Raw genomic sequence first — 57,671 nt, 5'->3', positions numbered from 1 at the left:
GTTACCGTGCCGGTACTGCCCGGTGGGTTTGTGAATATGTCGGTGGGCGGACGCCCGTATTTTTATGGCGGTGGCTATTTTTATCGCCCGGGCCCGCGCGGCTATGTGACGGTTTCCGCCCCTCTGGGGGCAGCGGTCGTGACGCTTCCCGCCAGTGCGGTGCGAGTCCAGATTGGCGGTTTCACCTACTACCAGTATGGCGACGCTTACTATCAGTGGCAGCCGCACGCCAGCCGCTATGTGGTGGTACCCGCGCCCACCGGTGTCACCACCACGACGACCACTACCACAACGACTACCAGTACCGCACCAGTGGGTGCCGGGTTTAACCCCGGTCAGGTGGTCGAAACCCTGCCCACGGGATACACCGCGGAAGTGATCAACGGGGTCCAGTACTACCGCTACGGCGACCGCTATTTTATGCCCACCCAACGAGACGGGCGGGAAGTGTACGTGGTGGTTCAGATCTAAGCTCAGATGGCCTCGGTGGCCAGCCCGTGATAACGGGCAAAGTCACCGAGGGCCTTGTTGAACCCCTTCAGTAAGCCGCTTTTCGGCGACTGCGACCAATGCAGCGCTTTTACCCTAAGCAACCCTGCCTCGCGGTCCGCCTTCAGATCCACCACCCCCGCAAAAGTATCCCGATACAGTATCGGCAGACAGAAATAACCGAAACGGCGCTTTGTCGCCGGTACATAGCATTCCAGCTGGTAATCAAAACCGAACAGACGCTTTAACCGCTTGCGTTGTAGTACCAGTGGATCAAACGGCGATAACAGGCGCACCCTGCGCGGAGGCGGGGGTGGATCGACGCCGAGATCTTCGGTCAGCATCAGCTCGCCATCGACCGGCGTCAGCTCTCCAGACGCCAGCATCCGATTTACCGCCGCTTTGACCAACCCCTTTTCCTGCCGGCGCAGATAGCCCGCTTCTTCAGCCCGACCGACGCCCTGAGCGCGCAAAAACGTGCGTACCAGATGCTCACCGTATTCGGCCTCACTGGCGGCAGTAGTGACCACATCCGATGGCAGTAGTCGCTCGGGGAGATCAAATACCTTCTGGAATCCCTGCCGATGGCTCGCCATCAGCTCGCCCTCGTGGAACAGCTGCTCCAGGGCCTTCTTCTCCTCCGACCAGGTCCACCAACCGCCCTTGGCGCGCACAAAATCACTGGCTTTCAGCGGCCCCTCGGCGCGGATGCGGTCGAGCACATAGCGGCTCAGCTTTGCGTTCTTCTCAAACCAGTGCTTCTGCCCCGCGCGGATCCGGTCCATGCGGAGACGGGCAAACCGGTAGTGCTGTATCGGCAAGTAGGCAGCAGCATGGGACCAGTATTCAAAGATGTGTCGCTGGCGCTCAGCGTCGTCGAGCTGGCGGATCAAGCGCGCTTCCCGAGTGGGGGCGAGGCGGGTGCTGAGCTGGTGATAATGGCCGCGGGTAATGACCTGGATGGCATCAAGCTGCAGTGCCCCCAACTGCTCGATCAGGCCCGGCAGATCACCGGGCCAGGGGGTGTGGATAAACTGTCGCGCCAGCACCAGTGCCCGGTGCTTGCCCGATATTCCGCTGCTGTTCTGCGCGGAGGGAGTCCGAGTAATCAAACGTTACGGGCCTCTTGTTGTCGCCCTGAAGGCGCTGCAATGTCAGATAAACCACTTCGTAGGTGGCCGGCAGACCAGCCGGCGTGCGGCGTGCTTCATAGGCCTCGGTCAGCCTGCGCAAGCGCTCGCGGCTCAACAGGCCTTTACCGGCCTCGCGGTTCACATTGTGCGCGCCGATGCTTTTCAGTTCACGCATCAGGGTTTTGACGTTGTCGAAGTGCAACACGCGCTGTTCACTGGTCAGCGCGCAATCCAGGTGATTGTCTGCGCAGGCCTGTTGCCAGGAAGCTGCCGGCAGAAACTGATTCACATGGCGATCACTATCCACCGCCGTCCAGCTCGCTTCAAGTTCCGCCAGGGTGCCGGGGGCGAGGGTGGAAATCAGGGCACGACCATCCACGCTCAGGATACGGCGTATTTCCGCAAACAGGTGAGGAAGCCGGTAACACCACTGCAGGGCAAAACTCGAATACACCAGATCGAAGCTGCCATCGGCCAGCGGCAGATTTTCCGCGTCCGCGGCAACGTAGCCATCCGCCCGGGGGCGATGGTTACGGGCATAAGCCAGCATCTGCGGGGCGATATCCAGGGCGATGATTTCCGCCTCGGGGAAGCGCTGGCGCAGCAGTTCGCTACCGTAGCCTGTACCGCTGCCGAGATCGAGAATCCGTCGGGGCTGCCAGCCCGCCTCCGCGCTACTCAGCAGCTGTCGACAGACAGCGCGCTGTAAATGGGCGGCGGCATCGTAACTGGCGGCGGCGCGACCGAACGCGCGCGCCACGGCAGACTTGTCCAGCGGTGCGCTTTCGCCGTCTGCGGCAGACAGGGTTTGTAAATGCTGCTTTAACAGCCGGGCAATGGTATCCGCCCGGCTCAGGTGCGGACAGTGCCCACTGTCGGCGATGACTTCAACCATACAGCCCTGCGCGCGCAGCTGATCCGCGGCAGCGCTCGGCACCAGCGCATCCCGCGCTCCCAAAATGTGCAGCGAAGGCTGCTTCAAATGTGCGAGCAGCGCGCGGTTATCCAGCTCTCCCAGGCATTCGAGCGCGTCGTTCCAACTGTCGGGCCAGCATTCGGAAACAGTCTCCGGCTGCCAGCCTTTGAGTGTTTTCAGTACGCTGCGCATATTGCGGTCTCCACGGGCCTCCAGCCCGCAGAAGCGCTGCCAGTTCTTTTCCGGTGTCAGGCGCTGGGCACGGCAGAATTGTGCGAAATCTTCCGCAGCCATTCCCGGCCACTCACTTCCCGCCTCGTCATTCCCGGGGCTCCCGTCACGGGCGACAAAACTGCCGTTGGCGGCGATGGTGACCAGGCCGCGGACCTTGTTTGAGCGCGCCGCGAGCTGCACTGCAAGCATCCCGCCCAGGGACCAGCCCACCAGCAGGCAGTTGTCCGGCAGTGTGGCTTCCAGTTGTTCTAGCAATGCCCCGGTTGCAGGCCAGGCTTCACCGGTACGACTGCCGAAACCCGGCAGTTCCACACAGTGTACTTTTTGCGGCATATCGCCCAGTGCCGGCAGCAGTGCATCCCAGCAGCGGCTGTCACCACCCCAACCGTGAATCAATACGATATTTTTTACTGCGCGATTCACGGTGATACCCCGGCAACCTGAGTTTTTTCCAGCGCTGTTGCCAGCGCCGTCAGCAGTCCGTCGATCTGCACTTCGCTATGAACCGCCGACAGGGTGATCCGCAAACGCGCGGTGCCGGCGGGCACGGTGGGCGGTCGGATGGCGCCGACCAGATAGCCCGCTTTCTGCAGAGCCTGCGCGACAGCCAGCACGGTGTTTTCACATCCCAGCACCAGCGGCTGAATCGCACTGGTGGATTCTTCCAGCGGCAGGCCGAGCAGGGCGGCACGGGAACGGAAATATTCGATACGCTGCTGCAGGATCCACGCTAGCGATCCGCCTTGCATCAACGACAGCGCCTGCACACAGCCTGCGGCCACCGCCGGCGGCATGCCGGTTGTATAGATATAGGTGCGGGCGAACTGGGTGAGGTAATCGATCAGCGCGCGGGAACCGGCCACAAAGGCACCGGCATTGCCGGCGGCTTTGCCCAGGGTGCCCATGACGATGGGCGCGGACGCCTGATCGAGACCGGCGGCAGCGGCGCTGCCGGCACAGGGAAATGCTTCACTGCCCATGGCGCCGAAGCCGTGAGCTTCGTCCACCATCAGCCAGGCATCATAGGTTTCACACAGCGCGGCCATGGCCGCCAGCGGCGCGGTGTCGCCATCCATGCTGTAGACGCCGTCCACCGCCAGCAGGATTTTTCCGCTGTCTCCGGCCTGCGCCCGAGCGCGTTGCAGTTGTCGCTCCAGCGCTACGGGATCATTGTGGGCAAAGCGCAGGTACTGGGCGCCACTCAGGCGACCGCCATCGATCAGGGAAGCGTGATTCAGTTTGTCCTGCACCACAAAATCACCGCGACCCACCAGCGCATTGATCACGCCCACGTTGGCCATATAGCCGCTGCCAAATAACAGCGCCGCTTCACGTCCGGTGAGTTCGGCGATTTTCTGCTGTAACTGCTGGTGTATTTCAAAGTGGCCGTTGACCAGGTGCGAGGCGGTGGCGCCGGCGCCCAGTTCGGCACCGCGCTGCTGGGCGGCGATCACCTGTGGATGGGTGGCGAGGCCGAGATAATCGTTGCTGCTGAAGGTCACCAGTTCGCGACCATCCACCCGCGCGTTCGGCCCCGGCGCGGCCGCAAGGGTTTTGTGGCTGCGGAACAACTGCTGCGCCCGGCGTTCCGTCAGGCGCTGCGCCACAAAGCTGTCGAGACTGTTGGTCAAAACCTTGTCTGCGCTTACGCCTTGGCGGCGTCGTAGAAATACGGATCGTTCTGCTGTTCGCTGATCTGCGCTTCCAGTCCCGCGGCCACCTCGGCCTCATCTTCGTGCTGGTGGTACTCCTCCGGTTTGATACCGAGGCGCGCAAACAGCTGCATGTCCTTGTTGGCTTCCGGATTACCGGTGGTGAGCAGCTTCTCACCGTAGAAAATCGAGTTGGCACCGGCCAAAAACGCCAGTGACTGCATCTCGTCGTTCATGGCCTCGCGACCGGCGGACAGACGCACGTGGGATTTCGGCATCATGATGCGGGCCACGGCGATACAGCGGATAAACTCGAACGGGTCCAGATCTTCGTTGTTTGCCAGCGGCGTGCCGGCCACTTTCACCAGCATGTTGATGGGCACCGATTCCGGCTGCTCCGGCAGGTTGGCCAGCTGCGCCAACAGCCCGGCGCGGTCCTTCTCCCCTTCGCCGAGGCCGATAATGCCGCCGGCACAGACTTTCATCCCCGCGGCGCGCACATTGGACAGGGTGTTCAGGCGATCCTCGTATGTGCGGGTGGTGATGATCTCGCCGTAGTATTCCGGCGAGGTGTCCAGATTGTGGTTGTAGTAATCGAGACCGGCATCGGCCAGATCTTTGGCCTGGTCGTCACTCAGCATCCCCAGGGTCATACAGGTCTCAAGGCCCAGCGCCTTCACCTCTTTCACCATCTGGGTGACATAGGCCATGTCTTTTTTCTTCGGCGAGCGCCAGGCGGCGCCCATGCAGAAACGGGTGGCACCGCTGGCCTTGGCCGCGCGCGCCTCTTCCACCACCGCTTCCACCTTCATCAGCTTTTCCCGCTCGAGACCCGTATCGTAACGGGCACTCTGTGGACAGTAGGTGCAATCCTCGGGACAGGCGCCGGTCTTGATCGAGCACAGGGTACTGACCTGTACCCGGTTGGGATCAAAGTGCTGGCGATGTACCTGCTGGGCGGTAAACAGCAGGTCGTTAAATGGCATTGCGAACAGGTCGAGCACCTGTTGACGGGTCCAGTCGTGGCGGACTTCACCGTATTGCGCGGAGGCCTGGGGCATTTGCTGGGTGGTGGTCACTGGGATTATTCTCCTCGAGGAGGGCCGCGAGACCCGTTGGTCGCTTATCGGCCGGAATCGGGCTTTTACAGCCCGCTCTTGTCAATCAATCAAAGCCAGCCAGTTTAGCCCCGGCCCATTCGCTGTCAACCAACCGAACCAAAACTGGTTTACAAGTCAGAAGCCGACCCGGGTAAGGAAACCTGTGATCACTTCCATCGCACGATTCTTGGCGGACTCCGCCTCCGCCGTCAGCCGCCACAGCGGGCGCACGCTCAACACTTTCAGCCGCTGCCTGCTGTGCCACACGGGCACCGATGTGGACTGCGGAATCTGCAGCGCGTGCCGCGACGATCTGCCGCACTTGGGCCACGCCTGCCGCCTGTGCGCGGAACCCCTCGCTACCACCACCGATCGCCACTGCCCCCGCTGCCTGCAACAGCCGCCACCGTTTGCCCACAGTAGTGCCTGCTGGTTTTACGCCTACCCGGTGGCGCAACTGATCCAACACTTTAAATACCATCGCGACCTGGTAGCCGGACGCACCCTGGCAGAGGTGGCCGCCGGACCGCTCTCACCCACGGGCGAACGGCCGGATCTGCTGGTGCCGGTCCCGCTGCACTGGCGACGCCAGCTGAGCCGAGGCTATAACCAGGCACAGTTGATTGCCGGGATTTTCGGGGGGCACTGGCAGATTCCGGTGGATAGCCGCGCGCTGCGCAAAACCAGCGCCACCGGCAGCCAGCAACAGCTGAAGCGCCGCGAGCGGCTGCGCAATCTGAGCCGCAGCTTCAGTGTTCCCGCCAGGGCACAACCCCGGCTGCAGGGACTGCATATCGGGCTGGTCGATGACGTGATTACTACCGGTGCCACTCTGGAAGCCGCCAGCCGTACCCTGCTGGAGGCGGGAGTGCGAATCGTGAGCACTTACGCACTGGCCAGAACCCCCTGATCTTCAGCCAGACTGCCCGAGGGACCACCCGGTACTCGCGTACCCATTTCTAGACCGAAATCACCGTTGGCGTCACAATAGCCGCCCTTTGCCGGCCGCGTGGCTGCTAACGTTAGAAGAGAAAGTCGCCAAACTGGGCGACACGCAGGGTGATTAGCGATGAGTGAATATGGTCTGCCCAAGGGCATTGTCATCAGTGGTACCGGTCTGTGGATACCACCAGAATCGATCAGCAACGAAGAACTGGTCGCCGCCTTGAATGCGCACGCGGAGAAATTCAATCGCGAGCATGCCGATGCCATCGAGTCCGGAGAGGTTCAGGCCAAACCCTACTCCTCCGCGGAATTCATCGAGAAGGCCTCCGGCATCAAGAGCCGCTATGTGATCAGCAAAGAAGGTATCCTCGACCCCGAGCGCATGCGTCCCTACCTGCCGGAGCGCGCCGACGACGAGCTGTGCCTGCAGGCGGAAATGGGGCTGAACGCCGCCAGACTGGCACTGGAGAAGGCCAACAAGAAACCGGAAGACATCGACGCGGTGATCGTGGGCGCCTCTTACCTGCAGCGCTCTTACCCGGCCATCGCGATCGAAATCCAGGGCGCCCTGGGTATCGACGGCTTTGCGTTCGATATGGAAGTGGCCTGCTCATCCGCCACCTTCGCCCTGCAGCGCGCGGTAGATGCCATCAGTTCCGGCTCGGCCAAGTCCGTACTGGTGATCAGCCCGGAGCTGGCGTCACCGCAGGTGGACTACACCGATCGCGACAGCCACTTTATTTTTGGCGATGTGGCCGTGGCCAGCGTGGTGGAGCGCCGGGAAACCGCCAATACCGACACCGCCTGGGAAATCCTCGGTACCAAGGCCAAGACCCTGTTTTCCAACAATATCCGCTCCAACTTCAGCTACACCGCCCGCGCTGCGGATGTAGACCCGTTCGGCCCCGGCAAACTGTTCCGCCAGAATGGCCGTAAGGTGTTCAAGGAAGTCTGCCCGATGGCGGCGGCACACCTGGAAAGCCAGGTGCAGGAACTGGGCATGGCGCCGAGCGAGATCAATCGCTGGTGGCTGCACCAGGCGAATATCAACATGAACCAGTTGATCGCGAAAAAACTGATGGGCAACGACGTCACCCCAGAGCGCGCCCCCGTCGTGCTGGACGAGTTCGCCAACACCGCCTGCGCCGGCTCGATCATTGCGTTCAACCGGCACAACGACGATCTGCCGGTAGGCAGCCGCGGTGTGATCTGTTCTTTTGGAGCGGGTTATTCCATTGGCAGCCTGGCGCTGGAGAAGGTCACGATTTAATTTTCAGATTCGCGCACTGCCTGAATTCCGTGGCGGTGCCGCTACCAGGTAGGGCTTTGCGAGACACGCCGTAAACCCAGTCCGGCCGCTCCATGCATTCACGGCGCCTTCGGCCCATGGGGGCTCTGCAAAAACATCCATGTTTTTGAAGGCCTCGCAAAGCCCTACCTGGCATCGACACCTTCACCTTCTACATCAAGCCGGACTCAACCTGATTTGGTTTTGGGCGGCATCACCACCCACTCCGGCTCTTCATACCCACCCAGGCTGCGGATCTCCACAAACGGCGCCGCGCTTTTGATGATCTCGGCGATCTGCGGGTCGTGCTTTGCTTCCATAGCGTCGCGGTGGGCTTTGCTCTCCCAGTGGGCGATGGCGATGAGCTTGTCCGGTTCGCCGATTTTGCGGTGCAGCTCGGTGCCGAGTGCCCCGGGGGCCCGCTGGATCAACTCCGAGGCCCGCATCCAGGCATCGGCGTATTCTTCGGCGGCGTGGCCGGGCTTCATGGTGACTTCAAAGATGTATTTCATTTCGGTTTCCGGTTTTTTGTTGGTCCGCTTGGCGACTGCTGTTTGCCTCTAAACAGGCTCGTACGGTCAACGGCTGGTGGAACAAAAACTAGGACGAAACTAGAAGGTGTCGGGCAACCGCGTTCCGCGTTAGCATAGCGCCCCAAGTCACCGGAGCGCCCCTATGACCGATTCCGTGAACCCTGATTCACATCCTGAAACTTCCCCTCATCCCGCTTCAACGCATCCCTACGATGACCTGACCCCGGATCGCGTGATCGACTGTGTGGAAAGCGTGGGACTGCTGTCCGATGCGCGTATTTTCCCCCTCAACAGCTACGAGAACCGTGTCTACCAGGTGGGCATCGACGAGGCGCAGCCACTGATCGCCAAGTTCTACCGCCCCGGGCGCTGGAGCGACGAGCAGATCATCGAGGAGCACCAGTTTTCGCTGGAGCTGGCGGAGGCGGAGATCCCGGTGGTGGCGCCGCTGGAATTTGACGGTCGCACCCTGATGGAGGCCCACGGCTTCCGTTTTGCGCTGTTTCCCCGCCGCGGCGGCCGCCAGCTGGAGCTGGATAACTTCGACCACCTGGAGCAGGTGGGCACCATGCTCGGGCGTATCCACGCCATCGGCGCCACCAAGCCGTTCCAGCATCGCCGGGCGCTGACCCTGCAGCACTTTGCCCGCGACAGCCGCGACTTCATTCTCGCCGGGGACTTCCTGCCGCGGGAAAATATCGAGGCCTACGAGACCGTCACGGCGCATATCATCGAGCAGATCGCGCCGCTGTTTGATCGCGACTGGACCACCCTGCGGTTGCACGGTGACTGTCACACCGGCAACTTTTTGTGGCGGGACGAAACCCCCTGGTTTGTGGATCTGGACGACTGTATTCAGGGTCCGGCGATCCAGGATATCTGGATGCTGATCTCCGGCAACCGCGCCGAGCAGACCGCTTATCTCGACGCGGTGGTGGAAGGCTACGAGACCTTCTACCCTTTCGACCCACAACAGTTGCAGTTGGTGGAACCCCTGCGCTGCCTGCGACAGATGCACCACGCCGCCTGGCTGGCGCGGCGCTGGGAAGACCCGGCATTCCCGAAGGCCTTCCCGTGGTTTAATAGTTCCCGTTTCTGGGCAGAGCATATCCTCGCCCTGCGCGAGCAGATGTTTGCGCTGCAGGAGCCACCGCTGACCCTCGGCGCGATTTAGTAAGGAAGGAGTACAACATGGAAAGCGTGAAAAGCAGCGTCAACAGCACCGCCGATGACACCCTGTGGCGCGGTATCCGCACCGATGTGGCGGTGCAGGTAGAGCGCGAGCCCATTCTGGCAAGCTTCCTGCACGCCACCATCCTCAATCACGCCACTCTGGAATCTGCCCTCAGCTTCCATCTCGCCAACAAACTGGACAGCCCGGTAGCACCGGCGCTGCTGATCCGGGAAGTCATTGACGAGGCGCTGGAAATGGACCCCGGCATCGGCCACGCAGCGCGTGCGGACCTGGCCGCAGTGGATCAGCGCGACAGTGCCTGCCAATCCCTGTACGAGCCGTTCCTGTACTTTAAAGGCTTCCACGCCCTGCAGGCGTGGCGTGTGGCCCACTGGCTGTGGCAACAGAACCGCCGCTCCCTCGCGCTGTTTCTGCAGCACCGTATTTCGGTGGTGTTCAGTGTGGATATCCATCCGGCGGCGAGATTGGGAGAGGGCATCCTGCTGGATCACGCCACCGGTATCGTGATCGGCGAAACGGCGGTGGTGGAAGACAACGTTTCCATCATGCAATCGGTGACCCTGGGCGGCACCGGCAAGGAATCCGGCGACCGCCATCCCAAGGTACGCTGCGGGGTATTGATCGGCGCCGGCACCAAGATCCTCGGCAATATCGAAATCGGCCGCTGCTCGCAGATTGCCTCCGGTAGCGTGGTGCTGAAATCGATCCCGGAGAAATCTCTGGTGGCGGGCGTTCCCGCCAAAGTCATCGGCCAGGCCAGCTGCGACCAGCCGGCACTCTCCATGAACCAGTGCGCACTGTCGCAGGTAGATCAGTTGAGCTGAATCTGCCGTCAGTCGCACCGACTGCGGGGCGCAGCGCGTTGCCGCCGGCTATCCTGAAAACATGAAATACAGTCTCAGTGCCAAAAACCTGGTCTGCCGCAATCTTGAGAACCGCGCCGCCTATTGCGCGGATCTCCTGAACCCGAAGCAGAGCAAGGAAATCACCGGTCTGCTGCGTACCGACAGCGGTCTGCTCTCTGTTCACTTCAATCAGGTAGTAAGCAATACCGTTGCCCAGCCACGGATTCTGCAACGCTTTGTGGTGGACTACTTCGCCGAACGCCACAGTCCCTTCTCCCTGTGGCACTGCGCCAGCAAACCCCTGGATGACGATGCCCTGATCGCACTGGGTATGGAGAAACTGCCACCGCGCATCGCCATGGCGGCAGAAGTCAAACAGCTCGCCTCTCAACCCAAAGCCGTCGACGGCCTGGATATCATCAGCGTCGACAACGCCGACGATCTGATGCGCTACGGCGAGCTGGTAGCGGCGCTCTCCGATGACACCCGCGAAAGCGCACAGATCACAAAATTTTTCCGCCAGCTATCCGAGCTGCCCGAACACAAATACAGCCGTTTGAAATTTTTCCTGGGGATACTGAAAGACAAGCCCGTCGCCACCGGCAGCCTGTTTTCCTCCGCCGACGCGCTGGGTTTTTATGACTTGGGAACACTGCCTGAATACCGCGGCCGCGGCATTGGCACCGCCATGTTCCACCACCTCCTCAATGAAGTTATCCACAGCCACCACAAACACGCCGTCGCCCTGGTGGATGAAAACCGGCAGAACCTGCTGTTAAACGCCGGCTTCTACGCCGTGGGCGAAGTCGCCCGCTTTCAGTTCGTACCCCAGCGCAGCGGCGCACATCAATCACAGACACCGGATTCCAACTCGCAGCAAAGCGACGACCAGAAGCGGGCCTGACCCCTGAAAATGCGCATACTCGGGCGCGTATCACGCGCGCCCGATCGGGAACGCCACCACCTCATCAATCCGTGACGCCCCGCAGGCCAACATCAATAGCCGATCCACCCCCAGCGCCACCCCCGCGCACTCCGGCATTCCAGAAGGTATCCCCGATTCCAGCGCCTGTACCAGCCGCTCCTCAAATGGATTCACCGGCTTGCCATTCTCCCCCCGATAGCGTTGATCCGCCTCAAACCGCCGCAACTGCTCCCGCGCATCCGTCAACTCCCAGTAACCATTGGCCAACTCCATACCGCCCACATACGCCTCAAACCGCCGCGCCACCGGCACCCCGTGCTCATCCTCCTCCACCCGCGCCAGCGCCGCCTGCGACGCGGGGAAATCGTACACCAGCGTAATCCCCGGCTTACCGCCCATATCCATATTCGGCTCGATATGGTGGCTCATCAGCAGATCCAGACACTCGTCTTTATCCACAGGCTCAAACGACAGCTCCAGGTTATACGCCACACAATCGCTCAACTCCCGCAGCGTCGCCCGGTGCGGATCCAACCCCAGATGCTCCAGAAACAGCGTGCGATAACTGCAGGAATGCACCCGCGAAATCCGCAACAACCACGACAGCAGCTCCCCCACCTCAATCATCAACCGGTGGTCATCCCAGCCCACCCGATACCACTCCAGCATGGTGAACTCCGGATTGTGCCGCCCCCCGGCCTCACCGTTGCGAAACGCCTTGCCCAGGTAATAACAATCCCCGATCCCCGCCGCCAGCAGACGCTTCAGGCCAAACTCCGGACTCGTCGCCAGAAAAGCCGGCTCGCCACTGCACTCGGCAGTGATCGAATCGATATGGGGATCGCTGGTGGCGCGACGGGAGAGGATCGGCACCTCCATTTCCAGCACCTGACGCTCGCTGAAAAAACGGCGGATATCCGCGAGCAGCGTGGCGCGGCGGCGGAGGTTTTCGAGCGGGGCAGAAGGCTGCCATGAAGATTGTTCAGGCATGCAAATGATCTTATGAGTAATGAAAGAACTTGAGTTTAGCTGCAGACTGGCAGTGCAGCATAAAGCGAAGGCGAGGCGCCGGGGGTGGGTTTTCAGGAGCGTCGCAAACAGGATGTTTGCGCCGCAGCGCCCAGGGATGGGTTTACAGCGGTCCTGAAAACCCACCCCCGGTGACTTGCCGCCACGGTACCATCAGAATGGTTCTAAATCTGGCAGTGGCGACTGATGGGGCGAATCAGTCTTCCTTCGCGCGCCCCAGGTAATCCCCATTACGGGTATCGACCTTGATGGTCTCGCCAATTTCCAGGAACAGCGGCACCTTCACCACCGCACCGGTAGACAGGGTCGCCGGCTTGGTACCACCCTGGGCCGTATCACCGCGCAAACCCGGATCCGTATCCGTAATCTCCAGAATCACATGATTCGGCGGCGTCACCGCCAGCGGCGAACCGTTGTACAACGTCACCACACAGATATCCTGCTCCTTCAGCCACTTCGCCGCATCGCCCACCGCCTTCACATCCGCCGGATGCTGCTCAAACGTCTCCGGCTCCATGAAATGGTAAAACTCCCCATCAAAGTAGAGATACTCCATATCACGGTCCATCACATCCGCCGCTTCCAGACTCTCACCGGAGCGGAAAGTGCGCTCCCAGACCCGGCCAGTCTTCAGGTTACGCAACTTCACGCGGCTGAAAGCCTGACCCTTACCGGGCTTCACGAACTCATTCTCCACAATGGAGCAGGGGTCGCCATCCAGCATTACCTTCAGACCGCCTTTGAATTCGTTTGTGGAATAACTAGCCATGAGCTCCTCGAAAAATCAGCAATATGCCTGTAAATTGATTAAACTTCGCGCGGCCCGCTCCAGAGCAAAGCCAGGCAAACAGCAGTACCGCCACCGACCGCGCCAAAAATAGCCGCCTATGATACAGCACCCCCAGCCCCCCCGTGAAATCAACACTGTCGAAATCCAGCCCGACAACGCCACCGGTGCGCGCAATCGCCGCTGGCAGGACGAAATGGCAGACCTGGTCACCGACCCGCAGGAACTGCTCCAGCTGCTGCAACTGACCCCGGAGCAACTGCCCCAGGTTACTGCCGCATCGGCGCTGTTCCAGCTGCGGATACCGCGGCCCTTCCTGCGACGGATCCGCCCCGGCGACCCCAACGACCCGCTGCTGCTACAAGTATTGCCCGGCGCCCCGGAACTGGAGACCACCCCCGGTTACAGCGACGACCCGCTGGAGGAAGCCAGCGCCAACCCGGTACCCGGCGTGGTGCACAAATATCGCGGCCGCCTGTTGCTGATCGCCGCCGGCCAGTGTGCGGTCAACTGTCGCTACTGTTTCCGCCGCGCCTTCCCCTACGGCGACAACCACCTCAACCGGCGCCAGTGGCAACAGGCCCTGGACTATATCCGCGCGCAACAGGACCTGCGGGAGGTGATCCTGAGCGGCGGCGACCCGCTAGTACTGAGCGACCGCCAGCTGGGCTGGCTCGCCGGCGAGCTGGCCAACATTCCCCAGCTCGACAAACTGCGTATCCACACCCGCCTGCCCATTGTCGCGCCATCGCGAGTAAACGATGAACTGCTGCAATGGTTCACGGAAAGCCGCCTGAAACCGGTACTGGTGCTGCACTGCAATCACGCCCATGAAATCGATGGGGAAGTGCGCGCGGCACTTTCCCGGCTGCGCGCGGCCGGCGTCACTCTGCTGAACCAGTCGGTACTGCTGCGCGGGGTCAACGACAGTGAAGACGCCCTCGCCGCTCTTTCGGAGACCCTGTTCGATGCCGGCGTTCTGCCCTACTACGTACATCAGCTGGACCGCGTGCAGGGCGCCGCCCACTTCGAGATCGGGGATCACCGTGCGCGCGCCCTGATCAATGGTATCCGCAATCGCCTGCCAGGGTATCTGGTGCCCCGTCTGGTGCGGGAAATCCCCGCGGAGAAATCCAAGACACCGCTGTAAACAACCGCGCCGGAGTCCCGGTATCGATCGACCAGAAACACCGGCCGCCTCACTGTCTTCGATTTTTCCCGATCCGACACCCAACGGGGTCTAACGCGTCTAAATAGCGGCGGACGGGGTGGATTGCGCACTATGCACTTGTTCCTCCCCGTGCCGCCGCCATACACTAACGGATTCGCGGCCAAACGGACTGGCAGCCTTCAGCATAATCTCAATCGGGCAGCCTGCAGTGCAGCACGGAAGCGGCAAACGAGAATCGAGAATACCGCCGCGACGCAGTACAACAGGAATATAATGACCAGCGACAACACCATCCGCCTACTTCTGATCCACGACGTACCCGCCGAAGCCCAGCGCCTGGTGAGCATGCTCCACAACGCTGGCCGCCCCAATCGTGCCCAGCACGTAGCCAGCGAAGCCGCATTGGTCAAACTCCTGCAGGAACACCCCTGGGACCTCCTTATCGCCGCCGAGCAGAGCAAAAAACTGGAAGCGGTGAATGCAATCCGCACCATTAACAAACTGCAGAAAGACGTCCCCACCCTGTTACTCACCGAGCGCGACGGCGCGCAGCCGGTCGTGGAAGGACTCAAAATCGGCGCCCGCGATGTGGTCACCGTCGACGAAGACCAGCATCTGCTGCTGGTCATACAGCGGGAGCTCACCGCGCTGGAAGAGCGGCGCCAGGCCCGCCTGCACGATCGCCGTTATCACGCCACACTGAAGCGCACCAAAGAACTCCTCGACAGCTCCAAAGATGCCATCGCCTACATTTCTGATGGCCTGATCGTGTACGCCAATGAATCCTTTGCCGAACGCTTCGGCTATCAGGAACGCGACGACATCGAATACCAGCCGCTGATCGACATGCTCACCGAAGGCGAGCAGCCGGACGCCCGCGACTTCCTGCGCCAGTGCGCCATCAGCAACAACGAAGTGGAAGCCCAGGAGTGGCAGTTTACCGCCAAGTCCGCCGGCGGCAGTCCACTGCCAATCAAAGCGGAAGTCCTCTCCACCATCTACGACGAAGAGCGTTGCCTGCAGGTGCGTATTGCCGCCAGCAGCGGCAATACCGAAGAACTGGAAGCCCAGCTCAGCGAAGTCAAAAACCGCGATACGGCTACCGGCCTCTACAACCGTCAACGCTTCGTACAGCTGCTCGACAATGCCATCCAGTCCACCACAGGCTCCCAGCGCACCGGCGGCCTGATGTATATCGAGATCGATCGCTTCGAAGAATCCGTTCAACAGGTGGTAGGCGTCGCCGGCACCGACGAGCTGCATATGAAATTCGCCCAGTTGTTGCAAAGCAGCGCGCGCCGGGGCGATATCCTCGCCCGCTATGGCGAAGAGAGCTACTGCCTGCTGATACCGGAAACCACACCGGACAGCGCCGAAGCCCGCTCCCGGGAATTGTTGCAGAAAATCGCCGACACCATCTTTGAAGCCGGCGGCAAAACCCTGCACATCACCGCCTGCATCGGTATTTCACTGATGAGCGAAACCTCCGGCAACGCCGACAAAGTACTGGAACAGGCCTCCAAGGCTCATGACAGCGCCGTCGCCAACAGCGACGGTAAAGGCAACGGCTTCGCCCTGTACGAACCCGACAGCCAACAGCAGGGCGATGCCGACACCTACCACCGCGCGCGTGTTGTTCAGGCCCTTGAGGCCGGTAATCTCAAGCTGCTGTACCAGCCGATCTTAAGCCTGCAGGGCAGCGGCGAAAAAATCTACGAAGTACTGGTACGCCTGGTGGACGGCAAAGAACAACTTGCCCCCATCGCCTTCCTCGAAGCCCTCGGCGACGCCGGCCTCTCCACCAAAATGGATCGCTGGATCATCCTGAGCGCCATCAAAGCGGCTGCCGCACAACGGGCCAAAGGCGACGACGTCTCGGTACTACTGCACCTCACCGCAGCCTCCCTGAAAGACACCAGCCTTCCCGCCTGGCTCGGTGTCGCTTTCAAGGCCGCCAAGGTGCCGCCCAAAGCCGTCACTTTTCAAATGCGCGCCGAAGACATCGGCAGCAACCTCCACGCCGCTCGCGACTTTGCCCATCTGGTACAGGAAATGGGCTGTCGAGTAGCCGTATGTCACTTCGGCACCGGCTTGAGCCCCTTCAAGGCACTGGAGCACGTCAAAGTCGATATCGCTAAAATCGACGCCTCGTTTGTGCGCGAAGTCCAGGACGAAGGCGAAGACAGCGAAGGACTGGTCAAACTCGTAGGCCAACTGAAAGAAATCGACACCCGCGTCATCGTCCCCCACATAGAACAGGCCAGCATGCTGCCCACCCTGTGGCAGTCCGGTACCGACTATATCCAGGGCTACTATGTACAGCCGCCGGGAGATGAAATGGACTTTGATTTCAGCCTGGATTGAACACAATTTTCTATCACAACAATCACGGAGCTATACCATGCTGCCCCAATTGTTTAACCCCGGCCTCGGCCGCCTGATCGGCGCCGGCCTGCTTGCCTGCAGTATCGTCACCCTCGGAGCCTGTAGCCAAAGCGAAGATCCCGCCGGCCAGAAGCAGCTCGAAGAGCGTTCCGGCGAACAGAGCCCGGAACAGTTGTCAGGCACCACCGCCGAAAAATCCTCCAAAGCAGAGAAAGCGGCACCGGAGTCCGGTGTCGACTACCACTCCTTTGCCAACACCAACGACTACCGGGTAAAGCACCTCGATCTCGACCTCACCGCCGACTTCGACAACAAAATCCTGAAAGGCACCGCCATTCTCGATATCAAGCGAGTGGGTGAAAAGAACCCGCCGCTGATCCTCGACACCCGCGAACTGGATATCAAAGCCGTGCGCGCAGGTCTCGGCGACGACCTCAAACCGGTCAAGTTCAGCCTCGGTGAAACCGACCCGAACCTGGGGACCCCGCTGGAAATCGAACTGCCCAAGGGCGCCAACAAAGTCGCTATCGACTACCAGACTTCTCCCGGTGCCTCCGGTGTACAGTGGCTGGAGCCGGAGCAGACCGCGGGTAAAAAGCACCCGTTCCTGTTCACCCAGGCCCAGGCCATCCACGCGCGCAGTTTTATTCCCCTGCAGGATTCCCCCCAGGTGCGCATGACGTACGCGGCCACCATCCGGACCCCGGATGACCTGCTGGCGGTAATGAGCGCCAACAACGATCCGGAAACGGAAAAAGACGGCGTGTACGAGTTTGAAATGCCGCAGCCGATCCCCTCCTACCTGATCGCTATCGGCATCGGCAACCTGGAGTTCAAGCCCATGGGCGAGCGCACCGGGGTCTACGCCGAGCCGGAACTGCTCGATGCCGCGGCAGCGGAGTTCGAAGACACCGAGGACATGCTCGAGGTCACCGAAGAAAACTACGGCCCCTACCGCTGGGACCGCTATGACCTGCTGATCCTGCCCCCCAGCTTCCCGTTTGGTGGCATGGAAAACCCGCGTCTTTCCTTTATCACCCCCACCGTGATTGCCGGTGACAAAAGCCTGGTGGCGCTGATTGCCCACGAGCTGGCTCACTCCTGGTCTGGCAACCTGGTCACCAATTCCAGCTGGCGCGACCTGTGGCTGAACGAAGGCTTCACCACGTATCTCACCAACCGCATCATGCAGTTTGTATACGGTGACGAGCGCTACAAAATGGAAATGGCCCTGGGTTATGACGATCTGCAGGCAGACCTCGCAGACCGCCCGGACAAGGACGAGATCCTGGCCATCGATATGCGCGGCCGCGATCCTGACGAAGTCTTCTCAAACATTCCCTACGAAAAGGGTTCCCTGTTCCTGTACGAACTGGAGCAGAAAGTGGGGCGCGAGAACTTCGACCAGTTCCTGATGGACTACTTCAACAAATTCGCGTTCCAGAGCGTCAACACCGAGGACTTTGTTAATTACCTCGACGACACCCTGCTGAAGCAGTACCCGGACAAGCTGAGCAAAGAGCGTATCAATGAATGGATCTTTGAACCGGGCATTCCCGAAGGCGCGCCGCACCCGCAGTCAGATGCGTTCACCAAACTGGACCCGATCCGCGAGCAGTGGCTGAACGGCGAGATTGAGGCCGGCGACATCGACACCGAGGGCTGGACCTTCCACCAGTGGAAGTACTTCCTCGACGGTATGCCGGAAAAACTGAGCGATGATCAGCTGCAGGAGCTGGATGAAACCTTCAGCCTGACCGACTCGAAAAACAACGAGATCGCGTTCAGCTGGCTGATGATTGCCGTACGCAACGACTACGAGCCGGCCAATGCACGTCTGGAGGACTTCCTCACCAGCATCGGCCGCAACAAGTTCCTGCGCCCGCTGTACGGCAATATGGTGGAAAGTGGCAAACAGGAAGAAGCCAAGCGCATCTTCGAAAAAGCCAAATCCGGCTATCATCCGCTGACCGTCAAGGTAAACAGCAAGATCATTTACGGCGACTGATTCGCGTCAGCTGAAATGAGATAAAAAAAGCCCCGTGGTTTTCAGAGCCACGGGGCTTTTTTTATGTAACGCTCGAACACTTAATTCCCCGCTACCAAACAACGGCGTAGCTACTCCGCCCCGGTTGCGCAATAAATCCCCGCAAAACCGCGAATAGTGTGGTAAAAATGGCAACCTTTTGACACTCAGAGACCGGCCAGCCACAGCGCACCATGGAAGACACGACCACTCCAGAGATTTTCTCTGCACCGACCATCGCATCACTAAACGACATACTGCCCGCGGAGCCCCTGCTGATGATGGGCGCGGGGCCGGTTCCGGTGCCCGACCTGGTGGCCAATGCCAACCGGAACGTCATCAACCACCTCGGTGCCACCATGTCCAGGATCATCGGTCAGGTGAAAGAGATGTCGCAATATGTCTTCCAGACCCGTTCGCCCTGGATTATGGGCGTTGCGGGGCCCGGGTCGGCGGCCATGGAAATGGCCATCGCCAACCTGGTCACCCGCGACACCAGAGTGCTGTGTGTTTGTAACGGCTATTTCAGCCACCGAATGGCGGAAATGTGTCAGCGACTGGGAGCGGATGTCGGAATCCTGCAGAGCGAGGAAAAGTCGCAGATCGACGTCGACCGCTTTGTCGCGGCTATAGAAAAGTTCGAGCCCGACTGTATCACCATCGTGCAGGGGGAAACTTCCAACACCACCTTCAACCGGCAACTGCCCGCGCTCGCCCGCGAGGCGAAGAAGAAGGGCTGTATCACCATCGTCGATGCCGTGTGTACCCTCAGCACCATGCCGCTGCAGATGGACGACTGGGGGATTGATGCGGTGATTACCGGTGGACAGAAGGGGCTGTCTTCCATCCCGGGGGTTTCACTGGTGGCATTTTCCGAGCGGGCGTGGGATCGTATCCAGAACCGAACCTGGACGCCATCGCACTGGTGCCTGGACGCTCTGCTCGCGGAAAACTTCTGGCACAAAGGGTCGTACCATTACACGGCACCGGTTTCCGGGGTACTGGCCCTGCACGAGGCGTTGCGGCTTATTTGTCTGGAGGGACTGCAGGCGCGGTTCCTGCGTCATGAAAGGTGTTCCCGCGCACTACAGAACGGTGTGCAAGCCATGGGATTGAAGCTATATGTTCCAGAAGAGAGCCGCCTGAACTCGGTCATCGGCATCGAAGCGCCCGAGACACTCAGCAATCGCACCATCTGCGCGACTATGTCGGAAAAGTATCAGGTGGAAATATCCGGATCCTTCGGGCTGCCCATCGTGCGCATCGGCCAGATGGGAGAGCAGTGCCGCGCACAGAACCTGTTCCGTACATTGCACGCGCTCGGCTGTACCATGCGCGATCTGGGTATCACGGTGGATATTCCCCGCGGCATGGGCGAATTGGAGAGTTCATTGATTGGTGCAAAAACGCAGGGTTGAGAAAGGCTGGCTGGTGGCGTATTGGGTTGAATAATGCGTCGAATGTGTGATGCCTAGATGGGGAGCAAAGGCGAGACACAAAACCGTCTCACAAATATTCGGTGCACATGGCGGCTACACAAACCGGCGCGTTTCTCTTAATCTTCCACACCTGAGAGAACTTGTGAGTGCAACTTTTTCGCGTAGCGGCGCGTCAAACCGATATTCACACCAATTGATAGTGGTATTGCTTCTGGCAACCGCGACCTCAACACACGACCTCAACACAGTCACGGACAGACAGCAGACGGGGATTCTCATGGGCAAACGCCTTCTCGCCATCATCGCAATCATTACGCTGGCACTGGCAGCCGTGGCCTGCGACCGCCAGGCCTGCTATGAAGAAGGCAAGCGCAATAACCGCCCACCGCTTCCCTTCGCACACCTCGGCACTGAGCTGGCGCCGTTTTTCACTTTTGCACCCTGAGCAATGCTTCGGTGATTGGACCAGTTATTGCCCCGGTTATTGGCTGGGGGATTCTTCCAGCAATGCCGCAATCTGGCGATCATTGAGGCCAAACAGGTACAGCGCGGCATCCAGCCCGAAACCATCGATGGCCTGCGGCGCTTCCGCGCGCACTTTCGGCTTGGCGTGGAAGGCAATGCCCAGTGCTCCCAGAGACAGCATCGGCAGATCATTCGCGCCATCTCCCACTGCAATCACCTGGTCCAGCGACAGCTCCATCTCCGCCGCCAGCTCCTGCAGCAACAGCGCCTTGCGGGCGCCATCTACGATCGGGTCAATCACGCCACCGGTGAGTGCACCCGCCTCAAACTCCAGCTGATTCGCGTGCACTACATCCACTGCCAGATGGTTGTCGCGCAAGTAATGGGCAAAATAGGTGAAGCCACCGGAGAGAATCGCGGTCTTGCAGCCCAGCGCACGCAGGGCCTGTAACAGTCGTTGCGCACCGCCCATCAGCGGCAGTTGCGGCGCGATTTCCGCCAGGCTCTCTTCGGTGAAGCCCTGCAGCAGGCTCATCCGCTTGCGGAAACTCTGCTGGAAATCCAGTTCACCGCGCATCGCCGCGAGGGTGATCTCGGCCACCTGGTCGCCTACACCGGCAATTTTGGCCAGCTCGTCGATCACTTCCGCCTGAATCAGGGTGGAGTCCATATCAAAACAGGCCAGCTTCGGCACCTGCTGGGTGGTACCTGCCTGCAGTACCAGCTCCAGTCCCATCTCTTCTGCCAACGCCAGCAATTCACCGCGCGCACGGTCAAATTCCAGCGCCGCCTCCAATTGCAGGCGCACGGCAGTGCACTGTGGACGGGCAGCCAGAATATCGATTGCCGTTACTGCCCAGCCGCGTTCGGCAATAAATGCCTGCAGCTGCTGCAGTTGCGCCAACTGCAATTCTTCCGTCAGCAGGGTCAGGCACCAGGGCGCGGTCACCGCTGCAGGGGCCGCGTCAAAATCGCCGGAGATATGCGCCGCGCTACGCGCGAAGACCTGACGGCACAGGGAAGATGGGGAGTAGATAGAGGAATTGGCAGATACGTCCATGACTGACTCTTGTGACAGACCAACAGCGGGTCGGAGTGAAAAAAGGCCGGGCATTATAGCCCGACGCCTTTTCTCCCTGAAGATGGCGGGCCAGAATACGGTAGAATCCAGCCAGGCTTGACCAGTACTAGAAGATGAAAGATTTCCTCGCCCACCTCAACGATGTTTACCGCACGCTGCCCGAGCGCTTTGCCAACCTGCCGACACGGCGCAAGCGCCAGTTGCTGGCCGCTGGCATCTGGCTGACCCTGGCGTTGTTCACCCTCGCCACCCTCGGCCATGCCTACGGACAGCAAAAGGCGGCCGCCACCGCGCGGGATAGAGCCAGCGCCACCGCAGCGGCGAAGCTGCTGGCGGGCCAGAGCCTGGATCAGATTGTGGCCGGTGACCGCATCAGCCTGCAGCTGCTGGCCAAGCAGGCGCTGGCGCTGCCGGCGGTGCGCGGGGTTACGGTACAGGATGTGGACTCCAACCCACTGGCGCAGGCGGGCGAGCGGGGACGCGGAGAAATGATCACCGAGCCGGTGGTGCTGCACGACAGTCTGGCGGGCAGCGTGGCCCTGAATATCCAGCCCGGCGCCGCGGTCAGTTACCCCTGGGCCAGCCTGTTACTTTGCCTGGTGTTCGCGCTGCCATTCAGCGCCGCCTGCGGGCTTGCCGCCAGCCAGCTCACATCCCGCTCCCCGGGTACTTCCAATCCCCACAAACGCAGGTCACTTACGGCGCCCAGGGCGCAACCCAAACCGCCACCGGAAGTCACCGCGGGCCTCTACCTGCGCCCACTGAACTGGGCCCAGCTGGGCAACCAGTTGTCCCGCAGCGCCCTGAATAATCTGCAGGCCGAACTGGAACAGCGTCTGCAACTGCTGACCCGCATCTACGATGCCAAGCCCCTGCCCAGTACCGGCCCCTCTGTGGGGCTGGGATTTGCCGGTGATGATGCTGCGTTCCGGGCGGTATGCGCGGGATTGCTACTACGTGGCCTGCAACAGTCCAGCCGCGCGACCGGCCTGCAACTGGCGGTCTCGGTGATGCCCACAAAACCGGACCGCTTTGATTTCGGTGGTGAGCAGTTACTGTCCCAGGCCCGCGGCGTGACCCTGCACCCACAACTTCTGGACGACACCTCACTGGAAAACCGTGTTCAGTGCCATACCGCCAGCTGGGGAGCCGAGGTCACCGGCCTCAGTCCCAAGCTGCAGCAGCTGCTGGACAATCAATTGCAGCAACTGGTCAACGCCTGAGGCCTGTAAACTACGCACTAACGATACCCCCACTAGGCATCAAAAGCGCAGAGCGCCCCCTCCTAATTTTCCCAATCTTATAAACAGCCTATTTTTCATCGCATTTTGGTTGTTGATTTCTCCCGGAAATCTTCGCGATTGCACCCGCGCGACACTTTAATAGCCCTCACTTGGGTTTCGGCTTGCTCCCGGTAACTTTGCTAACGAAAGCAACAGCCTTTTCTAACAATCGTCACCGGGCAACCGAATTGGGAAAGTACTACCCGCCGTTCGGCGTGGAGGTTTACATGAAGCGTGTATTCGGAGGAGTGGCTGCCGTAACTGGCGCCGCCCTGTTGACCCTTAGCGGGTGCAGCAGCATGGAGGACATGACCGATACCACCACAGCAACCAATCTGAATAAAGACAGGCCGGGTTACTACTCGGTACAGGGGCGCTACTACCACTGTCACCGGAATGGCCACTGCCATAACGTCCGCCACCCCAGCTATTACCGCCACGACGCGGTTTACCGCCGCTCCTACATCGATCGCCGTGGCCCCCAGCAGCCCCGTTGACAGGGCACAAATTGTGAACAGTGCACAGCGAACGACAATCGCGTTCGTTACCGGCTACTTTCTACCGGAGAACACCAATGAATCGCATGGTTAAAAATGGCCTGTTGGCCGCAATGGTATTCGGCTCGCTGACTCTCGGCGCATGCGCTACCGATGGTTACTACAGCGGCAGCACCGGTTACTCTACATACCCTTATACGCGCCCATATACCTATCCCTCGGGCAGCGTCTCGTTCTATTACTCGTCACCGCGCTACTATCGCAATTACAACCGCGGCTATTACCCCCGCCGCTACCATGGCGGACGCTACTATCGCTACAACCATCGCCACTATCGACACAACCATCGCTACTATCGGCACAACAACCGTTACTACCGTCACGGTGGCAAACACTATTACCACAATAAGCGTCCTGGAAACCGTCCAAGCCACCACGGTCGTCCAAGTCGCCACGGTCGCCCGAGTCGCGGTCGCTCCCATCGCTAGGCCTTTGCCACACCAGGCCTGATACCGGGGTATGGGGCCATCTCATACCTTGGTCATACAGACCCGCCACTCCCGCCGCTGATAGCATTTCATCATAGAAATGGTTAACAGCCGCGGGAGTTTTCAGTGCAGCAGGATCAATCTCAAACGGTACTCGTGACCGGCTCTACCAGTGGTATCGGTCTCGCCATTGCGCACACCTTCGCCGCGGCAGGTCACAATGTGATGTTGCACGGTCTCGAGAATGTACAGCAGGGCCGAGCGCTGTGTGAACAGCTGACCCGGTACGGTGTAAATGCCGGCTTCAGCAACGCCGATATCGCCACCGAAACCGGCTGCAGCCGGCTGATCGCGGATACTCGCGAGGCTATCGGCCATCCCTCCGTACTGGTCAACAATGCCGGCGTTCAGCACACCGCGCCCGCCCATGAATTTCCCACGGATAAATGGCAACAGATTCTGTCGGTAAACCTGAGCGCGACGTTTTTCCTGAGCAAGGAAATACTGCCCGCGATGCGCGCCGGCCAATGGGGCCGCATCATCAATATCGCTTCGGTACACGGCCTTGTTGCGTCGGAACAAAAAGCCGCTTACTGCGCCGCCAAGCATGGCCTGGTGGGACTGACCAAGGTGTTGGCGCTGGAGAATGCCGACTGCAATATCACCGCCAATGCCATCTGTCCGGGCTGGGTGGAAACGCCCTTGATCCAACCGCAGATAGAATCCATTGCGCGGAACGAGTCAGTAGATATGGATGCGGCCCGCGCGCAGCTGGTGGGCGCCAAGCAACCCCTGGCACAGGCCACCACCCCCGATGCCATCGCGCAGCTCGCACTGTATTTGTGTGGAAAATTCGCCAATACCATTACCGGTGCGGCGCTACCGGTGGACGGTGGATGGACCGCGCAGTAGTATCTTCAGCACCCGACTACTTTACTTTGCAGGGTGCTGCCGTGAATTATCAGTTGCTGATTGCCGATGACCATCCGCTGTATCGGGATGCCCTGGCGACAACCCTCTCCAACCACTTCTCCGACGCGAAACTGGCGCAGAGCGAGGATCTCGACTCGACGCTGACCCGCCTGGCCCATTCCGAAATCGATCTTCTGCTGCTGGATTTGAATATGCCGGGCAGTGAGGGGTTCAGTGGCCTGGCACGTATTCGCAATGATTTTCCGGCGGTGCCGGTGGTGGTGGTTTCCGGCAGTGACCGACATTCAGTAGTGCAACAGGCCGCGGGCCTCGGGGCCAGTGGCTTTCTGTCCAAAACGGCGCGGCCAGAGGAGATTCTGCGGTGCATTGAGTGTGTGCTTGCAGGGGACCAGTGGTTCAGTGAAGAGGCACTGGCGGGGGAAAGTGAGAGTGTGCTGGCGGAAAAGCTGAACCTTCTGACACCGCAGCAACTGAAAATATTCCAGATGATTGCCCGCGGGATGCTGAACAAGCAGATTGCCTACGACCTGGACATTACCGAACCCACAGTAAAAAGCCATGTCACTGCAATTTTACGCAAGCTCGAACTCAGGGATCGCAAACAGCTGATTCGTGAGGCGCAGGCTTTGATTCGGGTTTGATCCTCGTAATCAATCCGTAGTTACTCAAGCTCTGCTTGGAGTTCGATGGCGGTGGAGTACCGGGTGCGGATTTTCAGGACCGCGGTGAACCCATCCCTGGGCGCCGCGGCGCAAACATCCTGTTTGCGCCGCTCCTGAAAATCCGCACCCGGCACTCCACCTAAAATTTAAGTTAATTTACTTCGTAAGCGAATCCAGCAAATATTCAGCAACCCGCGAATAAACTTGTTCACAAGCCTCGGGAACCAACCCTTCCAGATTCAAAAACGCATGAATCATATCGTCAAAATTTACGTGTTCCGCTTCTGATCCACCCTCACGCACCTTCTGCACATACAGAACCCCTTCATCCCGCAACGGACAAAACCCGGCAGTGATCACCAGAGACCGGGGTAAACGCGCGGTAAATTCTCCGTGTAGTGGAGACGCCAGGTAGGGGTTTTCCGCGTTCTGAAAATAGTTTTCGAAATACCACTGGATCTTTGCGTTCTCCAGCAGATAACCGCGACCATTTTCCGCAATTGATGGCACGCTCATGGTGTAATCCAGGCTTGGATAAACCAGCACCTGCGCATCGATAGTGTGCGGCTGATGTTGCAGCAGGCGGGAGGCGGAAGCACACAGTGCGCCGCCGCCGGAATCCCCCATCAACACCCAGCGGCCATTGTGCGCAATGCCTTTTTTATCCAGTGCCGAGCCCAGATGGCGCACCACACTGATCAGATCGTTTAGCGCCGCCGGGTAAGGGTTTTCCGGTGCGAGGCGGTATTCAACCGAAACCAGGGTGCGCCCACAGGCCGCCGCCATCCGTCGACAGATGGGATCGTAGACGGAAACACTGCCCGCCATATGTCCGCCGCCGTGACAGAAAATAATGGCACTCTTCTCTGCCGATGCGCCTTCTGGTTGATAGATCCGCACCGGAACCGCGTATTCACCACCAGCTACCAGGGTTTCCACGACCGGCATTTCCGGGCCGGGTTCCACGAATGTTCGCGTCAGGTTGGCGAGGCTCTCGCGGGCGGCAATCGGCGTGGGCTCAAACCCCGCCGCTTTCAACTGCGCCATCTGCGCGTTGACGACCTCCAGCCACTCGGCGAGCCTGGGATTAAGCTGTCGCATTTTCGGCCTCCAATGTCTGATCCGTTGCGCTGGCTTTCTTGCCGCTCTCTGGCAGCAGGAAACTGAATACAAACAGCGAAGCCGAACAGGCCACGGCGAAATAGGCCGCAGTGGCGGGTTCGCCACTCATGTCTGCCAATAAGCCGGCGCCGTACATGAGTACCGTTTCCACGCCGTAAGAAATGGACCAGAACATGGCAAAGGTGACGGTAATTCTGCCCGGTGTCATGCCCGGCAATTCCTGCGGCAGGGTAACCAGCGCGGTCATCGGCAGGAACATGCAGAAACCGGCCATGGCCGCCGCCGCGTAGGCAATGATCGGTTCACGGCTGACCAGCATGATCGCGGCGAATATCACCAGCGCCAGCCCGGAATAACGCAGCACCGGAAGTCGCAGCGGAAAGCGCTTGGTAACGATAATGCCCGCAACCGTACCCACCATCCCCGCGGCGATCATCACCGCCGACAGATGGCTGCTCGCCACCGCAAAGCCATCGATCAAGGGGAACAGCGCGAACACCGAGATATAGCAGAACAGCACACCGCAGTAAGCCAGCGGCAGCCACCAGTTGAAGCTTTCCCGCACACCCTCTTTCAGGCCGTATTTTTCCTGTGGTTTGTCGGCGCCGCCGGACAGGGAAAAGTTTTCCGCACTCAGCCACCACAGCACACCCAACGCCAGCACCATCACGCCGTACAGCGCCACCACCGATTGCCAGCTGCCGAGCAGCGCTGCGAGAGTACCGGTGGAAAGCAGTGCAAGCAGGTTGCCGGTATTGAAGGCCGCCGCGTTGATGCCGTTGATCATAGGGCGCTCTTCGGCGGAAAAGTAATGCAGCACCACCGGGGCGAAGTAGACAATCGCCAGCGCACCGCCGAGGCCGAGGGCGAGGCGCGACATCAGCCAGGCAGCGTAGCTGTCCGCCAGGGCACCGAAGCCGCCGGCGGCAATCAACACAATGGCCAGCGCAAATGCGCGCTTGGCACCGAGCCGCATCAGTAACGCGGCCGCAGCCAGGTTACCGACGATCTTGGCAATGGTAATCACATTACTGCCCCAGGTGGCGTTGGCGAACCCCTCTTCGCCAAAGGACGACTGGATCGCTGGGGTCAGTATGGCGCCGGAGACCCAGCTGGCTGCGAACAGTGCGTAGGCACTGAACATCAAGATTTCCAACAGATACTTTTTCATCGCTGTTACCGCTGATTGTGTTGTTGTTTTTATCAATACTTTTCAGGCTTACATTTCGGGTTTAGGGGATCAGACTGCGCTGCCAGCCAGGCTTTGCCTATACGACCTTGGTAGCAGGGTTCTCCGGCGCCGCCGCGCGTCGGATTTTCTGGTGCTGCTGCAACAGTGCCCGCAGTGCCGCCGGGCGCAGGGGTTTCTGCAGGAACTGCCAGCCGGCACTGCGCGCGCGGTGTTTGACGGTATCGGTATTTTCCGCGGAGACGATCACACAGGGGGCCTCTGCCTCCCACTGTGAGAGCAGCGCCGCGGCGAGATCGATGCCGTTGTCACCGTCGTCCAGGTGGAAATCCATCAACAGCAGATCGGGCTCGGTCGCCTGCAGCGCGTCACTGCGATTGCGCGCGCAGTGCACTTCGCACCCCCAACCCTGTAACAGAGCCGACATGGCCTCGAGAATCGATGGCTCGTTATCCACACACAAAACCCGTAGATCCAGCCTGCTACTGCGCGCTCCCTGCATCGGCTGCGCGGTGCGCGGTTCCCGGGTGGCGCGCGCCCGGGGCAGGCGCACCCGGAATACGCTGCCTTTACCGGGCACGGAGGACAGGGTGATCGGGCTGTGCAACAGCCGACACAGCCGCTCCACGGTGGCGAGCCCCAGGCCGTAACCGTGTTGACGTGCGCTGTCTGACTCCTGTGAGCCGGATTCCTGAGAAGCCACAGGCGTAAGCCGGCAGAATTCGCGGAAAATCGCCTGCTGCTGTTGTTCGGCAATCCCCTCGCCGGTATCCCAGACTTCCAGAGAAAGTTCGCTGCCGCGGCGGCGCGCACCGATCAGCACGCCGCCTTCGCGGGTGTATTTCACCGCGTTGTCCAGCAGGTTCTGCACTACCCGGCGCAACATTTTGGCATCGCTGTGTACCCACAGGTGGCAGGGGCGGTAGCGCAGGCGGATACCGCGCTGGCCGGCGGCCGCCCGCGCCTGGGCCACCGCATCGTCGAGAATGCCGTCCAGGGAAACCGCGGCGAAACTGGGGCGGATGTCCCCGGCGTCCATACGCGCAATCTGCAACATGTCGGTGATCAATTGCTCGGCGGCCGCCAGGGCACGGTCCGCGCGGGTCAGCAACTGACGGCTACCGTCTTCCAGTTCCCGCGCAGCGAGGGCATCCAGAAACAGCCGACTCGCATTCAGCGGCTGCACCAGGTCGTGACTGGCAGCGGCGAGGAAACGGGTCTTGCCGGCACTGGCGGCGTGCAACTCTTGGTTCAGTGCCGACAGCTCACCATTAAGAGACTGCAATTCCTCATTGACGGTTTCCAGTTCCGCGGTGCGGCTGGTGACTTTCTGCTCCAGGGAATTGCGGATTTCGGTGAGCTGCGCCAGTGCGTGCTGGTAGTCGGAGACATCGGTATAGGTGGTGACAAAGCCGCCGCCGGGGAGCGGATTGCCGCGGATTTCCAGTACCGTACCATCGGTGCGGTGACGCTGTACGCGGTAGGCAGTGCCGTTGCGCAGGTGCTCCACCCGTTTTTGCACATGGTCTTCCACATCCCCGGGACCGCACTCGCCGCGGCTGGCGTTGTAGCGCACCAGCTCCGCCACCGGGCGGCCGACATAGATCATTTCCGACGGATAGTGGAACAGGTCAAGGTAGCGGCGGTTCCAGGCCACCAGGTTGAGATTGGCATCCACCACCGAGATGCCCTGATCGATATTGTCGATGCTGCTCTGCAACAGGCCGCGCCCGAACTGGTAAATGTCCGTGGCCTGATCCAGTTGTTGGTCCACCCCCGCAGTTTCGCTCAGCTGCCGCACCAGACGTCGGGCGCTGGTACTGCCGACGATACCGGCGAGAATCTTTTCCACCGCCTCGCCATAGCCCGACGCCGCCTCCCGGCCACCAGCTGTCTCGAGGAACGGCGCCAGTGCGCGATCCGCCGCGTCTTCCCCTACAAAGCGCGCCAGCAGCAGGCGCAGACGCGCCTTGTCCACTGGCGCCGACGCCACCACCGCGGTAGCCGGCCGCCATTGATGTAATGCCAGAGACAACAGCACCAGTACCAGGGCATTCAATCCGAGACCAAACAGGCAACTGGTGGTGAGCGGGTTCCAGCCCAGGTTCAGGGACTGCGTGATGGCATCTACGCCACCCAACGCCGCCGGCAGTGCCGACAGCGCCCAGATTGCAGCGCCCACCAGCAATCCCGCCATCACCGCTGCTGCCCGCAGCCGCGGCCAGCCCGCAGGCCATACCACTGCGGCGATCATCGCCGGCGCTAATTGTGCGGCCAGCGCCAGTGACAGCAGGCCGAAGGTGCCCAGGCTGACCCCGGATCCGATCAACTCACTGACCCCGAACGCCGCCAGCATCAGCAAACCGATGATCACCCGCCGCACGCGCCGCAGATCCGCCCCCAGCACCTGACCCGAGGGGCGGCGCTGCAGGCGGCGCAGCCACCAGGGCACGATCATGGTATTGGCGATCATGGTGGACAGGGCGATGGTGGCGATAATCACCATACTGGAGCCGGCGGAGAGACCGCCGACAAACGCCAGCAAGGCCAGCCAGGGCGTGCCGCTCTCCAGGGGCAGGCCGAGTACAAAGCGCTCGGCGTTGTCGTACTGGTCCGGCAACCACAACAGGCCGCCATAGCCGACAATCAGAATCGCTACCGATACGATACCGAGATAGAGGGGAATCAACTTGCGCACCGGGCCGATATCCCGCGCATCGTCACTTTCGATCATCAGGATGTGGAATTGTCGCGGCAGGCAGAAGATCGCCGCCATTCCCAGCACCACCACCGCAAGATAACCGGTATCGGCCGGGCGGCTGCTGGCAATCGCCTCCACACGGGCGCTGGCAAGCGCGGTGCGCGCCAGGTCAACACTGCCCTCAAACGCAGAACTCACCACAAACCAGGCTACTGCCACCAGCGCGCCGATCTTCACCAGCGCCTCAAACGCCACCGCCAGCAACATGCCATTGCGGTGCACGCTGCTGTCGATATGACGGGTACCGAACAACAGCGCAAACAGGCCCAGGGTGGCACTTACCACCCCGGTGACCACCGAACCGCTGGTTTCGTCGCGCCCGGTGTTCTGGGCCAGCAGCAGAAAACTGTCGGCGACGGCGCGCAATTGCAGCGACAGGTAGGGCACGATGGCAACAACCGCCAGCAGCGCCACCGTGGCGGCGAGCCACTGGGAGCCGCCGTACTGGGCACTGATAAAGTCCGCCACGGAAGTGGAGCCCTGCTGCTTGGACAGGCGCACAAAACGCATCAGCAGGGGCGCGCCGAAGATCAGCATCAGACTGGCACCGACAAAGGTGGGAGGCAGCAGCCAGCCTTCCTCCACCGCCTGCGCCGACGTGCCGAAGAACATCCAGGCGCTGGTATAGGTACCGGCAAGCGCCAGCATCACTGGCTTGAACGGGCGGATACGGGCTGCCGGCAGCCGGTCACCCCAGAAGGCGATGGCAAACAACAACAGCAGATAGCTGAGACCGACGGCGGCCAGTAAAGTCAGACTGAACACATGGCACCTGATTCATTATTCTGTTTATATGAACCAGAGTACCCGATCGCCTGTTTTTTGTCCCACGCTGGTTTCGGCTCCAGCGTCATACCTTGGTCTAGCAGGCAAGGGGGCAATCAGCCGATAGAGTGCAAATCCGAAACTTACAAAATAACCATAAATTGGTGATCGGAGAGAGTCATGCGCAAAACTATCAAGTTCAACCCTATCGCCGTGGGCGTCATGCTCGCCTGCGGCGCCAGCCTGTCCCATGCAGACCCGCAACTGGAAGAAGTGACCGTTACCGCGCAGAAGCGCGAACAGTCCCTGCAGGAAGTGCCCGTGGCGGTGACCGCGATCAGCTCAGACCAGCTGATGCAGAACGGAGTCAGCGATCTCACCGATGTACAGAAGCTGTCTCCCAATACTACGCTACAGGCGAGCCGCGGCACCAACTCCACCCTGACCGCGTTTATCCGCGGCATCGGTCAACAGGACCCGCTGTGGGGCTTCGAACCGGGTGTGGGTATTTATATAGATGATGTGTACATTGCGCGTCCACAGGGTGCGGTACTCGACATTCTCGACGTAGAACGAGTGGAAGTCCTGCGCGGTCCGCAGGGCACCCTGTACGGTAAGAACACCATTGGTGGCGCGGTTAAATATGTCACCAAGAAGATGACCGGCGATACCGAAGTGAATATCGGTGGCACACTGGGCTCTTATAACCAGCGCGATATTAAAGTGGCGGCCTCCACCGCGATTTCCGAAACCGTCAATATCGGCGGCGCCATTGCCAGCTTCCAGCGCGACGGCTTTGGCGAGAACGTCCGCACCGGGGAAGACCAATACAACAAAGATGTGCTCAGTGGTCGCTTCGCGGTGGAGTGGAATCCCAGTGATACCGTCTGGGTACGCCTCGCCGGTGACAAAACCATCGACGAATCTGCTCCCAAACACGGCTACCGACTCGTCGAGGGTCTCGCAGGAGAGCCTGTCCTGAACAGTGTCTACGACACCGAATCCAATATGCCGGCGGAAAACCTGGTGGAAACCAGTGGTATGTCTCTGACTGCTGAATGGCAAATGTCCGATAGCGTCACGGTCAAATCAATCACTGCGCACCGAACTGGTGAGACCGAAACCGCAATCGATTTCGACAGTGTCAATCGTCCGGACTTCGATGTCCCCGCTTATTATGAGGATGATCAGACCACGCAGGAATTCCAGTTGATCTGGGAAGGCGACAATGCCGATCTGGTCAGCGGCCTTTATTACTACACGGGTACCGCAGCGGGTGCATTCGATGCCGTACTCGGGTACGTGAACCTGAACGACCCGGAAGCTGAGCCAACTCTGCCGGTAGGATTGACACAGCAGGTTGCCGGCTCCGTGGATACCACCAGTCTTTCCGCTTACGCGCACTACAACTGGCGGTTTGCCGAAGACTGGAATCTCAGTCTCGGCGGACGTTATACCAAAGATGAAAAAGACGCCGAGGTATTCAAAGCCAACTTCGCCGGTTTATACAGCCCTACGTTTGCCGGCAAATATAACCCCGGCCAACCGGCAGCCATTTTCCTCGGCGCGCTGACCGACTATGAAAACAGCGACAGCTGGGGTCAGTTTACCCCGCACGTCGGTCTGGATTACCAGATTGATGACGACACCATGGTGTACGCCACCTATAGCGCCGGCTTCAAAAGCGGTGGTTTCGATATGCGCGGCGACGCCAGTGTTCTGCCCTCGACCGTCGACGGCTTTGATCCGGAAACCGTGGACACCTACGAGCTCGGGGTAAAGTCTGACCTGTTCAGCAATCGACTGCGCCTGAACGCCGCCGCGTTCCGCGCCGACTACAACGATATGCAGGTAACCGTTCAGCAGTTCACGCCCGGCGGCGGCTTCTCCAGTGCGGTACTGAATGCCGGTGAGGCACGTATTCAGGGGCTGGAACTCGAAGCCACCCTGGCGATGACCGACAACCTGCTGGCGAATTTGACCCTGGGCCTCGCGGATACCGAGTTCCTGGAGTTCATTTCCGGCGGTGTGGATGTGTCTGATGAACGGGACATGCAAAACACTCCAGACACCACCGCGATGTTCCAGTTGAACTACTCCATGGTCATGGATAACGGAGCAGAGCTGGTATTCCTGCCCACGGTTTCCTACCGCGCAGACACCCAGATCTTTGAAACTCCCAGTATTCTCGACCAGGAGGCCTATACTCTGGTGGATATGACGGCGACTTACTACAGCCCGAGCGGTGACTGGAATATGAGCCTGGTCGGTAAGAACCTGGCCGACAAAGAGTACCGGATCGCTGGCTACGGTTTCGGTGGCGCCTTCGATACCGGCTTCTACGGCGCGCCGCGCACCATCGCTCTCACCGGCAGCTACAACTTCTAAAAACCCGTCTCTCACAGTGTTGCGTATTGATTGGGGCCCCGATGGGCCCCTTTTTTGTCGCACCAGTTTTTCTTTCGGCGCAGCCTTAAACAAATTGGCGCATGCATCCACACTTTGGCAGCTGGCTCTTCTAGTCTGAACAGTGAGGGCGGCGGAAATCCCGCCTTCTCCAATCAGCCAATGAGGTATCAGCGTGCAGAAATTGAGTAGTATTCTGCTGGCTGCGGCGGTAGCGGCAGGGATTGTCGCCGGTTGCACCGCAACCGAGTCGAAAGAGGAGAGCCACGCAATCAGGACTTTCAGCCAATCCCAGGGATCCGGTGAACGCACCCCGGAACACCTCTACATCCGCTCCGAAGAAGCCCCGCCGGTCACCATCCCGGCCAACGCGCCCAGGCGCAGCCCCAAGTCCCTGAACGTCAACGGTGCCAAATTCCGCTGCTATGAACGGGAAATGGACAACAAGATTGTTGTGCGCTGCGTACGTCAGACCTGAGCTTCCCCAGCGCCCCAACCTAAGCAAGACTGGCGACGGGGGCGGACGGTCACACAGTAAACCGTGAACGTCACCGCACCAGCTTGGCGCCTTTTTCGTCTCAGCCATGACAGGCGCAACTATGATTGGGTAAGTCGCAACGATATGGGCAGGGAGCTCAAGTATGAAATCACATCTGCTGATCTGGCTGGCCGGCCTGGCCATACTGATCGCCGGCTGTATGGGTATGGACTCGAAGGACTCGGGTCCCACTCAGACACCGGGCACGCTTTCCAGTGTCTGCGAGGGTAAATGGCAGATGCGCCTGCTGCGCCTCGATGGCGAAGCAGTGACAGTCTCCGAGCCGGAGACATTCACTTTCCTGTGCAACGCCAACGGCGAAGCCATGGGCAAGAGCGGCCTCAACACCTATCGCGGCGCCATGCAGATCACCGATACCGGCCAGCTTCTGTGGGATACCAGCAGCTTCGCCTCTACCAAAATGGCGGGGCCTCCCGCGGTGATGGCGCAGGAACAGCAGTATCTCGGCGCCCTGTCGCGCACTACCCAGGCATTTGTAAAAAGTGGTGGTGGTCGCCTGATCCTGCGCGATGCCTCCGGCAATACCTTTATCGAGTACATTCGCGTAGGTCGCTAGCGCGCGGACCGGGCGCAGCAGGTTCCACTCCCCTCTCCGGCAAGTACCGGTAAGTACTTATTGGTCACAGACCGGGGAGGGAAAATCATGTTAAATGGCGCAAACAGCTATTGGAATTCCTTCATGCTCTGTCCGCGTCACATCCGTTCTTCCCTGGCCGGCGTTCCCGCCTGTCTGGGTGCGTTTTCTTTCGGACCTTCCGCTCTGCTCCTACTGTCCCTTATAGCCGCTAATGCCCTTACCGGCTGCGGTGGCCCCGCTCAGGTATCCCAACCGCAATCCTCCCGTCAGACTGTGACTACGGAAAGCCTGTGCGCACGCCAGTGGCTATTGAAAGAGCTGAGGGTGGATGGGCGCGATCACCGCCTGTCGATGTTCTGGCAAAAAATGTGGCGGGACCGCCCCTACCTGACCTGCGACAAACTGGGATTCGTGCGCGGCAGTGCCGGATCCAACCCCTACCTGGGTAAATTCTCCCTCGATGACAACGGTTCGATCCAGTGGCTGAAGCCACCCGAGATTTCCCGCCTGGGGGATCGCCGTGAAAGCAGCAAGCTGGAGGAGGACTTTCTACTGGCGCTGCCGCGGGTGGATCACGTAGAGGCCAGCGGTGAAACCCTGACCCTCACCGGCGGAGACGGCACCCGCCTGCAATTCAAACAGACCCGCGAACTCCCTCCGGCGCCCTGAAGGAGCTTTACAGGCCTTTCCGGGCAAACAAAAAAAGGCGGCCAATGGCCGCCTGAATCATTCAAGAAGGGTCTCCATTCGCAAGTGCGAACTTCGATACCTTATTCCCGATACTCTTTTCGACGCACCGGGAATCCTCCAAAGTGGAGGCACTTCCAACTCGGAAGCATTAAGCACACCAAAATGGTGAGATGCAAAGAGAGAAGAAGAACAACGAGCGTCTCGGTTGGGTTGCGCGATGAAAACAACCCGACAAGCAACGTTTCGTTGTGGAAAGCATATTAGTGGCGGCAAGTGACAAACAGATTACGGGCAGTCACTTTTACGATAAAAATCCATTGAGTGTGCAGTCGGCACACGCACAGCTGCTCTCAGTGACTTTTTACAGGCGGCGCGAATGCTGCTCCCAATTCTGCTGCCGTTTACGTTCGCTTTTACGCAACAGGATATAGGTTGCCCCGAGGCCACCGTGCTGTTTCTGGGCGCTGTGAAACGCAAGCACTTCGGATAGCTGGGGCAGCCAGGCGTTGAGGCAGCTTTTCAGTACTGCCGGCTGTTTGCGGCCCTCGCCCTTGCCGTGGGTCACCAGAGCACAGCGCACATCCGCTTCCATACAATCGCGCACAAACTGGTACAGCACGCTGCGGGCCATTTCTACGGTGTGATTATGCAGGTCCAGGCGCGCGTCCACCTGGTATTTGCCCAGGCGCAGGTTGCGATAAACCCCATTTTGAACACCATCGCGTTTGAACTCGATCGGGTCCCGGGGATCCACCGGATCGACAAACTCACCTCCCAGGGGATTGAGCTCGCGGGCTGTCTGGGCGGTGGCGGCCTCGCGGCGGGCGCGCAGATTGAGATTACTATCGACTGCTTTCTTCAGGGATGCCTGCTGCTTTTCCCGCGGCAGGGGTTTCACATCCCCCAGTGCGCCCATCGCACCTTTGAACAAATCGCTTTCGTCTGCCAACTGCTCGTCCACCACTTCTTCATCTACATCTACATCTACCACGTCGGCCCCCGTAACTGCCCAGCCCGTCTCTCGGCGATGCCAGGTCAGGGATCCAGAAACAGATCCACTGCCAGCTCGCCGGCCTTTGCGGGATTGTGCGCATATCCGCTGAAATCTTCCACCCCCCGGTCTTCGAGCAGCTCCTCATCGATTAACTGGGTACCGCTCAGGCCCTTGTTTTTGGTACACAGCACCTCGTAGGCGGCGTCGGCCATCACCATGGGTTTGCGGCTCTGGTCGAACATCTCGCGGTTGCCGACCGCGAATTCAATCGCTGCGGTAGCCACCAGCGTGCGTGGCCACAGGGTGGCAACGCTGATGGAGGATTTCTTCAGCTCTTCCGCCAGTCCCATGCTGAGAATGGTCATGCCGAACTTGGACAACGCGTAGGGGGCAAAAGGCCCCAACCAGCGGGGCTCCAGGTTCAGTGGCGGCGACAGGCTGAGGATATGTCCGCAGTCGGACTGTTTCAGGTAGGGAATCGCCAGGTGGGCGGTGAGATAGACCGCGCGGGCGTTGATATCCAGCATCAGGTCATAGCGCTTGGGCGGGGTAGCTTCCACGCTGGTCAGACTGATGGCGCCGGCGTTGTTGATCACCGCGTCAACACCGCCAAAAGTGTCGGCGGCCTTTTTGAGCGCCCCTGCCACCTGATCTTCCTCGCGCACATCCATCTGGATCGGCAGCGCCTTGCCACCGGCGGCTTCCACCTCCTCGGCCACGGTGTGAATAGTACCGGGGAGCTTGGGGTGGGGCTCGGCGGATTTGGCGGCGATGATGATATTGGCACCATCGGCGGCACATTTGAGGGCGATGGCACGGCCGATACCGCGGCTGGCGCCGGTGATGAAGATGGTCCTGCCCTTGAGGGCGCCGGTATTCTCGGTGAGGGTGATCTCTTCGCTCATGCTGGCGCTCCTGGGTTGAATTATCCGTGGGCAGGGTCGGAGGAACCTTCCACCACTGCCGGACAGTAGATGTCTTTGAAAGTCTGGGGCATTCGCTTGGGTTTGCCAGTGGAGAGTTCGATACACACCATCTGCCAGGTGGCCCGCAGGATCAGCGCTTTGTCACTGGCACGGAATATCTGGAACGTCCGGGTCATATTGAGCCGGCCGTCGACCTTTGTGAGCCAGGTGCCGATCTGCAGTTCATCGCGCTCCCTGGCGGCCAGTATATAGTCGTACTCGGCATGACGGATTGCCATTCCCCGGTCCATGGACTGGTAGTTGGTGACATCCAGCCCCAGGTCGAGGCTGTGGGCCCAGGCGGCGCGTTCACACCAGCGCACATACTCGGCGTTGTTGGCGTGATGCAGGCCGTCTACATGTTCGGCCTGTACCTGGACTTTGTATTGGTATGGTTGCGGGAGGTCCCACTGCATGGCTCGCGCTCCGATATCTATTTTCGGGCGGTGGCGCTACCGGGTATTGGCTTGCGAGACACGCCGTGAACCCATCCATGGGGGCTCTTCTAAAACATCCCTGTTTTAGAAGGTCTCGCAAGCCAATACCCGGCATCGCCACCTTCACATTAACTTTTGCACTGCAGAAGATGTTTTACGCGTCAGGAATTTGGTCTTCCGACAGACACAAAAAAGGCTCCCGAAGGAGCCTTTTTGATCAAAAGCTGCGACTTACGCGTCAGCTTTTTCTCCAGCCTGTTGCTCGGCCTGCTTCAGGGCAGCGGCGAACAGGGCGTCGAAGTTGATCGGCGGCAGCATCAGGGCCGGGAAGGAGCCCTTGGTGACTACGTTGTCGACTACTTCGCGCGCGTACGGGAACAGGATCTGCGGGCAGGCAGTGTTCAGCGCCTGGGCCAGTTGCTGGCCTTCCAGACCTTTGATACCGAACAGGCCGGCCTGCTGCACTTCCACCAGGAATGCGGTCTCGTTTTCAACTTTGACAGTGATGGTCAGAGTCAGCGCCACTTCATACAGATCTTCGTCGATCTTGGCGGTTTTGGTGTTCAGCTCCTGATTGACCTCGGGCTTCCACTGCTTCTTGAAGATTTCGGCCCCCATTGGGGTTTCGAAAGAGAGGTCCTTCAGATAGATGCGCTGCATCGCGAACTGTATCTGTTGATCTTCTGCGTTGTTCGCCGCGCCGTTATGTTCTTCAGCCATGTCACTGCCTGTAATTCGTAATAAAAGTTATTGCCTGCCTTCCATGATCGGGAACCTCTGAAAGCCCCGCAGGGCGCGACCTGAAGACCGCAACTGCTGCGTTGCAGCTCTTGCAAAGGGCTACGGCCATTCGCGGCGAGCTGCGCCTAACAGCTGCAGCCTTCAGGTCACGCAGAGACATTGCGGACTTGCTCAGAGGTTCCCTAGAAGACTCCCTGTATGAGTCTTACTTATGGGGGCCTCGAAAACCCCTTTCAAGGCATTTCATTGAAATTTCATTGACGTTGGCGGATTGCCACGCCACCACCTCAGTCGGCCAGCATCTCGTCCAGCTCGCCGCTGCGTTCGATGGCCATCAGCTCATCGCAACCGCCTACGTGGTGCTCGCCCACCCAGATCTGGGGCACCGTGTGACTGCCCGCCTTGGCGGTCATTTCCGCGCGCAACTGCTGATCACCATCGACGGAAATCTCGGTATAGGGGATGTTCTTGTTATCCAGCAGGTACTTGGCGCGGACACAGAAGGGACAATACCGGGTGGTATAGATGACAACTTCTTTCACGATTCCGTTACCTCGACTAACAATTCCCGATCAGCCTTTGACCAGGGGGAGTTTCTGGTTCGACCACTCGGACATACCGCCTTCGAGACGACGCACAGTGTAGCCGGCCTTCTTCAACTGGCGACCGACCGGGCCCGCGTGTTGTCCCATCTTGTCTGCCAGGATCAACACCTTGTCTTTATAGGGTGCCAACTCGCCGATGCGCTTTTCCATTTCCCCATGGGGGATATGGATCGCATCCACGATATGTCCGGCGCTGTAGTCGGACCGATCCCGCAGATCCACCACCCGCGCGCCCTCCGAATTGATCAGGCGCGTGGTCTCATTGGCGGAGGCAGGTTTGCCCGCTTTCGCACGTTCGGAAAATGCCAGCACGTAAAGCAGTGCCACTAACAGACTCACCAGCAGCCACTGCTCGCTGATAAAGACGAAAAAGTCCACTTCGCCCCCAATTATTCACGGTTGTTGTTTTCAGTCGACCGGATGTCACCCATTGGTCATCCGACATGTGGCGGGCCCACTGCTACCCAGCGGCCCGCGGAAAGGCCGGGAGTATACACGACTATGCCCATTTATTGACCAGCAATTTCTCGGCGCCCTACGTGTATTCCCAACGCCTCACTTTAGCGTTCACTCAGCCTCTGCCCGGCCACTTATCCCTTTTCAGCAGGCCAATTGCGGATTAAAACCTGACCAAAGGCCTATAAACAGGTAAAATCCGCCACCTGCATTGACGCATTGGATTGCGATCCGATTGTCCGGCAACGTCGCCAACTCGACCTTCCACCCATCCAACAAAGGAATACCGAACCCATGGCAACCGCTGACTCATCCCCCAAACGCCCCCTGGTCCTGCTGATTCTGGACGGCTTCGGCCACAGTGAGCACAGCGAGCACAATGCCATTGCCGCGGCCAAGAGCCCGGTCTGGGATCAGCTGTGGGCCAACCGCCCCAAAACCCTGATCCACACCTCCGGCATGGCGGTAGGCCTGCCGGAAGGACAGATGGGCAACTCCGAGGTGGGTCACATGACCCTGGGCGCGGGCCGCGTGGTGTACCAGAACTTCACCCGCATCAACAAAGCGATCGAAGACGGCGACTTCTTCAAGAATCCCGCTTACACCGCGGCGGTAGACAAGGCCGTGGCCAACAACGGTGCGGTACACATCATGGGCCTGCTGTCTGAAGGCGGCGTGCACAGCCATGAAGACCACATTGTTGCCATGGTCACCCTGGCCGCCCAGCGCGGCGCCAGGGCCATTTACGTACACGCCTTCACCGATGGTCGCGACACCGCCCCGCGCAGCGCCGAGTCCTCCCTGGCGCGCCTCACCCAGGTGTGCGATTCCGTGGGCATGGCGCGAGTCGCCAGTATTGCCGGGCGCTACTACGCCATGGACCGCGACAACCGCTGGGATCGCGTGCAGCCGGTATACGACCTGATCACCCAGGGCACTGCCGAGTATGAAGCCGCCGATGCGGTTTCCGGCCTTGCCGCCGCCTACGAGCGCGACGAGAACGACGAATTCGTCGCGCCGACGCGTATCGGCGCGCCAGCGCCGCTGGAAGATGGCGACGCGATGATCTTCATGAACTTCCGCCCGGACCGCGCGCGCCAACTGACCCGCGCCTTCACCGATCCCGGCTTCGACGGCTTCGCGCGCGCCAAAACACCGAAACTGGCGGACTTCGTGATGACCACCGAATACGCCGGCGATATCAATGCCAGCTGTGCCTTCCCGCCGGAAGCGATGGTGAATTCCTTCGGCGAATACCTGCAGAACCAGGGCAAGACCCAGCTGCGTATCGCCGAAACCGAAAAGTATGCCCACGTCACCTTCTTCTTCAGCGGTGGTCGCGAAGAGCCCTACACCGGCGAAGAGCGTATCCTGATCAAATCCCCGGACGTAGCCACCTACGACCTGCAGCCGGAGATGAGTGCCCCCGAGGTCACCGACAAACTGGTGGCGGCGATCGAGAGCGGCAAGTTCGATGCCATCATCTGCAACTACGCCAACGGTGACATGGTCGGCCACACCGGTGACTTCGACGCGGCGGTAAAAGCGGTGGAAGCGCTGGACGGCTGTGTAGATCGCGTCACCAAGGCGGCCCTGGCCGCCGGCGGCGAGGTGTTGATCACCGCCGACCACGGCAACGTGGAAGAAATGTTCGACGCCGGCTCCGGCCAGGTCAGCACCCAGCACTCCACCCTGCCGGTACCGTTTGTGTATGTCGGTGAACGCGACGTCACCATGCGCGATGGCGGCAGCCTGGCGGATGTGGCCCCCACCATGCTGTCCCTGATGGGTATGACCCAGCCCGCAGAAATGAGCGGTGAGCCCCTGGTAAAATTGGACTGATGGTAAAGTTGGACTGAATCCTATCGAGGCAAAGCCGTACTCATGAAATTTTCTGCAATGGCCGTCACTGCGCTGCTGTCTTTTTTCCTGATCGGCCCCGCCTGCTTCGCGCAGGCGTCCGATGAGGAACAGCAGGCGCGGCTGAAAGAGATCAAACAGCGGATCGACTCCCTGCAACGGGAGCTCAACCAGGTCAAAAGCGAGCGCGATCAGCTGCTGAAGGATCTGGAAGACAACGAGAAAAACATCTCTAAACTGTTGCAGCGCATCGACAAGATCAAAACCGATATGCAGAGTCGCGGCGAGAAGCTGCAGGAGCTGAAGCGGGAAGAGCAACAGCTGGAAGAATCCCGGCGAAGTATGCAGCGGCGGGTCGAGCAGGAAGTCGCCGCCGCTTACCGACTCGGTCGCCAGGAGCAGATCAAACTGCTCCTCAACCAGCAAGATCCCCAGCACATCGCCCGCCAACTCCGCTACCACGACTACTTCCTCAAACAACGCAACCGCGTGATCGGCGACTACGTCACCACCCTCGAAGAACTCTCCACCGTCAGCAGCGGCATCCAGCGCGAACAGGATACCCTGGCCCGCGAGCGCGACCAGCTCGAGCAACAGCGCCGCGCGCTCACCAGCGCGCAGAAAAACCGTCAACGCACCCTGGACAAACTGGCGCAACAGCTCGCGAGTAAAAGTAGTGAACTGGACAAATTACATGGAGACCGCAGTCGCCTGCAGCGGCTGGTGGATGAAGTGGGGCGCGCAATCGCAAGCCTGATCAACCCCAGTGATCAGACCCCGTTTGCCAAGCAGCGCGGACGCATGCAGTGGCCGGCCCAGGGCCGCCGCGCCAATGCCTTTGGCCAACGCCGCGCCAACGGTATTACCTGGACCGGCGTCACCCTGCGCGCCAATGCGGGCAGTCCGGTAAAAGCCATCCACCGCGGTCGCGTCGTGTTTGCCGATTACCTGCGCGGCCAGGGCATGCTGGTGATCCTCGATCACGGCGACGGCTATATGAGCCTATACGGACAAAACCAGTCCCTTACCCGCGCCATCGGCGAATGGGTGGAGCGCGGCGATACCATTGCCAGAGTCGGCAATACCGGCGGTGCCGCCGAGAGCGGCCTGTATTTTGAAATCCGCCACCGCGGCAAACCGCAGGATCCCACGGTGTGGTGTCGGGGTTGATCCCCTCCTTCTCTGCCTCCCTGCCGCGCTATTCATTTCCCACGGGGTACGCTAATCTTGCCAATTCTGTTTTATGCGCCAACACTGGTTCGGGGTTCAAGTTCCACTTTTAGCTTTGAACACGACAACTGTCCGCCAAACAGAAATCATTGCATTTCCATAATCCATACCAGCAACAGGGAAAATTTCATGGAACAGACAAGCAATCAACCGTGGAAATCTGAGCCACAGGGAAGCGAGGCTCGCGAGAGCAGCTTACGCCAGATGTGTCATATCAATTACGCGCTGTACGTAGCGTCGTTCTTCGTAGGGATAACCGCGATCATCGCGCTGGTACTGGCCTACATCAAACTGGACGATGCCCGCGGTACCTATTACGAGCAACAGTTCCGCTGGCAGATCAATACCTTCTGGATCGGCCTGGTGGCATTGATTGGCCTGACGGTTGTTGGTTTTGTACTGACCGTTGCCACCCTGGGACTGGGATTCTTCCTGGTCGGCTTCCTCGGCTTTGTGTGGTTTATCTGGGTGGTCTACCGTATCGTCAAAGGCTGGATTTACCTCTCAGACAACAAGCCGCTCTGATCCGGCGCCAACGTAGAGCCCGGTGCCAATTACCGGGCCATCCTGTCACCCTTTCCTCTCTTCCGCCCGAATAGCACCTCTCCCCACCCACCCCGGCTGCGCAATAGCACCCGCCAGATTCCATTTCTATTGCCATTCCGGGTCTACAATTTCTGAGGACAACACGAGTTCGTACATACAGAAACGATAAATGCCAAGGACGTGCAGACTATGTTCAGCCCCAAATTGCTGACCCACCTGATTGGTGTGGCAGCCCTCTCCGCTCTGCCGCTGATGGGACTCAGCCAGAGTGATGATGAGGAACGTATCTCACCGGCGGTTGAATCCCGCCTGCCCCTGGAAGACCTGCGCAGCTTCGCCAAAGTTTTCGAACAGATACGCCAAGGTTATGTGGAAGAGGTGGACGACAGTACGCTGCTGGAATTCGCCATCAAAGGCATGCTGCAGGGCCTGGACCCCCACTCGTCCTATCTGGACAGCCGCTCATTCGATGATCTGCAGGCCAATACCACCGGCGAATTTGCCGGCCTCGGTATCGAGGTGGGTATCGAAGACGATTACATCACCATCATCACCCCCATGGATGACACCCCTGCCGACCGCGCCGGGCTGCGCGCCGGCGATGTGATTCTGCGCCTTGCTGGAAAGTCCATGCGCGGTGTCAGCCTGGACGAGGCGGTGGAGCAGATGCGCGGCCCGGTGGGCAGCAAGGTGACGCTCACCATCGGACGCAAGGGCCACAAGGAACCCTTCGATGTCACCCTGAAGCGCGACAAGGTGCGTGTGTACAGCGTGCGTGGCGAGATGTTGGAAGAAGGCTACGGCTATGTACGTATCAGCCAGTTCCAGATGGACACCGGCGGCGACCTGATGCGGGCAATGAAAAAGCTCGACAAGGAAGAGTTGAAAGGCCTGATCATCGATCTGCGCAACAATCCCGGCGGCGTTTTGCAGTCATCCGTCGAAGTAGTGGATGCGTTCCTGGAGGAAGGTCTGGTGGTGTACACCGAGGGTCGCAATGAATCCTCCAACCTGCGCTATTCCGCCAGCCCCGGCGATATCACCGGCGGTGCGCCGATCGTGGTACTGATCAATGACGGCTCCGCATCCGCCGCGGAGATTGTCGCCGGCGCACTACAGGATCACCGACGCGCGGTGGTCATGGGCACCGACAGTTTTGGCAAGGGCTCGGTACAGACGGTGATCCCGATCAACGACGACCGCGCGATCAAATTGACCACGGCACTGTACTTCACGCCCAAAGGCCGCTCGATCCAGGCCCAAGGTATTACGCCGGATATTACCGTTGAGCGCGTGAAGGTCACCCGCGTAGACGGCCGCTCGCGCACCACGGAAGCGGACCTGACAGGCCATCTCGGCAACGGCAACGGCGGTGAGGAAAGCAGTTCTGCAGACCGCAAACGCGACCGCGCCAACAAGGAAGACTGGTACAGCCGCGACAATCAGGTATTCGAGGCCCTGAACGTATTGAAGGGGCTGAACCTGTACGTGAACCGCCCCGCCGCACCGGAAGACGCCGGCAGCAGCAAAAAACGTTCGGATCAGGTGGCGATTCGCGCAGAGGATCTGTAGGACAGAATGACTACCGGCGTAAAACCGGCACCGGATTTTTAACTAGTCTTAAAATGGAAGGGGCCGGTTTTTCGAGATGTCGCAGTAGTGAGGTAGTCATGCAGCAGTATCGCCGTGGCGAGCAGGGCAAGGTTATTCCGCCCCGTGCAGATCGCTACTATAAAGTCGAAAATGACTGGTATTTTCAGGTCCGCGGTGGCCGTACTTTCGGGCCTTTCCGCTGCCGGGAAGAAGCGGAAAAAGCCTTCGGACAGTACCTCAATCCGCCGCACAATTACCGCGGCAATGTACGCCCATTCGGCAGCCAGCGTGCGCGACGCTGGCGCAGCGAACACAAGTTCTGAAAGATCGGGGTACGTCTAACCCGTCGGGTTCAGACTAGTGTGGTGTAACGAACTAATTGTGTATATCAGAGCCCCCCAAATTGTTCACAGTAAGGCGCCGCTCGCAGGGAATGGCGGGCCCTTTCCAAGAGCGGCAACGCAGCTGTGGGCGATTTGGGGGGCTCCCTTCGGGTGGGCCGCTGATAAGCACAATTAGTTCGTTACACCACACTAGATCCGCATCTCTATACCGGCATTGTGCATAAATGCTTTGGCCTCACCCACGGTGTATTCCCCGAAGTGAAAAATACTTGCCGCCAGCACCGCATCGGCACCGCCTTCGAGTACGCCGTCAGCCAGGTGTTGCAGGTTACCCACGCCGCCGGACGCAATCACCGGTACCGATACCGCGTCGGAGACGGCGCGGGTCAGCGCCAGGTCAAAGCCGTTCTTGGTGCCGTCGCGGTCCATGCTGGTAAGCAGGATTTCCCCGGCGCCGTAGCTGTCCATTTTCTTTGCCCATTCCACCGCGTCGATGCCGGTGGGTTTACGGCCGCCGTGGGTGAAGATTTCCCACTTACCGTCTCCTACCTGTTTGGCGTCGATGGCGACAACGATGCACTGGCTGCCAAAACGGTCGGCGGCCTCGCGCACGAAGTCGGGGTTGAACACCGCAGCGGAATTGATTGCGGTTTTATCCGCACCGGCGTTTAGCAGGTTGCGGATATCCTGCAGCTCGCGCACACCGCCACCGACGGTGAGGGGAATAAACACCTGTGAGGCCATTTTTTCCACGGTATGCAATGTGGTGTCACGGCCTTCGTGGGTAGCGGTAATGTCGAGGAAGGTCACTTCGTCGGCACCGGCTTCGTTGTAGCGACGGGCGATTTCCACCGGGTCACCGGCATCGCGGATATCGACAAAATTGACCCCCTTCACCACACGGCCGGCGTCGACGTCGAGACAGGGAATAATACGTTTGGCGAGGCCCATGTGATTACTTTTTCCAGTTGTCGCATAGTTCCTGCGCGGCGCGCAGGTCGAGCTTGTCTTCGTAGATGGCGCGGCCGGTGATGGCGCCGAAGATTTCTGTGTTGTCGTCACCGGCTTCCAGCAGTTGCTGGATGTCTTCGATGGAACTGACCCCACCGGAGGCGATGATGGGAATCTGTACCGCGCGCGCCAGTTCCATGGTGGCTTCAACGTTGACGCCCTGCATCATACCGTCGCGGGCGATATCGGTGTAGACGATGGCGCTGACGCCACTGTCCTGGAATTCTTTGGCGAGCTCGGTGGCTTTGACGTCGGAGACTTCGGCCCAGCCTTCGGTGGCGACGAGTCCGTCTTTGGCGTCGAGGCCGACGATAATGTGGCCTTCAAATTCACGGCAGGCGTCTTTGACCAGCTGGGGATTTTTTACCGCGGCGGTGCCGATGATGGCCCAGGTGACGCCGGCATCGAGGTAGCGCTCAATGGTTTTGAGGTCGCGGATACCGCCGCCGATCTGGATGGGAAAGCCGGGGAATTGGCGGGCGATGATTTTTACCGCTTCGCTGTTGACGGGGTTGCCGGCGAAGGCGCCATTGAGGTCGACCAGGTGTAGGCGTTTGGCGCCCTGGCTGAGCCAGTGTTCGGCGGTGGCGAGGGGGTCGTCGGAGAAGACGGTAGCGTCTTCCATTTCACCCTGACGCAGGCGGACACATTCGCCGTCTTTCAGATCAATGGCTGGGATTACGATCATTCTGTTTAACTTCCTGTTGCTGTTGGCCGGGCCGTTGATACTTTTTGTTAGCCCGGTGGCGGCAGAGCACCGGGTATGGGGTTTCAGAACCGCTGTAAATACTTCCCTGTACGCTGCGGCGGCGACGTCCCTGTCGCCGACGCTTCTGAAACCCCATACCCGGCGCTCTGCCTTCGCGATGGATTTCTTGCTTCGTTAGCGAGCGGCTTTGGTCTCAGTACTGGCCATTCCAGTCGACAAAATTCTTCAGTAACTGCAGCCCGGCATCGGCACTTTTTTCCGGGTGGAACTGGGTGGAGAAAATATTTTCGCGGGCGACTGCCGCGGCAATTCTCACACCGTATTCAGTCTCACCGGCGAGGGCGTCATTATTTTCCGCCGGTACATAGTAGCTGTGCACAAAATAGAAACGGCTGCCGTTTTCGATATCCCGCCACATGGGGTGGTCGATTTTCTGTTGCACCTGGTTCCAGCCCATATGCGGTACTTTTAAACGCTCGCCGTTTTCTTTTAGATCAGTACCGAAAAACTTAACCGGTTGCGGGAAGATGTCCAGGCAGTCGACGCCGTTATTCTCTTCGCTGCGCGCCATCATGATCTGCATGCCGACGCAGATGCCGAGCACCGGCATGCCGGTTTCGATGCAGCGGTTGAGCAGGGGTACGAAGCCGGGGCGGATGAAGCCTTCCATGCAGTCGCGGATGGCGCCAACACCGGGGACGATGAGGCGGTCGGCGCCTTCGGCCTGTTCCGGGGTGGTGGCGAGGACGACTTCATCACCGGGGGCGACTTTTTGCAGGGCGCTGGCTACCGAGTGAAGGTTGCCCATGCCGTAGTCGAGGATGACGATCTTTTGCATTCTGTGGTTCCTCAGAGCACGCCTTTGGTGGAGGGCATGGCGCCTTCCATACGTGGGTCCGGGGTCAGGGCCATGCGCAGGGCGCGGCCGAAGGCTTTGAAGACGGTTTCGATCTGGTGATGGGCGTTGAAGCCGCGGATGCAGTCGATGTGCACGGTCACCAGCGCGTGGTTGACGAAGCCCTGGAAGAATTCGTAGAACAGTTCGGTGTCGAAATCACCGATGCGTTTCTGGGTGAAGGGCACGTTCATGGTCAGGCCCGGGCGGCCGGAGAAGTCGATGACCACGCGCGAGAGCGCTTCGTCCAGGGGCACGTAGGCGTGGCCGTAGCGGGTCATGCCTTTCTTGTCGCCCACGGCTTCGGTAATGGCCTTGCCAATGGTGATGCCGATATCTTCCACCGTGTGGTGGTCGTCGATGTGGGTGTCACCGTCGCAGGTGATGTCCAGATCGATCATGCCGTGCCGGGCGATCTGGTCCATCATGTGCTCGAGGAAGGGCACTCCGGTGTCAAACTTGCCGGTGCCTTTGCCGTCGAGGTTGAGGCTGACCTTGATCTTGGTTTCCAGAGTGTCGCGGTTGACGCTGGCGGTGCGCATGGGATCTACATCCTTGATTGCTGTGTGAGAGGCAACTTGCTCCCACTGAGACAGAAGGCGCGAATTATACGCTCAATTAAGGCAGAATTTGCGCGATAGTGTCAGATGAAACTTGATTCAGCCGCCCGATCAAATATGATACCGCGCATGAATAAGTTCCCCAGCCACACAACCCGCATCTGGGCCACTCTGGTCCTGCTGCTCGCGTTTATCAGCGCGCAGCCGGTGCTGGCTGAGCATATTCATATCGATGACCCGTCCCACAAGCTGTGCGAGCTGTCCGGTAACCACGTGCCCGCGCCCGCGGCTACTGAGTTTACCTTCACTACACCCGACCTGGCGCCGCTGTACAACCATCAGCAGGCCCCGGTGGCCTACGATTGCCAGCCGGAGCGCCAGTCCGCCCGCGGCCCTCCCGCGCTCCTGTCACACCACTAAACAACACACGATTATAAGTTTTTGCCGGCACCGGCCTTTTGGGTGGCCGCTGCCTGTCCGTGACAGGAATAAATTACATGTACCGAGTCAATACTCTGGCGCTGGCCATTGCCTGTGCGCTGTCCGTTTCTGTATCCGCACAAACCACGTCTGGTCAAACCACCGCGGGAAAAGGCGCTTCCGATAAGCGAGATGCACTGGAAGAGGTGAATGTCACCGTATCACCGCTGGAAAAGCCCGCAGACGCCGTGGCAGCGCCAGTATCCGTGCTGAAGGGCGATGAACTGCGCAAAGCCGCATCCGCCACCCTTGGCCAGACCCTGAACAGCCAGCTGGGTGTGGCCAACGCCTCCTTCGGCGGCGGAGTTGGCCTGCCGGTCATCCGCGGCCAGAGCGCCAACCGGGTGAAAGTACTGAACGACAACCTGGATACCGCCGACGCCTCCAATACCAGTTCCGACCACGCCGCCAGCGTCGAGCCATTGCTGGCGGAGAGCATCGAGATCCTGCGCGGCCCCGCCACCCTGCGCTACGGCAGCGGCGCTATCGGCGGCGTGGTCAATGTACTGGATGGCCGAATCCCCACCGAAGTGCCGGAACAGATGGAAGGCGCGGTGGAAATGCGTCACGACACCGCCAATGGTCAGGATGCCGGCGTCTTTCGCCTGCAGGGCGGCGCCGGCAATCTGGCCTGGTACCTGGACGGGGTCTATCGGGAAAACGGCAACACCGAGATTCCCGGCCTCGCAATCCGCGAGCACGGCGAACACGAAGAGCACGCCCACGACGCGCATGAAGAGCACGAAGAAGAACACCACGAAGACGAGCTCAACTCTGACTTCAATACCGATGGCTTCGTCGGCAACACCAACGCCCGCGCCAAGAGCGGTAGCGCCGGTCTCTCGTGGGTGACCGAAACCGGCTTTATCGGTCTGTCCGTCAACCGACTGGAAAACAACTACGGCATCCCGCTGGGCACCCACAATCACACCCACGAAGATGAGCACGGGGAAGAGGAACACGGGGAAGAGGATCACGCGCTCGAGGAAGAACACGATCACGAAGAAGAGCACGCCCACGAGGAACACACGGAAGAAGAAGGCCCGGCCGCCGTGCGCATCGACATGGCCCAGACCCGTTACGACCTGAAGGGCGAACACCGCTTCAACAGCGAATACTGGAACAAGCTGACCTTCCGCCTGGGCCACAACAATTACGAGCACGTGGAACTGGAAGCCCACGGCGATCACTTCCACGAAGGTACCCGCTTCACCAACGACGCCTGGGAAGGCCGCGTGGAGCTGACCCACGACGACGGCAGTGAATGGCGGGGCGCCTATGGCCTGCAGCTATCGCGCAAGGACTTTGCCGCCGTCGGCGAAGAGGCCTTTGTACGCCCGTCCATTACTGACAGCATCGGCGCCTTCACCATGAAAGAGCGCGAATGGGGCGACTGGCACATGGATCTGGGTGCGCGCCTGGAGAACGTCAATATTGATCCCGAGTTCGGCCGCGAGCAGGACTTCAACCTGGTCAGTCTCTCTGGCGCGCTGCAGTACTTCCTCGCCGAGCACCAGCACCTGAGCGCCAGCCTCACCAGCGCCGAGCGCGCACCGGTAGCGGAAGAACTCTACGCCGACGGCGCTCATTTGGCGGAATCCCGCTACCTGATCGGCGACGATGCCCTCGATAAAGAAAACTCCGTCAACCTGGAGCTGGGCTATCACCACCACAACCAAGAGGCCAGCGGCTGGCACGCGGCCAAGGTGGAAGCCAATGTGTTCTACAACCGCATCGGCGACTACATCTACGCTGCCAACACCGGCGTCGAGGACGAGGAAAGCGAGTTCGACATCTTCGGCTACCAGAACCGCGACGCCACCTTCTACGGCGCCGAGGCCTCGGTGCAGTTCCCACTGGCCGACACCCTGAGCCTGACCCTGTTCGGCGACAGCGTACGCGCCAGCTTCGACGACCGGATTGCCGGCGAGAGCCGCTCGGTCCCGCGCCTGCCGCCACTGCGCTATGGCTTTGCCGTCAGCGGTGACTACGCCAACTGGAACTGGCAGTGGCGCAACACCCACGCCACCGCGCAGGACCGCCCGGGTGCGTTCGAGGAGCCCACCGAGGCCTACACCCGCATGGACCTCACCGCCCAGTACAACTTCAAACTGGCCGGCAGCGACGGCACCGTCTTCGCCAGCGCCCGCAACCTGCTGGATGAAGAGATCCGCAACGCCACCTCCCTGCTGCGCGACTTCGCACCGGAACCGGGCCGCAGTGTAGAAGCCGGAGTAAGGTTTCATTTCTGACCGGCACCTGCTTCAATAGTCCGCAACTGCGGAGTTTTCGTATTCGAGTTAGTCGGATGCGAAGGCATCGATGACGGGTGGAGCCTTGTGAGACCTTCTAAAACAGGGATGTTTTAGAAGAGCCCCCATGGATGGGTTCACGGCGTGTCTCACAAGGCTCCACCCGGCAGCGGTGCCGCCACTGAGGGTTTTCAAAGCCCTCAGAGGCAACTCCAAACTCCCAGCCGAATATTCCAGAAAAAGGACACGCCTACATGGCCTGGATCAAACGCGGACTTATTACCCTCGTTGTTCTCTTCGCACTGCTCGCCGGTGCCGTCGCCTGGTTTCTCTCCAGCCTCGACGCCAATCAATACAAACCCAGAATCGTACAGCTGGCCGCCGATCAGGGCATTGCCCTCACCCTCGACGGCGACATCGGCTGGCAACTCTGGCCCAACATCGCCCTCGAACTGAATGGCGTAAGACTCGCCCCCCTGGCCCTGCCCAGTGAATCCGTGCTGGAAGCAGACAAAGTCGCCGTCGGCGTAGCGCTGATGCCGCTGCTAAACAAACGCATCGAAGCCAAGGAAATCGTCCTCCTCGGACCCCAGGTTGCACTCACCGTGGATAAAAACGGCAAGGGCAACTGGGAACTGATCACCGACGCCATGGAAGCCAAGGCCGAACGCGACGCCAAACTTGAACAAGAGCAGCCCCCGGAACTGGACGTCCCCGCCACGGAAGAAACCCAGAGCGGCAGCGACCTGCACATCGCACTGGAACAGCTGCGCCTCGAAGACGGGGTACTGCGCTACAGCGACCAACAGGCAGGCACCGAGTACGTCGTCAACAAACTGCGCATTGTCGCCGACAACCTCGTGCCCGGTGGCAAGCCCGGCGATGTCCGCCTGAGTGCGGCGCTCTCAGCCAGCGATTTCCCCGAGCCACTCGAACTCGATATTCACAGCACCCTCGCCATCGACGAAGGGCTACACGGCCTGCGCCTGCAGCCGGCCAATATCAAGCTCACCAGTGGCAAAGGGGCCGAAGCAGAGCTCACCCTGCGCGGCAATGTCCGCCGCGTAGAGGCCGATGCGCCCTGGCAGGTACAGCTCAACCTCAATGCCGAAGCCGAGCCGCTGACCGGCTGGCTCGCCGCCGTGGGCAGCGAATACAAGGCCCAGAGCACCGACGCCCTGAAGAAATTCAGGCTCGAAACCGACATCAACGGCACCGACAAACAGCTGACCCTGGAGCCGCTGCAGCTATCTCTGGACGACCACACCTTCAATGGCAGCGCCGGCTACCAGGCCGGTGATGTGCCCACCGTCAGCCTCACCCTGAATGGCGGAGAGCTGAATGTGGACGACTACCTGCCACCGCCGGTTGCCACTCCGGAAGAAGAGCAGCTCAGCGAAGATGTGGCCGCCGCACAGCCGGTAGCGCTGCCACTGGAATCCATGCGCGGCTTCAACGCCCGCCTGCAATTGACCCTTAAAAAGCTGCACGCACTGGACTTTGAAATCGACCAGCCCGAGCTCGCGGTCAACATCAACAACGGCCTCTATCAGCTCAACAAGCTGGCCGCCGGTCTCTACGGGGGCGAGCTCAACAGCACCGGCGTGTTCAACGCCCGTGGCGATTCTGCGCGCGCAGAGTTGAGTGGAGGATTGACCGGAGTAGAGATCTCCAAAGTGCAGGAAGCCCTGTTCGCCAGCGACGAACCGGAACCGGCTGACAAGAAAAAAATCACCCTGTCCGGCAAGACCGACCTCACCTGGGTCGCCCAGACCAGCGGCGCCGACACTCAGGCCCTGCAAAAGCAACTGCGTGCAGCGGTACAGCTGAACGCGGCGGAGCTGGCCCTGGCACCATTCAACCTGGAAAAGGGCATGTGCCAACTGGTGAGCTACGCCGAGAAAACCCCACTGCCGGAACAGGAATGGCCCCAGCGCACCCGCCTGCAGGACCTGCGCGCCAGCGTCAATCTGGACGGCGATGTGGCGAAAGTTGATGGCATCAACGCCGGGGTGGAAAACATTGCGCTGACCGGCGACGGCACCGTCAACCTGCAGAAACAGGAATTCGACTTCGCCCTCGGCCTTGCGCTGGTAGGAGAGAAAACCTCCAACAATGGCTGCTCGGTACAGAACGACCGCTGGCGCAACCGCCCGCTGCCGCTGCGCTGCAAAGACAGCTTCGGCGACGCCGGCGCCACCACCTGTAAACCCGACAGCCGCCGCATCGACGACCTGATCCGCGAAGAACTGAAGTACCAGGCGGAGAAGAAGTACGGCGACAAGGTAAAGGAAAAGACCGAAGACCTGAAGGACAAGCTGAAAGACAAGTTCAAAGGCCTGTTCAACCGAGACGAGTAACCGATCGCGGCATCCCGGCAACCACCGGTATGACGAACGCCGAGAACGCAGTAGCATGGGCACCTCCCGAGGTGCCCATTTTTTTATCTGCCCATGCCCAGTTCCCCTACGACAGCCCCCGCAAAACCCAAAACACCCGCGCGATTCCAGTCCGCGCTGTTCAAATGGTTCGACCAACACGGCCGCCACGACCTGCCCTGGCAGCAGGACATCAACCCCTACCGGGTATGGGTGTCTGAAATCATGCTGCAACAGACCCAGGTCACGGCGGTTATTCCGTATTTCCAAAGATTTATGGAAAGTTTTCCCACGGTTGAGGCCTTGGCCGCCGCGAGCCAGGACCGCGTACTCGCGCACTGGAGCGGCCTCGGCTACTACGCCCGTGCGCGCAATCTACACAAATGCGCGCAAACGGTGGTCAACGAACACGGGGGCGAGTTTCCCCGCAGCGTCGAGGCGCTGGCGGATCTACCGGGTATCGGCCGCTCCACCGCCGGCGCCATCGCCAGTATCAGCATGGGGCTGTCAGCGGCGATTCTGGACGGCAATGTGAAACGGGTACTCGCGCGTATTCACGCCGTGGAAGGCTGGCCGGGGCAGACCGCCGTGGCCAGAGAAATGTGGGAAATTGCCGAACGCTACACGCCGGAAGAGCGCACCGGGGATTACACCCAGGCGATGATGGATCTGGGCGCCACCCTGTGCACCCGATCCAGACCCGCCTGTGAACGCTGCCCGTTCGAGCATCACTGTATCGCCCGCGCCCAGGGCAACCCCACGGATTACCCGGGCAAGAAACCGAAAAAGGAAAAACCCGAGCGCCAGACTACCCTGTTGCTGATCGAACACGACGGCGAGCTGTACCTGGAACAGCGCCCCGCCACCGGCATCTGGGGCGGACTGTGGATACCGCCGCAACTGGAAGGGGACGACGGTGGCGAGGCCAGCGCAGAGGAATGGCTGGCATCACGGGACCTGACCGCAGGCGACGTACAGGCCCTGCCCCCCATGCGCCACACCTTTACCCACTTCCATCTGGATATCCACCCGGTGTGGATAACTCTGCCGGCAAAACCGACGCAGGTGGCAGAAGGACCCAGTGGCTGGTATAAACTGCGCCAACTCGACCGCCCCCGATCCGGACAGGACCTGGGGCTGCCGGCGCCCATCGCCAAACTGGTGAAACAGCTCGTTGCCATGCAGGAGCCCTTACTGGCGCCCAGCTAAACTAATTCCGGCTAAACCATTCCCAGATAAACTTGGAGAACCCATGTCCCGCACCGTCTTCTGCCGCAAATACCAACAGGAACTGGAAGGTCTCCCCAACCCGCCCTTCCCGGGCCCCAAAGGTCAGGACATCTACGAGAATGTATCCGCCAAGGCCTGGCAGGAGTGGATGGCCCACCAGACCATGCTGATCAACGAAAAACGCCTCAACATGATGGAACCCTCCTCCCGCGCCTATCTCGGTGAACAGATGCAGAAGTTCCTGAGCGGTGAAGACTACGATGCCGCCGAAGGCTTCGTTCCCGAAGAAGGCAACGACAAGTAAGCGACCGCTTACAAACGGGAAAACTATTTATCAATCAAGGGGTTGACTCCCCCCGGCAGAGCGGGTTTAATACGCGCCTCGCTACCGGGGACGCCCCGCGTAAAGCGAAGCCCAGATAGCTCAGTCGGTAGAGCAGGGGATTGAAAATCCCCGTGTCGGTGGTTCGATTCCGCCTCTGGGCACCATCTCCAAAGCCGCTCCCGAAAGGGTGCGGCTTTTTTGTTGCTTGCCTCCTAGACACCTCCCTTTTCCAGCCTCAAGTTGAAGCTATACCGCCTTAGGCCCCAAGGGTCATATCGCCCACGATTAGACCATTAGCAATTCAGCGTACACAGGAAGATCCATTCCACGATTTTATCGTCAACTGCTCAGTCTAGGTGCTGGAAAACCACCCTGCGGAATATACTGCAGAGCAGATTCATTTGGTTGCTGTTGCCTCTGGCTTGTTTGATATCAGTAATATTAAAGCCCGGGACAATCTTTACATTAAGTATTTGGTTAGCGAAAAGCGTGAGCTTTTTGTCCACGTTTTTTCCAGCATTATGGAAGATCGAACCACTGAGCAGCGAGCAAAGCTGTCACCAGCGGCGGTTGAAAAGTCTGTTGCTATGTTTCCGCATGTTCCACATATTGCTATGAATGTCAGCGAGTTTGAAAAGGCAACCTACTGTAATCGGAGCATGCTCTGCATTGCTACCACAAAGTTTCGAACATCCCCCATCCGACCACTGGCGGATTGAAGCGCTGAGTTCTCAAAGAGGAACAATCAGTACTCTACAAACTCAGCGCTACCGGTGGACAATGCCAGAGCTCTCATACACCTCAACCCAACTTATCCAGCGCCGTATCTACCAACACCTGCCAGTCGTTTCCCGCCAGTTGCTGATATCCTGCTTCACCGGTAAACGCACTGGAGATCACCACGTCCGGCGAAAGGGTGCGCAAAAGCTGCAGACTGCTGCGTAACTGCGAGCGGTTGCTGTGTCCGTCAATCATCCCGGCTCGCCATACGCCATGTTTACCCCGATAGAGGGTGTCTCCGGTGAACAGGTAACACAGCCCCTGTTGCCCAATAACCTGAAAGCAGGTGCTCCCCGGTGTGTGGCCAGGGGTGGGGATGATCTGTACGCCATCGAACAGCGGGCCGGGTTCGCTGAACAGCAGATCCGGTTCGCGGAATCTGGCTGCGGCCTCACGCTCGGCTTCATGGATGCCCAGCTTTGCGCCAAAGCGCTGGCGGATGGTCTCTAACGAACTGCCCACTTCATCTTCATGACTCAGCAGCTGCCAGGTGATGCCACCCAGTTCCTCTATCACCGGCCAGGCGCTCGGACAGCTGGTGTTATAGAACAGAATATTTCCCTGCGGGCGGGTGAGCAGGTAGGCATGTGTGGTCAGCCCCGGGGCGGGATGCTCTGTCTCGGTTTCCCATAGATCCGGCATAACGGCTTGCATGGTTCGGTCTCCTGTTTTATTCAGTGATTTGGCAACATTGACATGTGGAGTGTAAAACCTCATGTTAACTTGAGGTCAAGCGCTTGCCAGGCACAGGACTATGACGGTGTAAGTCCCGGGTCCGGCCTGGGAGATGAGAGACCGGAACGGAGAGGATGATGTCTAAGGCAACCCGTATCGATAAGCAGGCCCCTCTTAGCGTGGGTGATGTGGCGGCCCGCAGTGGCGTTGCGGTATCCACCATTCATTTCTATGAACAGCAGGGGCTAATAAAAGGCTGGCGCAACACTGGTAACCAGCGGCGGTTTCACCGCGATGTGCTGCGTCGGATAGCCGTTATCAAGGTGGCTCAGCGTCTGGGACTGCCGTTAAGTGAAATTGCCGAGGCGCTGGCGACGCTGCCTACCGAGCGCACGGTTACTGCAGAGGACTGGCAGCGACTCTCCGCCTCTTGGCACGATGAATTGACCACCCGCATCACTCTGTTGACCCAGCTGAGGGATCAACTGGGCGAGTGTATCGGCTGTGGCTGTTTGTCTCTGGAGGCGTGCCAGTTGCGCAACCCTGATGATCGGCTGGCCGGGAAAGGCCCGGGGGCGCACTTTTGATTGGAAAAAGCAGGAGCTGCTGCTTTCAGGTCTCTAAGGATGTCTCTCTCACCGTCATCAACTAGCGGACTATGTCCCGCAGGACACAGTGCGTTTGCCTGCAAACGCCTAGAACACAACCAGGCCGCGCACCGAGTGCCAAAACCTCCGCAATGTTGCGTTTTTAATCGGTACGGCGTGCACCAACTAAAATACATCTATGATCGAAAAAGTCGTTAAAGAAGAGATTCTTGCAAGGATCAAACAAGCCGAAAAAGAGCACGGAGTGCGGGTTCTCTACGCCATCGAGTCGGGCAGCCGAGCCTGGGGGTTCGAATCGCCCAATAGTGACTACGATGTTCGCTTTGTTTACGCACACCCCAGAGATTGGTATGTCGCAGTTGACCTGGAAGACAAAAGAGATGTTATTGAGTATCCGATTGTCGATGAAATCGACATTAACGGGTGG

The 57,671-nt window shown here is 59.8% G+C and carries 55 protein-coding genes and 1 tRNA gene (2 of these 56 cut by a window edge); 34 read left to right on the top strand and 22 right to left on the bottom strand.

Features of this window, described 5'->3' with window-relative positions:
* Positions 1-471, top strand: the 3' portion of a protein-coding gene (locus LPW13_RS17175; RefSeq protein WP_230437218.1) for a DUF6515 family protein. The gene continues 183 nt to the left of window position 1, outside the view; the window shows 471 of its 654 coding nt (coding positions 184-654); the start codon falls outside the window, past its left edge; the stop codon is at positions 469-471.
* A 2-nt stretch (positions 472-473) separates the two neighbouring features.
* Here LPW13_RS17175 and LPW13_RS17170 read toward each other — a convergent pair whose 3' ends face one another.
* Genes LPW13_RS17170 through bioB form a run of 4 tightly spaced genes read right to left on the bottom strand, consistent with a single transcriptional unit; the run spans position 474 to position 5,485 of the window.
* Entirely contained in the window at positions 474-1,538 is a 1,065-nt protein-coding gene (locus LPW13_RS17170) for a winged helix-turn-helix domain-containing protein (protein ID WP_230437217.1), read from the bottom strand.
* Complete coding sequence (bioC, locus tag LPW13_RS17165; RefSeq protein ID WP_230437216.1) at positions 1,498-3,195, bottom strand: malonyl-ACP O-methyltransferase BioC; 1,698 nt, start codon at positions 3,193-3,195, stop codon at positions 1,498-1,500. The genes LPW13_RS17170 and bioC overlap by 41 nt, the downstream gene beginning before the upstream one ends.
* A complete protein-coding gene (gene bioF / locus LPW13_RS17160) occupies positions 3,192-4,403 on the bottom strand; it encodes an 8-amino-7-oxononanoate synthase (protein ID WP_230437215.1) in 1,212 nt (403 codons plus the stop codon). Before bioF ends, bioC begins: the two co-directional genes overlap by 4 nt.
* 14 nt (positions 4,404-4,417) lie before the next feature.
* Positions 4,418-5,485, bottom strand: a complete 1,068-nt coding sequence (gene bioB / locus LPW13_RS17155; RefSeq protein WP_230439219.1) for a biotin synthase BioB — start codon at positions 5,483-5,485, stop codon at positions 4,418-4,420.
* 202 nt (positions 5,486-5,687) lie between these two features.
* Here bioB and LPW13_RS17150 point away from each other — a divergent pair, with 202 nt between their 5' ends.
* Positions 5,688-6,434, top strand: coding sequence for a ComF family protein (locus LPW13_RS17150; protein ID WP_230437214.1), 747 nt, complete (start codon positions 5,688-5,690; stop codon positions 6,432-6,434).
* Positions 6,435-6,593: 159 nt separating this feature from the next.
* Positions 6,594-7,739, top strand: coding sequence for a beta-ketoacyl-ACP synthase III (locus tag LPW13_RS17145; protein ID WP_230437213.1), 1,146 nt, complete (start codon positions 6,594-6,596; stop codon positions 7,737-7,739).
* Between the two features lie 206 nt (positions 7,740-7,945).
* Here the strand turns inward: LPW13_RS17145 and LPW13_RS17140 are convergent, their stop codons facing one another.
* Positions 7,946-8,269, bottom strand: coding sequence for an antibiotic biosynthesis monooxygenase family protein (locus tag LPW13_RS17140; RefSeq protein WP_230437212.1), 324 nt, complete (start codon positions 8,267-8,269; stop codon positions 7,946-7,948).
* Positions 8,270-8,432: 163 nt separating this feature from the next.
* On the opposite strand from LPW13_RS17140, the gene LPW13_RS17135 reads away from it, so the two are divergent.
* From LPW13_RS17135 to LPW13_RS17125, 3 genes are all read left to right on the top strand, one after another.
* Entirely contained in the window at positions 8,433-9,464 is a 1,032-nt protein-coding gene (locus tag LPW13_RS17135) for a serine/threonine protein kinase (RefSeq protein WP_230437211.1), read from the top strand.
* 17 nt (positions 9,465-9,481) lie between these two features.
* A complete protein-coding gene (gene cysE, locus LPW13_RS17130) occupies positions 9,482-10,309 on the top strand; it encodes a serine O-acetyltransferase (RefSeq protein ID WP_230437210.1) in 828 nt (275 codons plus the stop codon).
* Positions 10,310-10,370: 61 nt separating this feature from the next.
* Positions 10,371-11,234, top strand: coding sequence for a GNAT family N-acetyltransferase (locus LPW13_RS17125; protein ID WP_230437209.1), 864 nt, complete (start codon positions 10,371-10,373; stop codon positions 11,232-11,234).
* Positions 11,235-11,264: 30 nt separating this feature from the next.
* Here LPW13_RS17125 and epmA read toward each other — a convergent pair whose 3' ends face one another.
* Entirely contained in the window at positions 11,265-12,245 is a 981-nt protein-coding gene (gene epmA, locus LPW13_RS17120) for an EF-P lysine aminoacylase EpmA (protein WP_230437208.1), read from the bottom strand.
* 235 nt (positions 12,246-12,480) lie between these two features.
* Positions 12,481-13,053, bottom strand: a complete 573-nt coding sequence (gene efp / locus LPW13_RS17115; RefSeq protein WP_230437207.1) for an elongation factor P — start codon at positions 13,051-13,053, stop codon at positions 12,481-12,483.
* A 118-nt stretch (positions 13,054-13,171) separates the two neighbouring features.
* Between efp and epmB the strand changes: the two genes are divergently transcribed.
* The 5 genes from epmB (at position 13,172) to LPW13_RS17090 (ending at position 20,537) form a co-directional block, all read left to right on the top strand.
* Positions 13,172-14,221 (top strand): EF-P beta-lysylation protein EpmB, encoded by a 1,050-nt coding sequence (epmB, locus tag LPW13_RS17110; RefSeq protein ID WP_230437206.1) that lies wholly within the window; start codon positions 13,172-13,174, stop codon positions 14,219-14,221.
* A gap of 294 nt (positions 14,222-14,515) precedes the next feature.
* Complete coding sequence (locus LPW13_RS17105) at positions 14,516-16,606, top strand: EAL domain-containing response regulator (protein ID WP_230437205.1); 2,091 nt, start codon at positions 14,516-14,518, stop codon at positions 16,604-16,606.
* Between the two features lie 37 nt (positions 16,607-16,643).
* Positions 16,644-18,635, top strand: coding sequence for a M1 family metallopeptidase (locus LPW13_RS17100; RefSeq protein ID WP_230437204.1), 1,992 nt, complete (start codon positions 16,644-16,646; stop codon positions 18,633-18,635).
* Positions 18,636-18,847: 212 nt separating this feature from the next.
* A complete protein-coding gene (locus LPW13_RS17095) occupies positions 18,848-20,071 on the top strand; it encodes a pyridoxal-phosphate-dependent aminotransferase family protein (RefSeq protein ID WP_230437203.1) in 1,224 nt (407 codons plus the stop codon).
* Between the two features lie 298 nt (positions 20,072-20,369).
* The gene (locus LPW13_RS17090; RefSeq protein WP_230437202.1) at positions 20,370-20,537 is read left to right on the top strand and encodes a hypothetical protein; all 168 of its coding nucleotides are present in this window, start codon (positions 20,370-20,372) and stop codon (positions 20,535-20,537) included.
* A gap of 36 nt (positions 20,538-20,573) precedes the next feature.
* On the opposite strand, the gene serB is transcribed toward LPW13_RS17090, so the two are convergent.
* Complete coding sequence (serB, locus tag LPW13_RS17085; protein ID WP_230437201.1) at positions 20,574-21,617, bottom strand: phosphoserine phosphatase SerB; 1,044 nt, start codon at positions 21,615-21,617, stop codon at positions 20,574-20,576.
* A gap of 134 nt (positions 21,618-21,751) precedes the next feature.
* On the opposite strand from serB, the gene LPW13_RS17080 reads away from it, so the two are divergent.
* The 5 genes from LPW13_RS17080 (at position 21,752) to LPW13_RS17060 (ending at position 25,480) form a co-directional block, all read left to right on the top strand.
* Positions 21,752-22,861, top strand: a complete 1,110-nt coding sequence (locus LPW13_RS17080; RefSeq protein WP_230437200.1) for a hypothetical protein — start codon at positions 21,752-21,754, stop codon at positions 22,859-22,861.
* Positions 22,862-23,148: 287 nt separating this feature from the next.
* Complete coding sequence (locus LPW13_RS17075; RefSeq protein ID WP_230437199.1) at positions 23,149-23,418, top strand: hypothetical protein; 270 nt, start codon at positions 23,149-23,151, stop codon at positions 23,416-23,418.
* Between the two features lie 77 nt (positions 23,419-23,495).
* Positions 23,496-23,906, top strand: a complete 411-nt coding sequence (locus LPW13_RS17070; RefSeq protein ID WP_230437198.1) for a hypothetical protein — start codon at positions 23,496-23,498, stop codon at positions 23,904-23,906.
* A gap of 126 nt (positions 23,907-24,032) precedes the next feature.
* On the top strand, positions 24,033-24,818 hold the full coding sequence (locus tag LPW13_RS17065) for a 3-hydroxybutyrate dehydrogenase (RefSeq protein ID WP_230437197.1): 786 nt from the start codon (positions 24,033-24,035) through the stop codon (positions 24,816-24,818).
* On the top strand, positions 24,803-25,480 hold the full coding sequence (locus tag LPW13_RS17060) for a response regulator (RefSeq protein WP_230437196.1): 678 nt from the start codon (positions 24,803-24,805) through the stop codon (positions 25,478-25,480). The genes LPW13_RS17065 and LPW13_RS17060 overlap by 16 nt, the downstream gene beginning before the upstream one ends.
* A gap of 177 nt (positions 25,481-25,657) precedes the next feature.
* On the opposite strand, the gene LPW13_RS17055 is transcribed toward LPW13_RS17060, so the two are convergent.
* The 3 genes from LPW13_RS17055 to LPW13_RS17045 form a co-directional block, all read right to left on the bottom strand.
* The gene (locus LPW13_RS17055) at positions 25,658-26,602 is read right to left on the bottom strand and encodes an alpha/beta hydrolase (RefSeq protein ID WP_230437195.1); all 945 of its coding nucleotides are present in this window, start codon (positions 26,600-26,602) and stop codon (positions 25,658-25,660) included.
* Positions 26,589-27,794, bottom strand: coding sequence for an MFS transporter (locus LPW13_RS17050; protein WP_230437194.1), 1,206 nt, complete (start codon positions 27,792-27,794; stop codon positions 26,589-26,591). The genes LPW13_RS17055 and LPW13_RS17050 overlap by 14 nt, the downstream gene beginning before the upstream one ends.
* Positions 27,795-27,891: 97 nt before the next feature.
* The gene (locus tag LPW13_RS17045; protein ID WP_230437193.1) at positions 27,892-31,338 is read right to left on the bottom strand and encodes a PAS domain-containing hybrid sensor histidine kinase/response regulator; all 3,447 of its coding nucleotides are present in this window, start codon (positions 31,336-31,338) and stop codon (positions 27,892-27,894) included.
* A 180-nt stretch (positions 31,339-31,518) separates the two neighbouring features.
* Here LPW13_RS17045 and LPW13_RS17040 point away from each other — a divergent pair, with 180 nt between their 5' ends.
* The 4 genes from LPW13_RS17040 to LPW13_RS17025 all read left to right on the top strand — a co-directional run bounded on the left by LPW13_RS17040 (position 31,519) and on the right by LPW13_RS17025 (position 35,549).
* A complete protein-coding gene (locus LPW13_RS17040; RefSeq protein ID WP_230437192.1) occupies positions 31,519-33,726 on the top strand; it encodes a TonB-dependent receptor in 2,208 nt (735 codons plus the stop codon).
* A 193-nt stretch (positions 33,727-33,919) separates the two neighbouring features.
* Positions 33,920-34,222, top strand: coding sequence for a hypothetical protein (locus tag LPW13_RS17035; protein WP_230437191.1), 303 nt, complete (start codon positions 33,920-33,922; stop codon positions 34,220-34,222).
* A gap of 163 nt (positions 34,223-34,385) precedes the next feature.
* Positions 34,386-34,859 carry an META domain-containing protein gene (locus LPW13_RS17030; RefSeq protein ID WP_230437190.1) on the top strand — a complete coding sequence of 158 codons (474 nt, stop codon included), beginning with the start codon at positions 34,386-34,388 and terminating at the stop codon, positions 34,857-34,859.
* Positions 34,860-34,982: 123 nt separating this feature from the next.
* On the top strand, positions 34,983-35,549 hold the full coding sequence (locus LPW13_RS17025; RefSeq protein ID WP_230437189.1) for an META domain-containing protein: 567 nt from the start codon (positions 34,983-34,985) through the stop codon (positions 35,547-35,549).
* Positions 35,550-35,931: 382 nt separating this feature from the next.
* Here the strand turns inward: LPW13_RS17025 and smrA are convergent, their stop codons facing one another.
* The 6 genes from smrA to LPW13_RS16995 form a co-directional block, all read right to left on the bottom strand.
* Positions 35,932-36,519 carry a DNA endonuclease SmrA gene (gene smrA / locus LPW13_RS17020; RefSeq protein ID WP_268932706.1) on the bottom strand — a complete coding sequence of 196 codons (588 nt, stop codon included), beginning with the start codon at positions 36,517-36,519 and terminating at the stop codon, positions 35,932-35,934.
* An 86-nt stretch (positions 36,520-36,605) separates the two neighbouring features.
* Positions 36,606-37,469 (bottom strand): SDR family oxidoreductase, encoded by an 864-nt coding sequence (locus LPW13_RS17015; RefSeq protein WP_230437188.1) that lies wholly within the window; start codon positions 37,467-37,469, stop codon positions 36,606-36,608.
* A gap of 20 nt (positions 37,470-37,489) precedes the next feature.
* On the bottom strand, positions 37,490-37,945 hold the full coding sequence (locus tag LPW13_RS17010) for an acyl-CoA thioesterase (RefSeq protein ID WP_230437187.1): 456 nt from the start codon (positions 37,943-37,945) through the stop codon (positions 37,490-37,492).
* A gap of 252 nt (positions 37,946-38,197) precedes the next feature.
* Positions 38,198-38,686 (bottom strand): protein-export chaperone SecB, encoded by a 489-nt coding sequence (gene secB, locus LPW13_RS17005; protein WP_230437186.1) that lies wholly within the window; start codon positions 38,684-38,686, stop codon positions 38,198-38,200.
* A 308-nt stretch (positions 38,687-38,994) separates the two neighbouring features.
* Positions 38,995-39,249, bottom strand: coding sequence for a glutaredoxin 3 (grxC, locus tag LPW13_RS17000; protein ID WP_230437185.1), 255 nt, complete (start codon positions 39,247-39,249; stop codon positions 38,995-38,997).
* A gap of 30 nt (positions 39,250-39,279) precedes the next feature.
* The gene (locus LPW13_RS16995; RefSeq protein WP_230437184.1) at positions 39,280-39,690 is read right to left on the bottom strand and encodes a rhodanese-like domain-containing protein; all 411 of its coding nucleotides are present in this window, start codon (positions 39,688-39,690) and stop codon (positions 39,280-39,282) included.
* A gap of 372 nt (positions 39,691-40,062) precedes the next feature.
* On the opposite strand from LPW13_RS16995, the gene gpmI reads away from it, so the two are divergent.
* From gpmI to LPW13_RS16970, 5 genes are all read left to right on the top strand, one after another.
* The gene (gene gpmI / locus LPW13_RS16990) at positions 40,063-41,610 is read left to right on the top strand and encodes a 2,3-bisphosphoglycerate-independent phosphoglycerate mutase (RefSeq protein WP_230437183.1); all 1,548 of its coding nucleotides are present in this window, start codon (positions 40,063-40,065) and stop codon (positions 41,608-41,610) included.
* 42 nt (positions 41,611-41,652) lie between these two features.
* Complete coding sequence (locus LPW13_RS16985) at positions 41,653-42,798, top strand: murein hydrolase activator EnvC family protein (RefSeq protein WP_230437182.1); 1,146 nt, start codon at positions 41,653-41,655, stop codon at positions 42,796-42,798.
* 189 nt (positions 42,799-42,987) lie between these two features.
* Positions 42,988-43,383: a DUF4870 family protein gene (locus tag LPW13_RS16980; RefSeq protein ID WP_230437181.1), complete on the top strand. Its 396-nt coding sequence runs from the start codon at positions 42,988-42,990 to the stop codon at positions 43,381-43,383.
* Positions 43,384-43,593: 210 nt separating this feature from the next.
* Positions 43,594-44,976 carry a S41 family peptidase gene (locus tag LPW13_RS16975; RefSeq protein WP_230437180.1) on the top strand — a complete coding sequence of 461 codons (1,383 nt, stop codon included), beginning with the start codon at positions 43,594-43,596 and terminating at the stop codon, positions 44,974-44,976.
* Positions 44,977-45,074: 98 nt separating this feature from the next.
* Complete coding sequence (locus LPW13_RS16970; RefSeq protein WP_230437179.1) at positions 45,075-45,320, top strand: DUF6316 family protein; 246 nt, start codon at positions 45,075-45,077, stop codon at positions 45,318-45,320.
* 210 nt (positions 45,321-45,530) lie between these two features.
* Here the strand turns inward: LPW13_RS16970 and hisF are convergent, their stop codons facing one another.
* The 4 genes from hisF to hisB form a co-directional block, all read right to left on the bottom strand.
* Entirely contained in the window at positions 45,531-46,292 is a 762-nt protein-coding gene (hisF, locus tag LPW13_RS16965) for an imidazole glycerol phosphate synthase subunit HisF (protein ID WP_230437178.1), read from the bottom strand.
* Between the two features lie 4 nt (positions 46,293-46,296).
* A complete protein-coding gene (gene hisA / locus LPW13_RS16960; protein WP_230437177.1) occupies positions 46,297-47,040 on the bottom strand; it encodes a 1-(5-phosphoribosyl)-5-[(5-phosphoribosylamino)methylideneamino]imidazole-4-carboxamide isomerase in 744 nt (247 codons plus the stop codon).
* A 214-nt stretch (positions 47,041-47,254) separates the two neighbouring features.
* Positions 47,255-47,899 (bottom strand): imidazole glycerol phosphate synthase subunit HisH, encoded by a 645-nt coding sequence (gene hisH / locus LPW13_RS16955; protein ID WP_230437176.1) that lies wholly within the window; start codon positions 47,897-47,899, stop codon positions 47,255-47,257.
* Between the two features lie 11 nt (positions 47,900-47,910).
* Positions 47,911-48,498, bottom strand: coding sequence for an imidazoleglycerol-phosphate dehydratase HisB (gene hisB / locus LPW13_RS16950; RefSeq protein WP_230437175.1), 588 nt, complete (start codon positions 48,496-48,498; stop codon positions 47,911-47,913).
* A 147-nt stretch (positions 48,499-48,645) separates the two neighbouring features.
* Here hisB and LPW13_RS16945 point away from each other — a divergent pair, with 147 nt between their 5' ends.
* The 7 genes from LPW13_RS16945 (at position 48,646) to LPW13_RS16915 (ending at position 55,900) form a co-directional block, all read left to right on the top strand.
* Positions 48,646-48,936: a hypothetical protein gene (locus tag LPW13_RS16945; protein WP_230437174.1), complete on the top strand. Its 291-nt coding sequence runs from the start codon at positions 48,646-48,648 to the stop codon at positions 48,934-48,936.
* A 77-nt stretch (positions 48,937-49,013) separates the two neighbouring features.
* Positions 49,014-51,248: a TonB-dependent receptor gene (locus LPW13_RS16940; protein WP_230437173.1), complete on the top strand. Its 2,235-nt coding sequence runs from the start codon at positions 49,014-49,016 to the stop codon at positions 51,246-51,248.
* A gap of 254 nt (positions 51,249-51,502) precedes the next feature.
* A complete protein-coding gene (locus LPW13_RS16935; protein ID WP_230437172.1) occupies positions 51,503-53,608 on the top strand; it encodes an AsmA family protein in 2,106 nt (701 codons plus the stop codon).
* Between the two features lie 93 nt (positions 53,609-53,701).
* Positions 53,702-54,835, top strand: coding sequence for an A/G-specific adenine glycosylase (mutY, locus tag LPW13_RS16930; protein ID WP_230437171.1), 1,134 nt, complete (start codon positions 53,702-53,704; stop codon positions 54,833-54,835).
* Positions 54,836-54,878: 43 nt separating this feature from the next.
* On the top strand, positions 54,879-55,160 hold the full coding sequence (locus tag LPW13_RS16925; protein WP_230437170.1) for an oxidative damage protection protein: 282 nt from the start codon (positions 54,879-54,881) through the stop codon (positions 55,158-55,160).
* Positions 55,161-55,269: 109 nt separating this feature from the next.
* Positions 55,270-55,345: transfer RNA gene (locus tag LPW13_RS16920), tRNA-Phe, on the top strand.
* A gap of 192 nt (positions 55,346-55,537) precedes the next feature.
* Positions 55,538-55,900 carry a tautomerase family protein gene (locus LPW13_RS16915; protein ID WP_230437169.1) on the top strand — a complete coding sequence of 121 codons (363 nt, stop codon included), beginning with the start codon at positions 55,538-55,540 and terminating at the stop codon, positions 55,898-55,900.
* Positions 55,901-55,982: 82 nt separating this feature from the next.
* Here LPW13_RS16915 and LPW13_RS16910 read toward each other — a convergent pair whose 3' ends face one another.
* A complete protein-coding gene (locus LPW13_RS16910; protein ID WP_230437168.1) occupies positions 55,983-56,615 on the bottom strand; it encodes an MBL fold metallo-hydrolase in 633 nt (210 codons plus the stop codon).
* A 158-nt stretch (positions 56,616-56,773) separates the two neighbouring features.
* On the opposite strand from LPW13_RS16910, the gene soxR reads away from it, so the two are divergent.
* Together soxR and LPW13_RS16900 are read left to right on the top strand one after the other, a co-directional pair.
* Complete coding sequence (soxR, locus tag LPW13_RS16905) at positions 56,774-57,223, top strand: redox-sensitive transcriptional activator SoxR (protein WP_277610959.1); 450 nt, start codon at positions 56,774-56,776, stop codon at positions 57,221-57,223.
* Between the two features lie 199 nt (positions 57,224-57,422).
* Positions 57,423-57,671: the start of a nucleotidyltransferase domain-containing protein gene (locus tag LPW13_RS16900; RefSeq protein ID WP_230437166.1), read on the top strand. It continues 528 nt past the right edge of the window; 249 of the gene's 777 nt are visible here — the first part of the coding sequence; the start codon lies at positions 57,423-57,425; its stop codon lies off the right edge, out of view.

Source organism: Microbulbifer celer (assembly GCF_020991125.1).
Lineage (GTDB): Bacteria > Pseudomonadota > Gammaproteobacteria > Pseudomonadales > Cellvibrionaceae > Microbulbifer > Microbulbifer celer.
Note: the sequence above shows the minus strand (reverse complement) of the source record. Positions and strands in the feature narration are given on the sequence as shown.

Coding starts and splice junctions, on each gene's coding strand:
- bioB (WP_230439219.1), bottom strand. CDS start 5,485: ATGCCCCAGGCCTCCGCGCAATACGGTGAAGTCCGCCACGACTGGACC.
- LPW13_RS17145 (WP_230437213.1), top strand. CDS start 6,594: ATGAGTGAATATGGTCTGCCCAAGGGCATTGTCATCAGTGGTACCGGT.
- LPW13_RS17140 (WP_230437212.1), bottom strand. CDS start 8,269: ATGAAATACATCTTTGAAGTCACCATGAAGCCCGGCCACGCCGCCGAA.
- LPW13_RS17135 (WP_230437211.1), top strand. CDS start 8,433: ATGACCGATTCCGTGAACCCTGATTCACATCCTGAAACTTCCCCTCAT.
- cysE (WP_230437210.1), top strand. CDS start 9,482: ATGGAAAGCGTGAAAAGCAGCGTCAACAGCACCGCCGATGACACCCTG.
- LPW13_RS17125 (WP_230437209.1), top strand. CDS start 10,371: ATGAAATACAGTCTCAGTGCCAAAAACCTGGTCTGCCGCAATCTTGAG.
- epmA (WP_230437208.1), bottom strand. CDS start 12,245: ATGCCTGAACAATCTTCATGGCAGCCTTCTGCCCCGCTCGAAAACCTC.
- efp (WP_230437207.1), bottom strand. CDS start 13,053: ATGGCTAGTTATTCCACAAACGAATTCAAAGGCGGTCTGAAGGTAATG.
- epmB (WP_230437206.1), top strand. CDS start 13,172: ATGATACAGCACCCCCAGCCCCCCCGTGAAATCAACACTGTCGAAATC.
- LPW13_RS17105 (WP_230437205.1), top strand. CDS start 14,516: ATGACCAGCGACAACACCATCCGCCTACTTCTGATCCACGACGTACCC.
- LPW13_RS17100 (WP_230437204.1), top strand. CDS start 16,644: ATGCTGCCCCAATTGTTTAACCCCGGCCTCGGCCGCCTGATCGGCGCC.
- LPW13_RS17095 (WP_230437203.1), top strand. CDS start 18,848: ATGGAAGACACGACCACTCCAGAGATTTTCTCTGCACCGACCATCGCA.
- LPW13_RS17090 (WP_230437202.1), top strand. CDS start 20,370: ATGGGCAAACGCCTTCTCGCCATCATCGCAATCATTACGCTGGCACTG.
- serB (WP_230437201.1), bottom strand. CDS start 21,617: ATGGACGTATCTGCCAATTCCTCTATCTACTCCCCATCTTCCCTGTGC.
- LPW13_RS17080 (WP_230437200.1), top strand. CDS start 21,752: ATGAAAGATTTCCTCGCCCACCTCAACGATGTTTACCGCACGCTGCCC.
- LPW13_RS17075 (WP_230437199.1), top strand. CDS start 23,149: ATGAAGCGTGTATTCGGAGGAGTGGCTGCCGTAACTGGCGCCGCCCTG.
- LPW13_RS17070 (WP_230437198.1), top strand. CDS start 23,496: ATGAATCGCATGGTTAAAAATGGCCTGTTGGCCGCAATGGTATTCGGC.
- LPW13_RS17060 (WP_230437196.1), top strand. CDS start 24,803: ATGGACCGCGCAGTAGTATCTTCAGCACCCGACTACTTTACTTTGCAG.
- LPW13_RS17055 (WP_230437195.1), bottom strand. CDS start 26,602: ATGCGACAGCTTAATCCCAGGCTCGCCGAGTGGCTGGAGGTCGTCAAC.
- LPW13_RS17050 (WP_230437194.1), bottom strand. CDS start 27,794: ATGAAAAAGTATCTGTTGGAAATCTTGATGTTCAGTGCCTACGCACTG.
- LPW13_RS17040 (WP_230437192.1), top strand. CDS start 31,519: ATGCGCAAAACTATCAAGTTCAACCCTATCGCCGTGGGCGTCATGCTC.
- LPW13_RS17030 (WP_230437190.1), top strand. CDS start 34,386: ATGAAATCACATCTGCTGATCTGGCTGGCCGGCCTGGCCATACTGATC.
- LPW13_RS17025 (WP_230437189.1), top strand. CDS start 34,983: ATGCTCTGTCCGCGTCACATCCGTTCTTCCCTGGCCGGCGTTCCCGCC.
- LPW13_RS17015 (WP_230437188.1), bottom strand. CDS start 37,469: ATGAGCGAAGAGATCACCCTCACCGAGAATACCGGCGCCCTCAAGGGC.
- LPW13_RS17010 (WP_230437187.1), bottom strand. CDS start 37,945: ATGCAGTGGGACCTCCCGCAACCATACCAATACAAAGTCCAGGTACAG.
- secB (WP_230437186.1), bottom strand. CDS start 38,686: ATGGCTGAAGAACATAACGGCGCGGCGAACAACGCAGAAGATCAACAG.
- gpmI (WP_230437183.1), top strand. CDS start 40,063: ATGGCAACCGCTGACTCATCCCCCAAACGCCCCCTGGTCCTGCTGATT.
- LPW13_RS16985 (WP_230437182.1), top strand. CDS start 41,653: ATGAAATTTTCTGCAATGGCCGTCACTGCGCTGCTGTCTTTTTTCCTG.
- LPW13_RS16980 (WP_230437181.1), top strand. CDS start 42,988: ATGGAACAGACAAGCAATCAACCGTGGAAATCTGAGCCACAGGGAAGC.
- LPW13_RS16975 (WP_230437180.1), top strand. CDS start 43,594: ATGTTCAGCCCCAAATTGCTGACCCACCTGATTGGTGTGGCAGCCCTC.
- LPW13_RS16970 (WP_230437179.1), top strand. CDS start 45,075: ATGCAGCAGTATCGCCGTGGCGAGCAGGGCAAGGTTATTCCGCCCCGT.
- hisF (WP_230437178.1), bottom strand. CDS start 46,292: ATGGGCCTCGCCAAACGTATTATTCCCTGTCTCGACGTCGACGCCGGC.
- hisA (WP_230437177.1), bottom strand. CDS start 47,040: ATGATCGTAATCCCAGCCATTGATCTGAAAGACGGCGAATGTGTCCGC.
- hisH (WP_230437176.1), bottom strand. CDS start 47,899: ATGCAAAAGATCGTCATCCTCGACTACGGCATGGGCAACCTTCACTCG.
- hisB (WP_230437175.1), bottom strand. CDS start 48,498: ATGCGCACCGCCAGCGTCAACCGCGACACTCTGGAAACCAAGATCAAG.
- LPW13_RS16945 (WP_230437174.1), top strand. CDS start 48,646: ATGAATAAGTTCCCCAGCCACACAACCCGCATCTGGGCCACTCTGGTC.
- LPW13_RS16940 (WP_230437173.1), top strand. CDS start 49,014: ATGTACCGAGTCAATACTCTGGCGCTGGCCATTGCCTGTGCGCTGTCC.
- LPW13_RS16935 (WP_230437172.1), top strand. CDS start 51,503: ATGGCCTGGATCAAACGCGGACTTATTACCCTCGTTGTTCTCTTCGCA.
- mutY (WP_230437171.1), top strand. CDS start 53,702: ATGCCCAGTTCCCCTACGACAGCCCCCGCAAAACCCAAAACACCCGCG.
- LPW13_RS16925 (WP_230437170.1), top strand. CDS start 54,879: ATGTCCCGCACCGTCTTCTGCCGCAAATACCAACAGGAACTGGAAGGT.
- LPW13_RS16910 (WP_230437168.1), bottom strand. CDS start 56,615: ATGCAAGCCGTTATGCCGGATCTATGGGAAACCGAGACAGAGCATCCC.
- soxR (WP_277610959.1), top strand. CDS start 56,774: ATGTCTAAGGCAACCCGTATCGATAAGCAGGCCCCTCTTAGCGTGGGT.